General features: G+C 65.5%; 53 protein-coding genes (1 of these 53 running past the window's edge). 20 read left to right on the top strand and 33 right to left on the bottom strand.

Annotated features, from left to right (window positions below; genetic code table 11):
* The 11 genes from MTR65_RS14450 to MTR65_RS14400 form a co-directional block, all read right to left on the bottom strand.
* Positions 1–482, bottom strand: partial view of a class I SAM-dependent methyltransferase gene (locus MTR65_RS14450; RefSeq protein ID WP_243801398.1) — the beginning only. The gene continues 703 nt to the left of window position 1, outside the view; the window shows 482 of its 1185 coding nt (coding positions 1–482); the start codon lies at positions 480–482; the stop codon falls past the left edge of the window.
* Positions 483–522: 40 nt separating this feature from the next.
* Entirely contained in the window at positions 523–879 is a 357-nt protein-coding gene (locus tag MTR65_RS14445; protein ID WP_226638492.1) for a hypothetical protein, read from the bottom strand.
* 8 nt (positions 880–887) lie between these two features.
* Complete coding sequence (locus MTR65_RS14440; protein WP_243801396.1) at positions 888–1454, bottom strand: ureidoglycolate lyase; 567 nt, start codon at positions 1452–1454, stop codon at positions 888–890.
* Positions 1455–1619: 165 nt separating this feature from the next.
* On the bottom strand, positions 1620–2531 hold the full coding sequence (locus MTR65_RS14435) for an alpha/beta hydrolase family protein (protein ID WP_243801394.1): 912 nt from the start codon (positions 2529–2531) through the stop codon (positions 1620–1622).
* Positions 2532–2533: 2 nt separating this feature from the next.
* Positions 2534–2920, bottom strand: coding sequence for a c-type cytochrome (locus MTR65_RS14430; RefSeq protein WP_243801391.1), 387 nt, complete (start codon positions 2918–2920; stop codon positions 2534–2536).
* Positions 2921–3101: 181 nt separating this feature from the next.
* The gene (locus tag MTR65_RS14425) at positions 3102–4247 is read right to left on the bottom strand and encodes a DUF3089 domain-containing protein (protein ID WP_243801389.1); all 1146 of its coding nucleotides are present in this window, start codon (positions 4245–4247) and stop codon (positions 3102–3104) included.
* An 18-nt stretch (positions 4248–4265) separates the two neighbouring features.
* Positions 4266–5093, bottom strand: a complete 828-nt coding sequence (locus MTR65_RS14420; RefSeq protein WP_243801387.1) for an alpha/beta fold hydrolase — start codon at positions 5091–5093, stop codon at positions 4266–4268.
* An 8-nt stretch (positions 5094–5101) separates the two neighbouring features.
* A complete protein-coding gene (locus MTR65_RS14415; RefSeq protein WP_243801385.1) occupies positions 5102–6517 on the bottom strand; it encodes an MFS transporter in 1416 nt (471 codons plus the stop codon).
* 148 nt (positions 6518–6665) lie between these two features.
* A complete protein-coding gene (locus tag MTR65_RS14410; protein ID WP_243801383.1) occupies positions 6666–7382 on the bottom strand; it encodes an SDR family oxidoreductase in 717 nt (238 codons plus the stop codon).
* A 23-nt stretch (positions 7383–7405) separates the two neighbouring features.
* On the bottom strand, positions 7406–8425 hold the full coding sequence (locus tag MTR65_RS14405; protein ID WP_243801382.1) for an alpha/beta hydrolase: 1020 nt from the start codon (positions 8423–8425) through the stop codon (positions 7406–7408).
* Positions 8422–9672: an esterase gene (locus tag MTR65_RS14400; protein WP_243801380.1), complete on the bottom strand. Its 1251-nt coding sequence runs from the start codon at positions 9670–9672 to the stop codon at positions 8422–8424. Before MTR65_RS14400 ends, MTR65_RS14405 begins: the two co-directional genes overlap by 4 nt.
* A gap of 217 nt (positions 9673–9889) precedes the next feature.
* On the opposite strand from MTR65_RS14400, the gene MTR65_RS14395 reads away from it, so the two are divergent.
* Positions 9890–11134 carry a serine hydrolase domain-containing protein gene (locus MTR65_RS14395; protein WP_243801378.1) on the top strand — a complete coding sequence of 415 codons (1245 nt, stop codon included), beginning with the start codon at positions 9890–9892 and terminating at the stop codon, positions 11132–11134.
* A gap of 11 nt (positions 11135–11145) precedes the next feature.
* Here MTR65_RS14395 and MTR65_RS14390 read toward each other — a convergent pair whose 3' ends face one another.
* Positions 11146–12012 (bottom strand): DUF1838 family protein, encoded by an 867-nt coding sequence (locus tag MTR65_RS14390; protein WP_243801377.1) that lies wholly within the window; start codon positions 12010–12012, stop codon positions 11146–11148.
* Between the two features lie 219 nt (positions 12013–12231).
* On the opposite strand from MTR65_RS14390, the gene MTR65_RS14385 reads away from it, so the two are divergent.
* Both MTR65_RS14385 and mazG read left to right on the top strand, forming a co-directional pair.
* On the top strand, positions 12232–13980 hold the full coding sequence (locus tag MTR65_RS14385; protein WP_243801375.1) for an acyl-CoA dehydrogenase family protein: 1749 nt from the start codon (positions 12232–12234) through the stop codon (positions 13978–13980).
* A gap of 55 nt (positions 13981–14035) precedes the next feature.
* Positions 14036–14827, top strand: coding sequence for a nucleoside triphosphate pyrophosphohydrolase (gene mazG, locus MTR65_RS14380; RefSeq protein WP_243801373.1), 792 nt, complete (start codon positions 14036–14038; stop codon positions 14825–14827).
* Here mazG and hflX read toward each other — a convergent pair.
* The 7 genes from hflX to dusB form a co-directional block, all read right to left on the bottom strand.
* Positions 14804–16150: a GTPase HflX gene (gene hflX / locus MTR65_RS14375; RefSeq protein WP_243801371.1), complete on the bottom strand. Its 1347-nt coding sequence runs from the start codon at positions 16148–16150 to the stop codon at positions 14804–14806. The genes mazG and hflX overlap by 24 nt on opposite strands.
* 7 nt (positions 16151–16157) lie before the next feature.
* Positions 16158–16733 (bottom strand): RNA chaperone Hfq, encoded by a 576-nt coding sequence (gene hfq / locus MTR65_RS14370; protein WP_243801370.1) that lies wholly within the window; start codon positions 16731–16733, stop codon positions 16158–16160.
* 143 nt (positions 16734–16876) lie between these two features.
* Positions 16877–18274, bottom strand: a complete 1398-nt coding sequence (ntrX, locus tag MTR65_RS14365; RefSeq protein WP_243801368.1) for a nitrogen assimilation response regulator NtrX — start codon at positions 18272–18274, stop codon at positions 16877–16879.
* A 73-nt stretch (positions 18275–18347) separates the two neighbouring features.
* The gene (locus MTR65_RS14360) at positions 18348–20564 is read right to left on the bottom strand and encodes a sensor histidine kinase (RefSeq protein ID WP_243801366.1); all 2217 of its coding nucleotides are present in this window, start codon (positions 20562–20564) and stop codon (positions 18348–18350) included.
* Between the two features lie 124 nt (positions 20565–20688).
* Positions 20689–22110 carry a nitrogen regulation protein NR(I) gene (gene ntrC / locus MTR65_RS14355; RefSeq protein ID WP_419145051.1) on the bottom strand — a complete coding sequence of 474 codons (1422 nt, stop codon included), beginning with the start codon at positions 22108–22110 and terminating at the stop codon, positions 20689–20691.
* Positions 22110–23234 (bottom strand): two-component system sensor histidine kinase NtrB, encoded by a 1125-nt coding sequence (locus tag MTR65_RS14350; protein ID WP_243801364.1) that lies wholly within the window; start codon positions 23232–23234, stop codon positions 22110–22112. Before MTR65_RS14350 ends, ntrC begins: the two co-directional genes overlap by 1 nt.
* Entirely contained in the window at positions 23231–24259 is a 1029-nt protein-coding gene (dusB, locus tag MTR65_RS14345; protein WP_243801362.1) for a tRNA dihydrouridine synthase DusB, read from the bottom strand. Before dusB ends, MTR65_RS14350 begins: the two co-directional genes overlap by 4 nt.
* A gap of 81 nt (positions 24260–24340) precedes the next feature.
* On the opposite strand from dusB, the gene MTR65_RS14340 reads away from it, so the two are divergent.
* Genes MTR65_RS14340 through MTR65_RS14330 form a run of 3 tightly spaced genes read left to right on the top strand, consistent with a single transcriptional unit; the run spans position 24341 to position 26648 of the window.
* Complete coding sequence (locus MTR65_RS14340; RefSeq protein ID WP_243801360.1) at positions 24341–25525, top strand: bifunctional 2-C-methyl-D-erythritol 4-phosphate cytidylyltransferase/2-C-methyl-D-erythritol 2,4-cyclodiphosphate synthase; 1185 nt, start codon at positions 24341–24343, stop codon at positions 25523–25525.
* Positions 25526–25552: 27 nt separating this feature from the next.
* The gene (locus MTR65_RS14335; RefSeq protein WP_243801359.1) at positions 25553–26146 is read left to right on the top strand and encodes a hypothetical protein; all 594 of its coding nucleotides are present in this window, start codon (positions 25553–25555) and stop codon (positions 26144–26146) included.
* A gap of 1 nt (position 26147) precedes the next feature.
* Complete coding sequence (locus MTR65_RS14330) at positions 26148–26648, top strand: CinA family protein (RefSeq protein WP_226638471.1); 501 nt, start codon at positions 26148–26150, stop codon at positions 26646–26648.
* Positions 26649–26794: 146 nt separating this feature from the next.
* Here MTR65_RS14330 and MTR65_RS14325 read toward each other — a convergent pair whose 3' ends face one another.
* Both MTR65_RS14325 and lipA read right to left on the bottom strand, forming a co-directional pair.
* Entirely contained in the window at positions 26795–27241 is a 447-nt protein-coding gene (locus MTR65_RS14325) for a type II toxin-antitoxin system RatA family toxin (RefSeq protein ID WP_226638470.1), read from the bottom strand.
* A gap of 81 nt (positions 27242–27322) precedes the next feature.
* On the bottom strand, positions 27323–28258 hold the full coding sequence (lipA, locus tag MTR65_RS14320) for a lipoyl synthase (RefSeq protein WP_243801356.1): 936 nt from the start codon (positions 28256–28258) through the stop codon (positions 27323–27325).
* Positions 28259–28412: 154 nt separating this feature from the next.
* On the opposite strand from lipA, the gene MTR65_RS14315 reads away from it, so the two are divergent.
* Complete coding sequence (locus MTR65_RS14315; RefSeq protein WP_243801354.1) at positions 28413–29066, top strand: carbonic anhydrase; 654 nt, start codon at positions 28413–28415, stop codon at positions 29064–29066.
* Between the two features lie 178 nt (positions 29067–29244).
* On the opposite strand, the gene MTR65_RS14310 is transcribed toward MTR65_RS14315, so the two are convergent.
* The gene (locus MTR65_RS14310) at positions 29245–30561 is read right to left on the bottom strand and encodes a hypothetical protein (RefSeq protein WP_243801352.1); all 1317 of its coding nucleotides are present in this window, start codon (positions 30559–30561) and stop codon (positions 29245–29247) included.
* Between the two features lie 424 nt (positions 30562–30985).
* On the opposite strand from MTR65_RS14310, the gene gyrA reads away from it, so the two are divergent.
* Positions 30986–33700, top strand: coding sequence for a DNA gyrase subunit A (gene gyrA, locus MTR65_RS14305; protein ID WP_419145050.1), 2715 nt, complete (start codon positions 30986–30988; stop codon positions 33698–33700).
* Positions 33697–34053, top strand: coding sequence for a DUF952 domain-containing protein (locus MTR65_RS14300; RefSeq protein ID WP_243801347.1), 357 nt, complete (start codon positions 33697–33699; stop codon positions 34051–34053). The genes gyrA and MTR65_RS14300 overlap by 4 nt, the downstream gene beginning before the upstream one ends.
* A gap of 100 nt (positions 34054–34153) precedes the next feature.
* On the opposite strand, the gene MTR65_RS14295 is transcribed toward MTR65_RS14300, so the two are convergent.
* Positions 34154–34840: a hypothetical protein gene (locus tag MTR65_RS14295; RefSeq protein WP_243801345.1), complete on the bottom strand. Its 687-nt coding sequence runs from the start codon at positions 34838–34840 to the stop codon at positions 34154–34156.
* A gap of 172 nt (positions 34841–35012) precedes the next feature.
* Between MTR65_RS14295 and trmFO the strand changes: the two genes are divergently transcribed.
* Positions 35013–36377: a methylenetetrahydrofolate--tRNA-(uracil(54)-C(5))-methyltransferase (FADH(2)-oxidizing) TrmFO gene (gene trmFO, locus MTR65_RS14290; RefSeq protein ID WP_243801343.1), complete on the top strand. Its 1365-nt coding sequence runs from the start codon at positions 35013–35015 to the stop codon at positions 36375–36377.
* Between the two features lie 63 nt (positions 36378–36440).
* On the opposite strand, the gene MTR65_RS14285 is transcribed toward trmFO, so the two are convergent.
* The gene (locus tag MTR65_RS14285; RefSeq protein WP_226638462.1) at positions 36441–36926 is read right to left on the bottom strand and encodes an EF-hand domain-containing protein; all 486 of its coding nucleotides are present in this window, start codon (positions 36924–36926) and stop codon (positions 36441–36443) included.
* 74 nt (positions 36927–37000) lie between these two features.
* Positions 37001–37714 carry a squalene/phytoene synthase family protein gene (locus MTR65_RS14280; protein ID WP_243801341.1) on the bottom strand — a complete coding sequence of 238 codons (714 nt, stop codon included), beginning with the start codon at positions 37712–37714 and terminating at the stop codon, positions 37001–37003.
* Positions 37715–37990: 276 nt separating this feature from the next.
* Here MTR65_RS14280 and MTR65_RS14275 point away from each other — a divergent pair, with 276 nt between their 5' ends.
* From MTR65_RS14275 to MTR65_RS14265, 3 genes are read left to right on the top strand one after another with little or no spacing between them, the layout of a single operon-like run.
* The gene (locus tag MTR65_RS14275) at positions 37991–39883 is read left to right on the top strand and encodes a Tad domain-containing protein (RefSeq protein WP_243801338.1); all 1893 of its coding nucleotides are present in this window, start codon (positions 37991–37993) and stop codon (positions 39881–39883) included.
* Positions 39880–40476, top strand: coding sequence for a TadE/TadG family type IV pilus assembly protein (locus tag MTR65_RS14270; RefSeq protein WP_243801336.1), 597 nt, complete (start codon positions 39880–39882; stop codon positions 40474–40476). Before MTR65_RS14275 ends, MTR65_RS14270 begins: the two co-directional genes overlap by 4 nt.
* The gene (locus MTR65_RS14265) at positions 40473–41162 is read left to right on the top strand and encodes a TadE/TadG family type IV pilus assembly protein (protein WP_243801334.1); all 690 of its coding nucleotides are present in this window, start codon (positions 40473–40475) and stop codon (positions 41160–41162) included. The genes MTR65_RS14270 and MTR65_RS14265 overlap by 4 nt, the downstream gene beginning before the upstream one ends.
* An 84-nt stretch (positions 41163–41246) precedes the next feature.
* Here MTR65_RS14265 and MTR65_RS14260 read toward each other — a convergent pair whose 3' ends face one another.
* From MTR65_RS14260 to MTR65_RS14250, 3 genes are all read right to left on the bottom strand, one after another.
* Positions 41247–42632, bottom strand: coding sequence for a pyruvate dehydrogenase complex E1 component subunit beta (locus MTR65_RS14260; protein ID WP_243801331.1), 1386 nt, complete (start codon positions 42630–42632; stop codon positions 41247–41249).
* Positions 42632–43720 carry a pyruvate dehydrogenase (acetyl-transferring) E1 component subunit alpha gene (pdhA, locus tag MTR65_RS14255; RefSeq protein WP_226638457.1) on the bottom strand — a complete coding sequence of 363 codons (1089 nt, stop codon included), beginning with the start codon at positions 43718–43720 and terminating at the stop codon, positions 42632–42634. The genes MTR65_RS14260 and pdhA overlap by 1 nt, the downstream gene beginning before the upstream one ends.
* Positions 43721–43902: 182 nt before the next feature.
* Positions 43903–44154, bottom strand: a complete 252-nt coding sequence (locus tag MTR65_RS14250; RefSeq protein ID WP_327194342.1) for an FtsB family cell division protein — start codon at positions 44152–44154, stop codon at positions 43903–43905.
* Between the two features lie 466 nt (positions 44155–44620).
* Between MTR65_RS14250 and exbB the strand changes: the two genes are divergently transcribed.
* The 7 genes from exbB (at position 44621) to MTR65_RS14215 (ending at position 50647) form a co-directional block, all read left to right on the top strand.
* Complete coding sequence (exbB, locus tag MTR65_RS14245; RefSeq protein WP_226638524.1) at positions 44621–45355, top strand: tonB-system energizer ExbB; 735 nt, start codon at positions 44621–44623, stop codon at positions 45353–45355.
* A 6-nt stretch (positions 45356–45361) separates the two neighbouring features.
* Complete coding sequence (gene exbD / locus MTR65_RS14240; RefSeq protein WP_243801329.1) at positions 45362–45787, top strand: TonB system transport protein ExbD; 426 nt, start codon at positions 45362–45364, stop codon at positions 45785–45787.
* Between the two features lie 2 nt (positions 45788–45789).
* On the top strand, positions 45790–46575 hold the full coding sequence (locus MTR65_RS14235) for a TonB family protein (protein ID WP_243801327.1): 786 nt from the start codon (positions 45790–45792) through the stop codon (positions 46573–46575).
* 53 nt (positions 46576–46628) lie between these two features.
* Positions 46629–48980 carry a TonB-dependent receptor gene (locus MTR65_RS14230; RefSeq protein WP_243801324.1) on the top strand — a complete coding sequence of 784 codons (2352 nt, stop codon included), beginning with the start codon at positions 46629–46631 and terminating at the stop codon, positions 48978–48980.
* A 76-nt stretch (positions 48981–49056) separates the two neighbouring features.
* Positions 49057–49740, top strand: coding sequence for a Fe2+-dependent dioxygenase (locus MTR65_RS14225; protein WP_243801322.1), 684 nt, complete (start codon positions 49057–49059; stop codon positions 49738–49740).
* 5 nt (positions 49741–49745) lie between these two features.
* Entirely contained in the window at positions 49746–50330 is a 585-nt protein-coding gene (locus MTR65_RS14220; RefSeq protein WP_243801319.1) for a ferric reductase-like transmembrane domain-containing protein, read from the top strand.
* The gene (locus MTR65_RS14215) at positions 50327–50647 is read left to right on the top strand and encodes a PepSY domain-containing protein (RefSeq protein WP_243801317.1); all 321 of its coding nucleotides are present in this window, start codon (positions 50327–50329) and stop codon (positions 50645–50647) included. Before MTR65_RS14220 ends, MTR65_RS14215 begins: the two co-directional genes overlap by 4 nt.
* Here MTR65_RS14215 and MTR65_RS14210 read toward each other — a convergent pair.
* The 5 genes from MTR65_RS14210 to MTR65_RS14190 form a co-directional block, all read right to left on the bottom strand.
* A complete protein-coding gene (locus MTR65_RS14210) occupies positions 50644–52161 on the bottom strand; it encodes an efflux transporter outer membrane subunit (RefSeq protein ID WP_243801315.1) in 1518 nt (505 codons plus the stop codon). The genes MTR65_RS14215 and MTR65_RS14210 overlap by 4 nt on opposite strands.
* A gap of 23 nt (positions 52162–52184) precedes the next feature.
* A complete protein-coding gene (locus MTR65_RS14205; RefSeq protein ID WP_243801313.1) occupies positions 52185–53297 on the bottom strand; it encodes an ABC transporter permease in 1113 nt (370 codons plus the stop codon).
* Between the two features lie 10 nt (positions 53298–53307).
* Positions 53308–54444 (bottom strand): ABC transporter permease, encoded by a 1137-nt coding sequence (locus tag MTR65_RS14200; RefSeq protein ID WP_243801310.1) that lies wholly within the window; start codon positions 54442–54444, stop codon positions 53308–53310.
* Entirely contained in the window at positions 54441–56282 is a 1842-nt protein-coding gene (locus tag MTR65_RS14195; protein ID WP_243801308.1) for an ATP-binding cassette domain-containing protein, read from the bottom strand. The genes MTR65_RS14200 and MTR65_RS14195 overlap by 4 nt, the downstream gene beginning before the upstream one ends.
* On the bottom strand, positions 56279–56717 hold a 439-nt coding region (locus MTR65_RS14190; protein ID WP_243801306.1), incomplete at its 5' end, for an HlyD family secretion protein. The genes MTR65_RS14190 and MTR65_RS14195, both read right to left, overlap by 4 nt.

The raw sequence follows: 56717 nt of genomic DNA, 5'->3' as shown, positions 1-56717 counted from the left end.
AGCGCGCCCGCGCGGAAATCGAAGTCCGAGGTATCAACGACGTAGCTACCGGGCATGCGGTGGTGGTCGAAGGCCGCGATGTAGCGTGGAATTTCAAGCTCGGGGTTGAGGGTGAGCGATCCCTTCGGGCTTGCCACCTGCGCGCCGACCTTTTCCGACAGCTCGTCGTACTGACGGTTGATCGCGGCATCGAGCCCGTACCAGATGCGGTCCTGATAGTGCAGCGACAGCGTCAGCCAGTACTGGTGGAGCGGATGCGCTTCCAGCTTCTGGCGGACCTGGCGGCTGCTCGTCGGAGCTGCGCCGGTTTCCTTCTCGACTTCGGGCACGATGACCTCGTCGAGGAGGCGCCGGTCGAGCGGATCGATGTTGCGGTTGGTCCACGCGCGCATGGCGAGGAAGTGATCTTCCAGCGCCTGTTCGTCGTGGTTGGCCTGCGGCATCACCGCGTGGCCGAAATGTTCCTGCTTATACTGTTCCATGGCCGTCTCCCGCCCTGTGGATGTATGTTTGGAATTACGTTCAGTCGCGGGTAACCGCGTCGAGAACGCCCTCGTATTCCTGCTGTTCGGCCAGCGCCTGAGGCACCAGCTTGTCACGTCCTGCACCCAGCACGCGGTCGTAGATGCCTTCGCGGTAGCCCGCGCGGTAGGCCTTGGCCGCCGCGTCGGGCGCGAACCCGTCAACATCCGCCGGACCGTGCAGACCGGCTGCGGCGAGCAGGCGCTCGTTGGCATCGAGCCGGTCCTTGAGGACGACCACCTCGCCCATGAGCGAAAGGACCATGCTTGCCAGCGCGTCGACCGTCTCGTTCTCGAAGACGACCGGCTGGCTGCCCTTGGACCGGGCGATACGCTCGCGGTTCTTGCGTTCCACCATCTTCAGGGTCACTCCGTAAGTTCGAAACGGAACACGTTGCCGGTGCGGGCGACGATGTCCTTCTTGTCGAGATCGGGGCCGTGGGCCTCCTCGGTCTCAGCGTCCTTGGCCTTGAGATCGTATCCCGTCTGGCTCGAGAGCACGACCACGATATCGGTCTCGTCCTCGATGGCAAAGGGGAATTCGTGCCAGGTGCCAAGGTGCAGCGAGAACCCTGCCGTGCCGTCAAAGCGGAATGCGCGCACCTTGGAGAGGTCGGGCAGTTCGCCTTCGCTCGGCGGCGCCATGACCGCGATGAAGGGCTTGCCGCCCAGCGGCAGGAACGCCTGCGTGTGCTGGAAGTGGCGCTCCATGTAGCGCACTTCCGGTTCACGGCGCGTCATCTGCGCCAGCGTCATATCGACCGGGTGTTCGGAGGTGAAGCGCGTGGGATAGCTCATCCGCACGGCGCCCTTGTAGAAGTCCACCGAGACCGGTTCGACCGGCGCCTGGCGTCCCACGATGTCGCCAAATGCCGCCGTATTCTCTGCCGTGGCCTCCTCGACCGTCAGAGAAATGATGGTGTGTTCGTCCATTGGTATTGTCCCCTCGCCCGATGTTGTGCCCGGGCTTTGCAGGACAGCACCTTGACCCTTCGGGCACCTCGGTGCGGACTGGATCGCCATCCTGTCCGGCTGGCGGACAGGATGGCCTCCGAATTGGTCACCACAGGCCCACTGCGAGGGGCCATATGGCGTGGGTTACTTGGCCATCAGGCGCGCGGGCAGTGCATCGGTAATCCGGGCATCGAGTGCGGATTTCGCGGCCGCATCACCCTGGCCGTAGGCTTCGAGGAACAGCCCCACATATCGGTTCGCGAGGTCAATTTGCGCCAGCTGCGGCGGACCGGGCTGACTGTCATCACAGATGATGCCGCCGAAATAATGGTTCGCCCCCTGAAGCACGAGACCGTAGCGGCTCCCGCCTTCGGCCGCGGCATCGAACGGCGCAAGGTGGCCCTTCCACGCCTCGCTCTCGGGATCCTCGATGCCCGGAGGATTGTCGATCGTGCCGGTCTGGATAAGCGCGGGAACGGCAATCTTGCCGTAGCCTTCGGCCGTCATCAGCACCGGTACGGGTGCGGGCGGCGAGAAGGCGACCACGGCCTTGGCGAGGCGCGGATAGAACGGCCCGGAAATTCCCTCGGGCGCCACGCCTTGCGAACCACCCAGCGTCGTCGCGACAAGGCCGCCATAGGAGTGGCCTGCCGCGATGAAGGGCGTCTCGCCGATCTCGGCGATGAGCAGACGCATATCCTCGATCCGGGTCTTCCAGCTGGCAAGGCCCGGGAAGTCCTTGGTCCGCGGATGCTCGCGCGAGTCCACGTGAAGCGGCGCAAGCACGTGGTACCCGGCTGCAATCCAGGGCGCGAGAATGAGGTCGTAGTGCCAGGGCGCGGAACCCGCGCCATGCGAGAAGAGGATGGTTCCGCGCGCCGTGCCTTGGGGCACCCACTCGCTCACCGAGACCTCGCGGCCTCCCGGAGCCATGAGCGTGCGCGTGGTGGTCGCAGGGCTGCCCGAAGCCAGCACCGGCCTTGCCGCCAGTGCCGCGGCCAGAGCCAGCGAACCACCCAGAACCATGCGGCGCGAATGCGCGGAACCCATCGTCATGCTTACTTGCCCGCTGCCTTCATGTATTCGATCAGCGACTTGCGGTCTTCCGGCTTGGGAAGACCGGCAAAGACCATCGAGGTGCCCGGAACCACCGTCGCGGGGCGGGTCAGCCACTTGTCGAGGGTCTTCTCGTCCCAGGTCAGGTCCGCCTTCTGCATGGCGGCCGAGTACTTGAAGTTCTTCACCGCGCCCGCCTTGCGGCCGACAACACCGGCGAGGTTCGGGCCGACCTTGTTGGCGCCGCCCTTGTTCACCGTGTGGCAGGCCATGCAGCGCATGAACAGCTGCTTGCCGCGCGCTGCATCGGCCGAAGCGACCGACGGCGCGAGCATGGCCGTCGCCGCGGCGACCATGGAGAGAGTGGAGAGCGAGACGATCTTCCGCATGAAATCCTGTGTCCTTCCTTGCAGGCTGAGCCTTGATTAACCGCTTCTCTCTAGCAGGTTCTACCTGTCTGAAAGCTGCACCAAAGTGCTGTGCCTGCGCATTTTTCGTTTAATTGTTATAAAATGTAGCCATTTACGCCACAGCGCCGTGAAAGGTTTGCATCCTTTATCCGCGCAGCGGTCAGCGATGTGTTGCAAGCCAGCGCTGAGCACGCAAGCGCGCATTCGCCCGAATATCCGCCCAGAACAAACCGATGTCGTGATAATGCATCACTCCGGTACCGGGCAGCGGCTTCAGCTCGAGCCCCGGCGCCGGGTAAACCACCAGCATCCCGCGCTCGCAACGGGCTGCAACCGCACCTTCACGCAAGGGCGCCATCGCACCGAAGCCCGGTGAACCGGGCACCGCACCCTTGGCCTGCGCCGAAAGGTTGGACGGCTGACTGCGCTCGAAGGTAACGGGATTCACGCAGACCATCTGCTGCCCGGCCTGCGGTCCGTAGATATCGATAAAGCTCTTCTCGTAGGCCGATACAATCGGATCGAGGTCGGTTCCCGCAAGAATGGCGTTCCACTGGACAAGACATCCGGTCTGGTCACCATGGTCGCACACGGGCACGGACCCGAAGCGCAGCGGCACTTCGGCCTCGGCAATGTTGATGCCCACGATGTAGGCCGCGACGAGACGCTCCTGGAGGGGCGTTCCTGCAACCTTCTTCTCAAGAAGATCGCCCACGTGCTTCCCGCCCTGGCTGTGCCCGGCAAGAATGAATGGACGCCCCTCTCCGATGTGCTCCAGGAACCAGTCGAAGGCCCGCTCGATGTCGGTGTAGGCCAGCGCATAGGCCGCGTCGGTATGAGGCCGTGAGCGAAGGGCGTTGGTGCTCGCCGCGCGGTAGCGCGGGGACCAGATCTCACAGCACGCCGAGAATGCACTGGCCTGGCGCTGGACCACGCTCTCGTCGGTCCAGCGGTTCGCCTCGGCATCGGCCGGGTCCTGGGTCCAGTCATCCTCTTTGGACAGGAAAGTCGTGGGGTGGACGTAGAACACGGCAACGCCCGGATCGGCGGTGTTTGGAGTTGCGCCTTGCGGCAGGGCTCCGGCCGGCCCCGGCCCTCCAGGTCCCGCCGACCACATGGCCGGATCGGCATAATCGGGCGGCGCGACCGCGCCTTCGCGAACCTCGCGCGCGCCCTCTTCCAATTGCGTGGGGGTGGGGACTGGCCCCACGCCTTGCGCGAGTGCCACAGGGCTTGCGCACATCAGCGCGGCGGCAAGCGCCGCGCGTGTCATCCTGCCCGAGTGTCCGTTGACCATCCTGCGCATCGTCGCCCCCCTTTTGTATCAGTGTCCGTCAAGAAAGCCGCGGACATCGTCCGCGAAGTCCTCGTCCGCAAAGGCCAGAAACCCGTGCCCGCACCCTTCCAGTTCGCGATAGATCCCGCGTTCCAGCAGCTGCGCCGCCTCGCCCGTCACCGCGTTCAGGTCATCCTCGCTGTTGAGGATCAGGGCGCGGTGCGGCAGCGCGGAAAGGACCGCGATCAGATCGTAGTCGAAGACCGCACGGTAGCCCCAATCCATCCGCTCGCCCGTGCGCAGGCATTCAGCCATCGCGACCTGCCGCTGCGCGCCATCGAGGCGGCGGTCGGCAAAGCTCGACTGGAAAGCATGGAGCTGTTCGGCGCGCGCAAGGCTGCCGTCGACCGGCGGGAACATGCCATCGATCCCGCCCAGCATGTCCTGGCGGGCCGCGTCGCCGAACGCGGGCAAGCTGCAGAACACCAGGTGCCGCACGCGGCCATCGTATCGGGCCAGTTCGGCGGCGAGGACAGAGCCCGTGTGATGGCCCATCGCATCGTAGCGGGTGAGTGCGAAGCCCACGTCTGCCGCCAGGACTTCGAGCCCTTCGGACAGCGCCGCGGCCAGTTCCTCGACCGAAGCCGGTTCGGGCGGCGCATCGCTTTGCCCGTAGCCCGGCGTATCAGGGGCGATCACCCAGCGATCCCGGCTCATCAGTGCCAGCACCGCATCCCAGTCACCTCCGTGGCTCGGCGTCTGGTGAAAGCAGACCAGCGGCGGCGCGACCGGCACGGCTTCCGGCTCCGCGATCCGCACATGCAGCTGCCCGAAACGGCAGGGTACGTAAGCGCGGCGGAGCCGGGGATGCTGCATGATCGGGATCAGTCCTTTGCGATGCGATAGCGCGAGAAGACGATGAGGCTGACAACCTGCAGCGCCGCCGGGATCAGGCTGTAGAGCAGCAGGATGCCGGTAATCGCATGCGGGGTCTGCTCGACCGCGCCGCCCTTGGAGGAGACGAAGCCGAAAGCACTCATCACGAGGCCTGCAATGACCGGGCCCAGCGCGAAGGACAGCTTCTCGATGGCGGAGAAAAGCCCGGCGAAGACGCCCTCGTTCGCGGTACCGGCCCGGCGGCGCTGGAAGTCGATGGTGTCGGTCAGCATCGAGAGCGCAAGCATGATGAAGGCCGCGTTGCTGATCCCGATCAGCGCGCCGCGCACCAGCACGAGGAGGTGCTGCGTGCCCAGTACACCGACACCGGGCAGCGTCATGATCTCGTCGGTGGCAGGCGCCATCCAGTACCAGGACACGGTCACCGCGGTCCACATGGCCGAGGCGAAGACATAGGTCTTCTCCTTGCCCCAGCGGCGCGAGAGCGTGAACCACAACGGCTGCGCGGCAATGCCCGCAATCGACATCACGAGGATGAAGGCCGGAATGATCCAGACCGCCTGGAGCGCGTAGAGGAAGACAAAGCCGATCACGGTATAGCCCGAGGCCTGCCCGATATTCTGGATCAGGCAAGTGAGGACCAGGATCAGGTAGGGCTTGTTGGTGCCGATCACCTTGAGCTGGCTGAGGAGACTGCCCTGTACGGAATCGTCCTCGATCATCGGCACGCGGGCAAGCCCGATGGCGGTCACCAGCATGGTGACAAGACACACCGCGCCCAGCGTCAGCGCCATGACCGTCCAGCCATGCTCGCCCCCGCCCAGCCAGTAGATCATCGGCTGCGCGACCCCGACGCCGACAAGGACGCCAAACGTCGAGAAGATCATGCGGAAGATCATGATCCTCGTGCGCTCATGCGGGTCGGGCGAAAGCGTCGCCGCGATCGCGAGATAGGGCACCGAGAACATCGAGAACGCGGTGGAGGCCAGGAAGAACAGCAGGCAGGTGAGCGCCGCGGAGACCATCGGGCTCGCGCTTTCGGTCAAGGTGAAGAGCGCGACGAAGCCAAGGCTGGTCAGGATGGCGCCGCCGACCAGGAATGGCGTGCGCCCATAGAGCTTGCGCACCCGGTCCGACCAGGCGCCGACAAGCGGGTCACAGGCGATCAGCCAGAGCTTGGGAATGAGCACGACAAGCCCGGCCAGCCAGGCTTCGACGCCCAGCATCGTGGTCATGAACAGCGGCAGCAGGACCGCGGGGGTGTCGCGGAAAACCTGCGCGCCCAACTGGCCCGTACCATACCGCAGCAGGACGGATGCGCCGACCTTGCCGCCATCGGGGCCGGTCTGCGCAGAGACGGTCGAGGGCTGGGACAAGGTACCGCTCGGGGAGAGATCGGTCATCGAGGGGGGGAGCTCCGAATAAGTCCATGTGCCGATTGCGTTAAATCAAGGATCTTCATCGCACGGCGTCTATGGCAGCGTGGTGTTCTCCTTTCGCCGCGTGCACGCACCGCTTTAGGGATGCGATATCCGACAGGCGGAATGAATTTCACCAGGCGACGTCTTCTCCAAGCAGGTTGAGGAAGCGTCCGCTGTCCACAGGCCCGAGGCCCGCGATCACGTCCAACTGCCTGGCGACGCTCTCGTCCACACTCCAGGTCGCGGCCGCGCCGCCCAGATCGGTGCGTGTCCAGCCTGGCGCCATGGAGACAAGCGTGATGCCCTCCCCGGCCAGATCGATCGACAATCCCTTCATCACCATATTGAGCGCGGCCTTGCTCGAACGGTAGGCGTGGCTCTGGCCCATGGTGTTGGCGCTGATCGAGCCCAGGTCCGATCCCATCATGACGACCAGTGGCTGCGCGCTGCGGCGCAGGTTCGCCCGCAAGGCCACGGTCAGGCGGAAGGGCGCGATGGTGTTGACCCGCAGGATCTCTTCCCAGAGCGCATAGTCCATACCTTCCAGAGACTGGCGCTGCGCATCGCTGTTCCAGCTACCGCCGTAGAGACCCGCGTTGTTGACGAGGACATCGACGGCCTCATCCCCCAGGCGCTGGACGAATGCCGTAAGCGAATCCGCGTCCGCCACGTCGAGAGTTTCGAGGCGCACACCCTCGGGATAGCGAGACGCGAGGGTCGAGAGCTGCCCGGCCGCCTCCAGATCACGCGCGGTCGCGATGACCCGCTGACCGGCAGCCGCCAATTGGCGGACATACTCCAGGCCGATGCCGCGATTGGCACCCGTGACGAGCCAGGTTCGGGTCATGCGGATATCCCCCCTTCGTGCGTTCAATCGGCCTTGGTGAAACCTTCAGCCTCGATCCACCAGGCGAATTCCTCGATCCAGTGGTCCTGCGTGCCCCCTGTCTTCTTCATGCCGAAACCATGCCCGCCGCGTTCGTAGCGGTGCGTCTCGGGCGTGTAGCCTGCGTCCTTGAGCGCGGCCTGCCAGGCATCGAAGCCCTGCCCGACCGCGACATCGTCCTGCGCGACCGCCATGAAAATCGGCGCGAGCCGTCCCGGCGCAGGTGTAGGTGCCGGGCGCAGCCAGGGCTCCTTGGGCGTACCTTCGGGCCAGGGCAGGTTTGCTGGCGGAAGCTCGGGCTGCCTCTCCCCGAAAGGAAAGCCGTAGATGAGCCCGGTGAAGTCAGGCCGCGCGCCCTCTTCGGCCAGCGCCATCTTGCCCGCAACGTGCCCACCTGCGGAGAAGCCAACCGCGCCGATGCGGTCAGGTGCGATCCCGTATTCTTCGGCGCGCGCACGGATGAGGCGCAGAGCCTCCAGGCCATCCGCCACACCCGGCTCGCCGCCGACACCCGGGCGCATGGTCGTGTTGACGCGCGTGCGCATCGCCTCGTTGGTCTCCCCCGGAGGGGTCTGGATCAGCCGATACTTGAGGACGAAGGCTGCAATGCCATGGTCAGCGAGCCACTGCGCCACCCGCGAGCCTTCGTGGTGGATCGCCAGCAGCCGAAAACCACCACCCGGCGCCACAATCACCGCCGCGCCCGTGGCCTTGGCCGGGTCGGGCAGGAAAGCCTGGTAACTGGGCACCGTGACGTTCCAGAGGCTCTCCCCGTCGTCGCGCGCTTCTTCGGTGACGGGCTGGTCGATGAGCCCGGGCCAATCCGGGTTCACCGGCGCGCCCTGCGGCCAGATCGCTTCGGGAGCCAGCACGCGCACGCCGTCCGCCTGCAGGCCCGGTGTGGACGCCTCCAGGCCCGTGGGGGTTACCGTGTCCGCTGCGTGCAGCGGCGCGGCGAAGGTCAGAGCCGCCAGGGCTGCGCCCATGAAAAGGTTCGATTTCATCTCGCGTTCCTCACTTGTTCGCCCTGGAACAGACGCGGCGCGAAGTCGGCCAGATAGCGCCGCCAGTTCACCCATTCATGCCCGCCGCCTGTTTCGTTGTAGACATGCGCGATACCGTAGCGATCGAGAAGTGCGCGCGTCGGCGCGACCGTTTCGTGCAGGAAATCCCCACGGCCCATCGCGTAGTAGACAAGGTCCAGTTCGGCCGCATCGCGGCGCAGCGCCGCATCGTACAGGGCCGCGTAGGTGTCTACGCCATTGAAGGCCGAGCCTTCGGTCAGCCCCATCGAGAAGACCCCGATCCAGTGGAAGGTTTCCGGGTGGGTGAGGCCATCGCGCAAGGTGTGCGACCCGCCCATCGAAAGCCCCGCCATCGCGCGCGCCTGCGCCCGCGCATCGGTGCGGTAGTGGGCATCGATGTAGGGGATGAGATCGCCGAGCAGATCGTTCCCGAAATCCGGGTTGTCGAGCGTCATCACCCCTTCGCGCAGCGGCGTATGGCCATCGGGCATGACCACGATCATCGGCTTGGCCTTGCCCGCCGCGATCAGGTTGTCGAGGATCGTGTGGGCGTGGCCGACACTGGTCCAGCTGTCGTCGCTGTCGCCAGCGCCATGCACCAGATAGAGCACCGGGTAGGACACAGCGTCCTTCATGTAGCCGGGCGGTGTGTAGACATGCGCGCGGCGCTTGATGCCCAGAGCCTGCGACCAGTATTCCAGCGTTGCGACCGTGCCGTGCGGGACGTCCTTGCGCCAGGTCTGGAAGGCGCCCTCCTCGCCCGTCACCTCGAAGGTCGAGTTCGTGCCCTTGAGTTCCTCGGAGAAAGTCTTGCCCAGTGGATCGACCATCTTCACCCCGTCGACCTCGAAGGCAAAGCGGTAGACATCGGCTGCCACCGGCCTGGGCGTCGTGACCGACCACAGCCCCGTCGTGTCCTTCGTCATGGCCAGCCCCTTGGGCGTGCCGGGTGGAAAACCCATGGGAATGACATTGGCGATATCGCTGCTGGTGAGCCGCACCTCTTTTGCCTGCGGCGCGCAGAGGCGAAATGTCACACGCTGGTCAGGGAGCTGCTCGACCGACGAATAGGGCATCGGCCCGGAATAGAACGGCGGCGTGGCGCAGGTCGTGGGGTCGAGCTCGGGTCGCTGCATCTGGGCCATCGCAAAAGTGCCCGACAGCAGCCCCATGACCCCGGCGGCACCTGCAAGTACGCGCTTTGCGTGATATTCCCAAGGCCGCATCCCGGCATTCCCCCTTGATATGTCCCTGGACCCGCACGACCGCATGTCCAGCGGCCGACAGTCGGCCCCCTCACGCCGCAGGATCGGCACCAAGCAAGCCTCTACGCGAGCTTTTTCTGATCCGTTGTCCGACTGGTGGACAGCGCCTCCAAGGTCGGACGGAGCTTGCGGACGATCATGCCACCTTCGCGGCACACATTGAGGGAGGGGAAGAAGGATGGGCTTCAGACACAAGCGCAGGCATGCACGAACGGCGGTCACAACACTGCTGTGCGCGGCCCTCGCCGGACCGGCCCTGAGCGCCGATACGCCTCCCACGAAGCCTTCGGACGATCCCGTCTATCGCGAACGGCTCGACGTCTACGTCACCGACTACAGCAAGTTCGTCTATACCCCGATGGCCCAGGTCCCCGGTGCGCCGGACTGGACGCCCCTGCCCTCTGCGCCGGATAGCGCCATCAGCCAGGCCGCGCTCGAAAAGGCCACGGACTATGCCCGGCGCATGAACAGCACCGCGCTGATTGTATGGCACAAGGGCCAGGTTGCGCTCGAATGGTATGGCGAAGGTGTGACGCACACCACGCCGCTCGTGTCCAAATCCCTCTCCAAGCCGCTTGCCGCGATTGCCGTGGGCCGCGCGATCGCGCTCGGCAAGATCACCTCGCTCGATCAGCCGATCGCCGACTTCATCCCCGAGCTGGCAGGGACGCAGAAGGGGCGGATCAAGGTGCGCCATCTGCTCGACATGCGCTCGGGTATGCAGCACCAGAGTTTCTCGCCCGATCCCGAAAGCCCGCTCAACCTCGGTTTCCTCTCGCCCGAGCACACCCGGCACATCATCGCGAGCTATCCGATGATCGCCGAACCGGGCACTCTGTACTCCTACGCCAATGCCCCCGCAGACCTCGTGGGCGAGGTTATCACTCGGGCCACGGGCCGGGACTACGCGGAGTTCGTCGATACCGAAGTCCTGCGCCCCCTTGGTGCAATGGGCGGTACGTTCTGGCTCAATCGGCCGGGCGGCGAGGCCCATTCGGGTTGCTGCATGATGCTTCCCGCCGAGACGTTCGCGCGGCTTGGCGTGCTCCTCCTCCATGACGGAACGTGGGAGGAGACGAGGCTCCTGCCCGAAGGCTACGTGGCGCAGATGCGCACGGGCACGCCGCAGAACCCGCACTTTGGCCTCGGCGTTTGGATCGGCGCGCCCTATGTCGAGCGACGCCCCTTCGGCGCGCCCGATCAGCCCGGCCCGCGCGTGCTGCATTCCGAGCCCTATCTCGACCCCGACCTGTTCCTGTTCGACGGCAACGCCGACCAGATCGTCGACATCGCGCCCGGCCACGATCTCGTCGTTCTGCGCATGGGGGGCAATCCGCCGCGTCCCACCGAGGAAAATCCCGAGGAGTGGGACAACAGCTATCTCGTGAACACGCTCATCCGGGGCATGAAATCCCCCGAATGAGCGCGCGGTAATCAGGCATCCCAGAGCGGCGCAAGCAGCGCAGCCGGGTCCTCCAGCACTTCGGGACGGCGCGCGCGCGTTGCCGCGATCCAGGCCGGCGGCATCTGCGCCCAATCCGCGTTGTGCGCGCCCACGCCCGTCGCGGTGAGATGCCCGGGCCTGCCCCCCATGTTCATCCAGGGCCGCCACGAGCAGACATTGGTGAAAGCCACCGAGACCGGCACGCGGGTCGCCCCCGGGGCCTCCATCGCCGCGCGGCTTGCGTGGTAGGTGTTGCTTTCGGAATAGCGGAACGGCTTGGCGACGCCCGGCACCTGCATCGCGGTCCGCGTGCGCTCGGTCACCCATAGGTCATTGCCGCGAAGGTCAAAGGGCAGCACTTCGTGCTCCATCGTCAGCCCCGGAATCTCCTTTTCAAGCTGCAGTTCCAGCTCCGGCCCGAACCGCACCTTGGATGGCGCATAGCCCCCCTGCGGCACCTCGACATCCTCCCCGGTATAGGGATTGCGATAGCTATCGAGCGCGGCCCCGGTGACCGGATCGGTGAACCAGGCGATCTCGGCGTTGACCGCCTCGAAGCGACCGTCGGCCAACTGGCGCGAGCGCGAGAAAACTGCGGAGACAACCGCGAAGAGCGGGTCCATGCGATCCTCGACAACGCCATAGTAGCGCGCCGAGACCCAGCTCATGGTGAGCCTCTCGTCCAGCGCACCGCGCAGCATCATGAAGGTCCGCAAACGCCCCTCGGCGGTCTCGATGTCCAGTGGCACACCGCCTTCGCCCTGTTCCGCCAGCGCCGTTTGTACCCCCAGGCTTGCGAACGCCCCCAGCGCCGTGAGCCCAGCGCCCATCGCACCGCGTCGATCCCATCCCGACATACCGTATCTCCCCTTCCCGTTTTCCTGCAGGAAACATCCGGCGCGCCTTTCTTGGGCGCCATGTGCGACACCATGGATATTCGCGTGTCGGACAGTCCTGCATACCTCCGCACGCGTTCGAACTACGCGCCAACTTGATTGTAACAACTGTTTGGTACATAGGATCGCGCAACAGGAGGGCGAGACCCTCGAACCCGGTTTGGAAAGGATGTTTGCGCGATGACCAGCTTCACGCCGCCCGTGGACGATATGCGCTTCCTGCTCACGCAGGTGCTCGACTTCGATGGCCAGATCGCCACCCTGCCCGGCTGCGAGGATGTCTCGGCCGAATTCGCGGGCGAAGTCCTGAGCGAAGCGGCTCGTTTTGCCGCGGAGAAACTCGCCCCGCTCAACCTGCCCGGCGACGAACAGGGCGCAGCGCTTGAAGATGGCAAGGTCACCACGCCCGAAGGCTTCCCCCAAGCCTACCGCGATTTCGTCGAGGCGGGCTGGGTCGGCCTCTCCGGAAATCCCGAGTTCGGCGGCCAGGGCCTCCCGCGCACGCTCCAGATCCTCCTCGACGAAATGGTGAGCGGCGCGAACGTCTCCTTCGGCCTGTTCCCCGGCCTGACCAGTGGAGCGGCCGAAGCGCTCGAACACCATGGCAGCGAGGAACTCAAGGCCCAATGGCTGACAGGGCTCGTCACCGGTGAGACCTGCGGCGCGATGGCGCTGACCGAAGCCAATGCCGGCACCGACCTTGGCCTCCTGCGCGCCCGCGCCGAGCCGGTCGGCGATGGGACCTACAAGGTCACCGGCACCAAGATCTTCATTTCCTCAGGCGATCAGGACTTTGGCAACAACATTGTCCACCTGGTGCTGGCCCGCCTTCCCGATTCGCCGGCTGGCGTGAAGGGCATCTCGATGTTCCTCGTGCCCAAGTTCCTGCCCGCCGAGGACGGCGGCCTTGGCGCCCGCAACACGATGTCGGTCGGCGCGCTCGAGCACAAGATGGGCATCCACGCGCAGCCGACCTGCGTGATGAACTACGATGAGGCGATCGGCTGGCTGGTGGGCGAGCCGGGACGCGGGCTCAAAGCCATGTTCACGATGATGAACAACGAACGGCTTTTCGTCGGGATCCAGGGGCTGGGCATTGCCGAGGCGGCGCACCAGAAGGCCGCAAACTATGCACGCGAGCGCCTGCAGGGCCGCTCCTCGGACAACACCCGCGCACCGGTGCCGATCATCGAACACGCCGACGTGCGCAAGATGCTGCTGGAGGGCCGCGCCTTCCTTGACGCAGGCCGCGCGCTGGCGGTGTGGACCGCGATGCAGATGGACATCGCCGCACGCCACCCCGATCCCGAAGTGCGCAGCCAGGCCAATGGCATGGTCCTCCTGATGACCCCCGTCATCAAGGCCGCCTTCACCGACATGGGCTTCGAGACGGCGGTCAAGGCCCAGCAGGTCTTTGGCGGGCACGGCTACATTCACGAATGGGGCATGGAGCAGTTCGTGCGCGATGCGCGCATCACGCAGATCTACGAGGGCACCAACGGGGTCCAGGCCATGGACCTGGTTGGCCGCAAGCTCCCGATGGAGAACGGCGATCTGATGGCGCGTTTTCTCACCCTGGTGGAAAGCGATCTGGCCGCCGCGGACGGATCGCCATTCGCGGCGCAGCTCACAGAGGCGCTTGTCCCGCTGCGCCGGATTACGCAGGCCCTCGTCGCGCAGAAGGGCGATGTCGAGGCGCTGGGCGCTGCGGCCACCGACACCTTGCGACTTGTCGCGCTCGTATCGCTGGGCTGGATGTGGGTCCGCATGGTCCGTGCGTGCGAGGGCGAGGACAGCGCCATTGCGCGCAAGACGCGCGCCGTCGCGGGCTACTTCTTCGCGCGCATGTTGCCGCAGGTCCACGCGCTTGCCACGCAGATCGAGGCGGGCCCGGAAACCATCATGACCATGGACGCCGAGCTGTTCTGAGCGCTAGAGGGAGGCGCACCGCCGCCTCCCCTTTTCCGTCTGCGCAAGGACAGCCATGACCGCCGCTTCCCGTCACGACCAGATCGACCGCCTGCTCTCCATCATGGCCACCTTGCGCGATCCGGTGAACGGGTGCGAATGGGACCGGGCGCAGGACTTCGCCTCGATCGCGCCCTACACCATCGAGGAAGCCTACGAGGTCGCGGACGCCATCGAGCGCGCGGATCTCCCGGCTCTGCGCGAGGAACTGGGTGACTTGCTTCTCCAGGTCGTCTTCCACGCCCGCATGGCTGAGGAACAGGATGCCTTCGCCTTTGCCGACGTCGCCGCCGCGATCTCGAACAAGCTGGAAGCGCGCCACCCGCACATCTTCGGTGAGGGCGATACGGAAACCGGCCAGACCGAGCGCTGGGAAAAGCTGAAGGCACAAGAACGCGCGGCCAAGGGCGAGACGAGCGCGGTCGATGGCGTTGCGGGCGCCCTTCCCGCGCTCATGCGCGCAGAAAAACTGCAGAAGCGCGCGGCGCGTGTCGGCTTCGACTGGCCCGATCCGAGCGGCGCGGAAGACAAGGTCCGCGAAGAACTCGTCGAACTCGCCGAGGCTTCGGATGCGGAAAAGCTGGAGGAAGCGGGCGACCTGCTATTTGCCGCGGTTAACCTGGTGCGCCTCAACGGGATCGCGCCCGAGGACGCGCTTCGCGCCGCGAACGCCAAGTTCGAACGGCGCTTTCGGGGCATGGAAGCCCTCGCCAGCCAGCGAGACGAGGTCTTTGCCGACCTCGATCTCGACGCGCAGGAAGCGCTCTGGCAGGCGGTGAAGGCGTCAGAGCGCGCGAAAACGGCCTAGTTCACGCTCGGCAAGGCGCACTTCGATGCGGATGCGGGGACCGTTTTCGTCCTCGCCATCCGCAACTTCGGAGAGCACTTCGCCCCGCGCGTGCAGGAACGCGAGCCGCTGTCCATCGGCTGCCGGAAGCACGAAAGTGTACACCTTGGCATCGGCGTTGAGGCCATGGCCGACGACATCGAGCAGATGTTCGCAGCCCTCGCCCGTGACCGCCGAGAGTGGAATGATCGTCTCGTCCGAACGGTAGTCGATAACCTCGTGCAGTTCCTCGGCCCGCTCAGGCGTGAGCAGATCCCACTTGTTCCAGACCTCGATGATCGGGATCGTGGGTTCCTCGCCCGGCTCTTCCTCATCGTCCTCGCGCGGGATGACGCCCAGATCCGAGAGGACCGAAAGCACCTGGCGCTTCTGCGATTCGGTGTCGGGGTTGGCAATGTCGCGCACGTGCAGGATCACGTCGGCCGCCGTCACTTCCTCCAGCGTGGCGCGGAAAGCCGCGACGAGCTGGGTGGGAAGATCGGAGATGAAGCCCACGGTATCCGACAGGATCGCCTTTTCCACGCCCGGCAGACGTACCGCGCGCATGGTAGGATCGAGCGTGGCGAACAGGAGGTCCTGCGCCATCACGTCCGCGCCCGTCAGGCGGTTGAACAGGGTCGACTTGCCCGCGTTGGTGTAGCCCACCAGCGCGACGATCGGCCAGGGAGCTTTCTCGCGCCGGTCCCGATGAAGCCCGCGCGTACGGCGCACCTGCTCCAGCTCGCGGCGCAGGCGCCCCATCCGGTCGCGGATCATCCGGCGATCGGCCTCGATCTGGGTCTCGCCCGGACCGCCAAGAAAGCCGAAGCCACCGCGCTGACGTTCCAGGTGGGTCCAGCTGCGCACCAGGCGCCCGGCCTGGTAATCGAGGTGGGCCAGCTCGACCTGCAGGCGGCCTTCGGCGGTCGCCGCGCGCTCCCCGAAGATCTCGAGGATGAGGCCGGTGCGGTCGATGACCTTGCGCTTGAGCTTTTCTTCGAGGTTGCGCTGCTGGATGGCGGTGAGCGATCCGTCCACCACCACCAGCTCGGCCTCGTGGAGGTTACAGGCGACCGAGATATTCTCGATCTGACCTTCCCCGAACAGCGTGCCCGCGCGCGGCTCGCGAATCGGGATGATCTGGCCATCGGCGATCACGAGGCCGATCGCGAGTGCGAGCCCCTTGGCTTCTTCGAGGCGGGCTTCCGGGTCCAGATCGGCGCTGCCCCGGTTGCCGCGCATGTGCGGATATACGACGAGGGCACGCGCGCCGCGCGTGACCTCTCCTTTCAGTTCGTCGTCCAAGCTGGAATCAGTCTTCCGCTTCTTCGTGGCTCTGCAGGTCCACCGGGGTCACCGGCTGGATCGTCGAAACCGCGTGCTTGTAGGCAAGCTGCACATAGCCTTCGCGTTCGAGCAGCATGCAGAACAGGTCATAGGCCGCAACCCGGCCCTGAAGCATGACGCCGTTGATGAGGAACATCGTCACCTGCACGCCGGCGCTGCGGATGCTGGAGAGGAAGACGTCCTGAAGCGCGCGGGTCTTCTTGGAACCCTCGCCGCTGTTGAACTGGGCCGCATCGACGGGCGTCGAGGGCATGATCGTCGAAATGGCGTGCTTGTAGACCAGCTGCGACTGCCCATCGCGGCGCAGCAGGATCGAGAAGTTGTCGAACCAGGTAACGATACCCTGCAGCTTGACGCCCTTGACCAGGAACATGGTCACGGGGGTCTTGTTCTTGCGCAGGAGGTTGAGGAACTGATCCTGAAGGTTCTGGCCCTTACCGGATGCAGGTGCAGTTTGCGCCGGAGTTGCTGCGGGCTTGGTGTCCGCAGCCTCCGTGGTGGCGCTCGCTCTCGGCCTCGCGGAAAGCGTTCGACCAGCCATTGTATTCTCCTTCTTTTTGGCGGCCGCTGATGCGGTCCGCGATCTGGCATGCCCATCCCGGATCATGCCGTAAGCGAATCGAAATTACCCGCTTGCTGCAATGCAGTAAATCCGAAAGTTATGTCGTTTGCCTTACGCGTGTCTCACCCCTCGCCTTCGCCGGGGGTTTCCTCCTCCTTGCGCTCGGACATGCCGAGCAGCTTGAGCTTGCGGTGCAGCGCCGATCGCTCCATGCCGATGAACGAGGCGGTCTTCGAGATATTCCCGGAAAACCGCCGAATCTGAACGCGCAGGTACTCACGCTCGAAGCTCTCACGCGCCTCGCGAAGCGGCGCGCTCATCATCACCGCCACGCCGCCATCGCCGCCGCCCCGGGCGTTGAAGATTTCCGGGGGCAACATGTCGGGCTCGATCCGGTCCAGCTTCTCGCGCGGGGCCATGATGACCGTGCGCTCGACCACGTTGCGCAGCTGGCGCACGTTGCCGGGCCACTCGTAGGCCTGGAGCGCGGTCATGGCCTCGGGCGACACCTGCGGCGGCGCGACGCCCTGCTCGTTGGCGTACCGCGCGAAGAAATGATCGACGAGCGCGGGAATGTCGTCACGCCGTTCGCGCAGCGCCGGGATGGCCACGGGGACGACATTGAGGCGGTAGAACAGGTCCTCTCGGAAGCGCCGCTCGGAAATTTCCTTCTCAAGGTCGCGTGAGGTCGAGGACACCACGCGCACGTCGACGCGGATCTGGCGCGTCCCGCCCACGCGCACGAAGGCCTGATCGGTCAGCACGCGCAGGATCCGGGCCTGGGTCGACAGCGGCATGTCCGCCACTTCATCGAGGTAGAGCGTGCCGCCATCGGCGGTTTCCAGAAGGCCCGGACGCACCAGTGCGCCTTCGGCTTCCTCCCCGAACAGCTCCTGTTCGAAGCGCTCGGGCGTGATGCGCGCCGAGTTGACACTGACGAAGGCCTTGTCCGCGCGCGGGCTCCAGGCGTGGAGGAGCCGCGCGGCCACTTCCTTGCCCGAACCGGCGGCCCCCGTGATCAACAGGCGGCTGCCGGTGTTGGCCACACGCTTCAGGGTCGCGCGCACCTGGTTGATCGAGGCACTCGAACCGGTGAACTCCTCTCCGGTCGAGAAGTCCTGGCGCAGCTGCGCGTTCTCGCGGCGCAGGCGTTCGGTTTCGGTTGCCTTGCCGACGAGGTGGATCAGCCGTTCGGCCTCAAAGGGCTTTTCGATGAAATCGACCGCACCGCGCCCGATGGCCGCCACAGCGGTGTCGATATTGCCGTGCCCTGAGAAGATGATGACCGGCAGTTCGGGCTCGCGCGCCTTGATCGCATCGAGCACCTCGAGCCCGTCAAGGCGGCTTCCGTGCAGCCACACGTCAAGGAGCACCAGCGAGGGACGGCGCTTGTCGATTTCCTCGAGCGCCTGGGTGCTGTCCCCTGCCGTGCGGCAATCGTACCCCTCGTCGCTCAGAACCCCGGCAACGAGCTCACGAATATCACGCTCGTCGTCAACAATCAGGATTTCCAATGCCATGGCCCAGTCTTCTTCTTGTTTCTCGTGTCATTCCAAGCAAGCGCGAGGCGCCTGTGTTCCCGCATGGCCACCCTCATTCAGCAGCCTCCTGCTTGCGCTGGCGCAGCAGCGGGTCCGCTGCGAAGCGCATTGTCACCACGGTTCCGCCGCCCTCCGCGGGGGTAAAGGTCATGTCGCCGCCATGTTCCTCGACGATCTTGTTGACGATCGCGAGGCCAAGGCCGGTGCCCTTTTCGCGGGTGGTAACGTAAGGTTCAATGATCCGTTCGCGTGCCTGTGAGAGACCAATACCGTTGTCGGCGATACGCACCTGGATGCAGTCCTCGCTGGCGGCAATGTCCACCGCAATCCGCCCCTTGTAGTCCTCACCGGCTTCGCGCGCCTTGGTCTCGGTGGCCTCGACCGCGTTCTTGAGGACGTTGGTCATGGCCTGGCCGAACTGGTGGCGGTCGCAATCGATGGTGCCGATCTCGTCCTCGGCGGCGAAGGTGAAGTCGACGTCGGGGCGAGCGACTTCTTGAAGGAACAGGGCCTGGCGGGTGAGCGCCACGGGGTCTTCTGCGCGAAACACGGGCTTGGGCAGCCGGGCGAACGAGGAGAACTCGTCGACCATCCGGCGCAGGTCGCCGACCTGCCGGATGATCGTGGCGGTGAGGTCCTCGAAAAGCTCCGGGTTGTCGGTGATCTGCTTGCGGTAACGGCGGCTGAGACGCTCGGTCGCCAGCTGGATCGGGGTGAGCGGGTTCTTGATCTCGTGCGCAATACGGCGCGCGACGTCCGACCAGGCCGCCGTGCGCTGGTCGACCAGCTGGCGCGTGATGTCCTCGAAGGTGATGACGTGGCCGGTCGCATCGCGGCTCGTCTTCACGGCAAGGGTCAGGAGTTCGCCGCCGCGGCTGTATTGGACAATGCCGCTGCGATCATCGCTCTCGATCATGGTCGCAATGGCCGGGGCCAGCTCGGCAATCGGCATGCCCTCGGGCACGTCGTCCTGATTGGTGAGCTTGAGCGCGGAGCTGTTCATCAGGAGAATGCAGCCCTTCTCGTCGAGCGAAATGATGCCCGAAGTCACCGATTCCAGAACGGCTTCGATGAACAAGCGGCGTTCGTGAAGCTGGCGGTTGGCGCCCAGAAGCGCCTGCGTCTGCTTGTCGATCTGCGCGGTCATGCGGTTGAAGGCGCGGTTGAGAAGGCCGATCTCGTCGGTTCCGGTACGCCCTTCGAGCTGAAGCGAGTAGTTGCCCGCCCCCACACGGCGTGCCGCCTCGACCAGTTCGTAGAGAGGTTGCACCTGCCGGTCTGCAAAGCGCAGCGCGAACCAGACCGAGAGCCCGACCAGCGCCAGAGAACCGACGAACAGCGCGACGTTGAACTGCAGCTGCATGATCCGCGCACGGCTGGTCAGGACCTCGTAAGCCTGCACGATGTTCTCGGCGCGCTGCCCCTGACTGAGGGAAACAAGGTCATTGGTGCGCGCGACCAGCAGGTAGACACCCGACTGGCGCTCGATCGGTGCGCCCGCAACGATGCGGTTGTTCTTCGATTCCGCGACATAGGGTTCGCCCTTGTCGAGGCGTTCGAGCATTTCCTTGCTCAGACGGTTGTTCTCGGACTTGTTGTCCGGATCAACGATGATCGGGGTGCGCTGCTCCCCATTGGAGTCGATCTGGATGACTGCCGCAACCGACAGATTGCGGAGCAGGACCTGCTCGGCGAGGAAACGCTGGAAAGTCGGACTGACGACAGGATGGCTTTCGAGGGTGACACGCGAATCCTGCGCCATCGCCGCAGACTCGTAACCCACGTCACGCACCGTCTGTTCGTAGTACCCCCGTGCCAGCTTGTTCGCGTTTTCGAGGAGACCGCGCGAGTTGTCGGAAAACCAGAACTCGACACCCGACTGGAACAGCCACGACGCGAAGACCACCACCAGCAGCGTCGGTATCGCCGAGATGAGCGAAAAAATGAACACCAGGCGCACGTGCATCTGCCCGGTGCCGCCGATACTCTCCGCCGCGCGTTGCAGGGCTATGTAGCGCCCCAGAAGCACGATCAGCGCCATCGCAGGCACCAGCATGCCGACCAGAAGTGTCGCCGTGAGATTGGAGGGAATGGGCCGCGCCGCATCCCACCCCGAATTGAGGCTGATCCAGGTGATCGAACTCATGACCACGAAGGCGACCACGCACAGCGCGGCGATCACCGCGAAGATGTTGGCTCGGCGCGCAGCGATCTGGAATCGCCTCCACCACCGTGGCCAGTTTCGTCGTGTCGCGGGTACTGCACTCATCGTTGCACCTATACAACACCCCTGTTGCGCCAGCGCAAGTTCCAAATCTGCGTCGTGCGTTCGGTTGCAGGCACATATCGGCGAGACGACGCCGTGCCCGCATCGCCGTCTGCCCCCATGAAGATTAACGCCGGGCGAATTCCTCCGGGTCAAGCGCCAGTTCGCTCAAGCGCTTGCGCAAGGTATTGCGGTTGATCCCCAGGGCCTGCGCCGCGCGCAGCTGGTTTCCCGCAGTCTGGCGCAGGATCGAGGCGAAGAGCGGACGCTCCAGCGCCGCAAGCGCCGAGGCGTAGATCGTCCCCGAGGCGGGCTGCGCGCTTTCCAGCCACTGGACAATGGCCGTCTCGATATCGGACCTTTCCGGACCGCTTTCAGGGGCAGGCTCGGCGCTGGCCGCCTGGCGCAGCAGCGGGACAACGACCTCCACGTCGATCATGTCCTCACGCGCCAGCAGGGTGAGCCGGTAGATGAAGTTCTTGAGCTCGCGCACGTTGCCCGGCCAGGCCTGCTCGCCCAGCAGACGCGAGGCCGCCGGGGTCAGCTGGCGCCGCGGCAGACCCTCGCCTGCGGCCTGCTGGAGGAAATGGCGGGCCAGCACCTCGATATCATCGCGCCGCTCGCGCAGGGGCGGCATGTGAATGGGCACCACGTTGAGGCGGTAGAACAGATCCTCGCGAAAGCGTCCGGCCGCGATCTCGGGTTCGAGCGACTTGTTGGTGGCCGCCACGATGCGCACGTCGAGACGGATGTCTTCCTGCCCGCCCACGCGGCGGATCGTGCCCGACTGGAGCGCGCGCAGAAGACGCGTCTGCGCCTGCATCGGCATATCGCCGATCTCGTCGAGGAACAGCGTGCCGCCCGCCGCCTGCTCGAACTTCCCGACATGGCGCGCGACCGCACCGGTAAAGGCGCCCTTCTCGTGCCCGAACAGCTCGCTTTCGATCAACTCGGCCGGGATCGCGGCCGTGTTGACCGCGATGAACGGCCCGGCCCGGCGGTTGCCGAGCTGGTGGATCGCCTCGGCCACCAGTTCCTTGCCCGTTCCCGATTCGCCCAGGATCAGCACGGTGAGATCGTTGCGCAGGACGCGCGTGATCATGCGGAAGACCGACTGCATCGCCGGGCTGCGGCCCACCAGCGGCAGGCCATCCTCGACGATGTCCTCATCCTCGAGGGCATCTCCACCGCCCGCGTTGCCCGCCGCCTGGCACACCGTGCGCGCCAGTTCGTCGATGTCAAAGGGCTTGGGAAAGTACTCGAAGGCTCCGGTGTCGGTCGCGCGCACAGCGGTATCAAGCGTGTTCTGCGCCGAAAGGATCACGATCGGCATCTCGGGGCACAGCGTTCGCACCACCCCCAGGGTCTCGATCCCGTCCCCATCGGGCAGCATGACGTCGGTCACCAGCGCATTGAAACGCTGCTGCTGCAAAAGCCGGTCGCGCTCGGCGAGTGTCTCGACATGCGTCACGTTCGCGCCTTCGGCGACCAGTGCCGCATCGATGACAAGCGCGATCGAGGGGTCGTCCTCGACCAACAGGACTTCGATCACGATGGCCTCCCTCCCAAGAGTATCTTTCGTGTTTCCTTCGCAAGCGGCAAGTGAACGCGAAAGTGCGTAAGCCCCTTCACGTCGTCGCGCTCGTGCGTGATGCGCCCGTTCATCTCGCGCACCAGCTTGCGCACGAGCGGCAGCCCCAGCCCCTGTCCCGATTTCTTGCTGGTGACGAAGGGCTCGAAGATATGCTCGCGAAGGTTCGGCGCCACGCCTTCACCATTGTCGGTCACGCGCAGCTCGACCGGCAGGCGCAGCGGCTTGCCGTCCTCGGTAGTGTGCAGCTGCAGCCCGCTGGCAAAGCGGGTGCGCACCATGACGCGCGGCACGGCTTGCGAAAGGCTGGCTTCCATCGCGTTCGACAACAGGTTGATGATGACCTGCACCAGAGCGTCGGCGCTTCCCTGGACCGGGGGCAGCGAAGGATCGAACTCCTCGCGGATGGTACAGTATTCCGGGTGCTCGGCGCGGCCGGCGTGGATCACATCAATGGCGCGGCGTGCGGCCTCGTGCAGATTGCACGGCGCCATGGCGGGGGCCGTCTGACGGCTGAGGTCCTGCATGCGCCCGATAAGATCGGCGATACGGTCCACCTCGCTGGTGATGAGATGGGTGAGCGCGTAGCCCTTTTCATCGACCTGACGCGCCAGAAGCTGCGCCGCTCCGCGGATCCCGGCGAGCGGGTTCTTGATCTCGTGCGCCATGATCTCGGGCCCGCGCAGAGCGGCGGCATCGAAACCACCCGAATCGTCGCCCAAGGCGTCCGCCGTCGTGTGATCGTGGATCGTCAGGATCTGCCAGCGCGGATGATCGGCGACCGGCGCGACGTTGAGGTCGATCCGGCGCATGCCCATGCCCTTGACCTGCACCGCCAGTTCGCGCGCCGAGACCGGTGTCTCATAGTCGTCCAGACGGTCCAGCACGCGCGGGCTCGCCACATCAAGCAGCTCGCGCAGGCCTACCCCCACCAGACGCCGCAGCGACTGGCCGAAGAACTGTTCAGCCGCCGGATTGACCGAGGCGATGCGCAAGCCCGGCTCAAGCAGTACGACCGCCTGCGGGAGGCTGGCCAGCACGCGGTCGGCTTCGGGCAAGGTGATGCCCGCCGCCTCGCTCATGCGGCCTGCGCCTCGCGATAGGGGGCGTAGAACTCGGCCAGCGCGCGCAGCACTTCGTCGGGATCGTCGATGAAGTTCGCTCGGTTGCGGAACTCGGCCGAGCCCTTGATGCCCTTGACGTACCAGCCCAGATGCTTGCGGGCCATCTTGACGCCGGTATCGCGCCCGTAGTGCTCCAGCATCGCTTCGTAGTGTTCGCGGATGATCGCGTACTGCGCGCCGAAATCGGGCTCGGCAGCGACTTCCTGCCCGCACCACCACTGCATGATCTGCGAGAGGATCCAGGGCTTGCCGTAAGCGCCGCGCCCGACCATCAGGCCGTCCGCACCCGACTGCTCCAGAGCGTTTGCCGCGTCCTCGATACCGCAGATGTCGCCGTTGACGATGACAGGGATCGAGACCGCATCCTTGACCTTGCGCACGAAGCTCCAGTCCGCGCTGCCCTTGTACATCTGGTTGCGGGTGCGCCCGTGGACGGTGATCATGCGGGCACCCAGATCCTCGGCAATACGCGCAAGTTCAGGGGCGTTGAGGCTGTCATGGCACCAACCCATGCGCATCTTGACCGTGACCGGGACCTTGACCGCCTTGACCGTCGCCTCGATCAGGCGCGTCGCCAGCGGCACGTCGCGCATCAGCGCCGAACCCGCATCGCCGTTCACGACCTTGCGCACCGGGCAGCCCATGTTGATGTCGATGATCGCCGCGCCGCGATCCTCGACCAGCTTGGCCGCCTCGCCCATCTGCTCGGGCTCGCAGCCGACGAGCTGCATCGCGACCGGATCCTCGCACGGATCCCACATCGCCTTCTGCACCGAAACGCGCGTTTCGCGAATCGCCGCGGGGCTGGCGATCATCTCGGTCACGTTGAGACCGGAGCCGAAGCTGCGCACCATCTTGCGGAACGGAAGGTCGGAAACCCCCGTCATGGGCGCGAGCACGACGGGACAGTCGATACGCACGGGACCGATGTCGATGGGCTTGAGCGCGGGCGCGGCCGGCAGGTGAGTGTCGTGTCGAGTCATATCTTGTGCAGTACTGCCTAAAAAACAGGCAGGCGCATAGTGGATTGCCCTCGCCGCAGCAAGCGATTACCCGCAATCGCGATGACGCAGAGCACTTCGACTTCCCCCCGCGCCATATCCGACACACCCAGAGCCGCCGCCGTCGTGGTGGCTGCAGGCAAGGGTTTGCGCGCCGGACAGCCCCTTCCCAAGCAGTTCGCGAACTGGCGTGGCAAGCCGGTCCTGCGCCACTCGGTGGTGTCTCTGGCCGCCGCAGGGATCGCTCCGATCTGCGTCGTGATCCCCGAAAACGCGGGGCCTGTCGCACGTGAGGCGCTTTCCGGCATCGCCGGGGTGATATTTACAGCAGGCGGCGAGACCCGCCAGGAATCGGTGCGCCTTGGCCTTGAAGTGCTGGCCGGTTCGCAGCCCGAGCATGTCCTGATCCACGATGCCGCGCGGCCGATCCTGCCCCAAGCGGTGATTGCACGGCTGCTCACCGCACTGGAGCACCACAAGGGCGCAATCCCGGTCCTCCCGGTGGTCGACAGCCTTGCCCACGCCGAGCCGGGCGCGCATGGGCCGCGCATGGGCGCAAGCGCGCGGCGCGAGGACCTGAGGCGGGTCCAGACCCCGCAAGCCTTCCGATTCGCCGAAATCCTCGACGCCCACCGCGTCTGGGACGGCCCCGCCAGCGCCGGAGATGACGCCCAGGTTGCCCAGGCCTGGGGCTGCGACATTGCCCTCGTCGAAGGAGACGAAGCCCTGCACAAGTTGACCTACAGCCACGACTTCACTCCCGCCGCCCCGCCCATGCGCGTGGGCACCGGGTTCGACGTCCACCAGCTGGAAGAAGGCGAAGACCTGTGGCTGTGCGGCGTCAAGATCGAGCACACCCACGGCCTGGCGGGCCACAGCGATGCTGACGTGGCCATCCACGCGCTCGTCGATGCACTGCTCGGCGCGATTGCGGCGGGCGATATCGGGCAGCACTTTCCACCCAGCGACGCGCGCTGGAAGGGCGCGTCCTCGGACCGCTTTCTCGCCCACGCCGCCTCGCTCGTGGCGCAAGCGGGCTACACGCTCGGCAATGCGGACGTGACAATCATCTGCGAGGCGCCCAAGATCGGCCCTCACCGCGACGCGATGCGCGCGCGTCTGGCCGAGATTCTGGGCGTCGACCCGCAGCTTGTCAGCGTCAAGGCGACCACCAGCGAGAAGCTGGGCTTTACCGGCCGCCGCGAAGGCATTGCCGCGCAGGCCGCCGTCAGCCTCGTGCGGGTCTGAACCAAGGGCTTTTCAAGGAGACGTCTGGTGACCCGATTTGCTTCTCGCACTCGACAGTATGCGCGCCGCGGACTGGCCGCAGGAGTTGCTGCCAGTGTCGCCTTGTGTCCAACGCTCGCCAGTGCGGCCGCGCAGGCCTGCCTGACCCGCGGCGAAGCGCGTTCGGTCCTGACTTATTCGCTCCCCCAGGTGATCGACGGGACGGCGCGGCGCTGCCGCCAGGCGCTGCCTGCCGACGCCTTCCTGTCCACCCATGGACAGGAAATTGTCCAGCGCTACTCCGGTCCGCGTGAGCAGTACTGGCCCGAGGCCCGCTCGGCCTTCCTCAAGCTGAGCCGCGGGCGCGACGAAGGCATGGGGGCAATCGCTGCACAGCTTCCCGACGAAACGCTCAAGCCGCTCGTCGACGCGACCGTTTCAGGCCTCGTCGCGCAGGCCATTCATCTGGAATCGTGCGAGGAGATCGATTTTGCGATCGACCTGCTCTCGCCGCTTCCGCCCCAGAACACCGCTGGGCTCATCGCGCTCTTCATCGAAGTCGCGGCCCGCTCGGAGACGATCGCCCGGCAAGGCAACGCCAATTCGAAGGCGCTGGGCGGCCTGACCATCTGCAAGGACTGACATGGGTAAACAGCTTCTCTTCCCGACCGACCTGTTCGATCTCGCCGAACGCGTGATCACCGAGAACAAGGCACTGGGCCGGACCATTGCCGTGGCCGAAAGCTGCACCGGCGGTCTTGTCTGCGCGGCGCTGACCGAAGTGCCGGGCTCCTCGGCCGTGCTCGAGCGCGGGTTCGTGACCTATTCCAACGAATCGAAGCAGGAAATGCTCGGCGTCCAGCCCGACCTGATCGAGGCCTTCGGCGCCGTTTCGCCCGCCACCGCCTGGGCCATGGCGCAAGGTGCCCTGCGCCAGAGCCGCGCGGACGTGGCCGTGGCGATCAGCGGCATTGCAGGCCCTGGCGGCGGCACCGAGTTGAAGCCGGTCGGCACCGTCGTCTTCGCCCGCGCCTTTCGCGGCGACGAAGAGGTCAACGCCGAGCAGCAGCACATCGAAGGCGAGGACCGCGCGGCAGTACGCCACCAGGCGGCGCTGACGGCACTCAACCTCCTCCTCCCCTAAAAATTACTTTATTTCAGGACCTTGAAAGACAAGGGTAATAAAAGAAAACCCCGCAGGAGGCCTGCGGGGTTTTCTTTAGAAACCACTTTAAGTGCGGCGTGGGCGGTGTGGTTACAAATTGCAACCACTCCGCTCCGCCATCCAGGTCAGCCTCCAGCGGGCGCGCCGTAAAGCTCGCTCGCGCGCGTCTCGAACGCGGCCACCATCTTGCGGAAGGCCTTGTCGAAATACTGGCCCGCCAGCTTCTCGAACAGCGCGTTGCGGAACGAGAAGCGCACATCGAACTCGACATCGCAGCTGGTCTCGTCGACCGGATGGAACGTCCAGACGTTATCGAGGTCCTTCATCGGCCCATCGACATAGTGAACGCGGATCTCGCGCGGACGGGTCTTCTCGACGCGTGAAGTGAACTTCTCGCGCAGCGCCTTGAAGCCGACGAGCATGTCCGCGACCATCTCGGTGTCACTGTCCGAACGGACACGGGTCGCCACGACCCAGGGCAGGAACTCCTGGTAGCGACCGACATCGGCCACGAGATCGAACATCTGCTCCGCGCTATAGGGGAGCCGGTAGGTTTCATGAATTCCGGGCATTTGGGTGTAACGGGCTTTCCGTGGGCCTGTTCCGTGCCCGCGCCTGCCCAGCTCTGGACAGGGACCGCGGGCCTCGGAAGCTTAGCGCTTTTTCTTCTGTTCCTTAGCGAGACGCGCTTCACGCGCGGCGCGCATCTCGGCAAAGTCATCGCCCGCATGGTAGCTCGAACGGGTCAACGGCGTCGAGGCGACCTGCAGGAAGCCCTTGGCACGCGCGATGGCCCCATAGGACTTGAACGCCTGCGGGGTCACGAACTCGGCGACTTCGGCGTGCTTGGGCGTGGGCTGGAGGTACTGGCCCATGGTCAGGAAGTCGATGTCCGCGCAGCGCATGTCGTCCATGACCTGATGCACTTCGAGACGCCCTTCGCCCAGGCCCAGCATGATGCCCGACTTGGTGAAGATCGAGGGGTCGTGCGCCTTGACCTCTTCGAGCAGGCGCAGCGAGGCATAGTACCGCGCGCCGGGGCGGATCGTCGGATAGAGACGGGGCACCGTTTCCAGATTGTGGTTGAACACGTCGGGACGGGCCGTGGCGATCGCCTCGATGGCCGCGCGCATCTTGCCGCGGAAATCGGGGGTCAGGATCTCGATGGTGGTCTTGGGGGTTGCAGCGCGCAGCGCCTCGATCACCTTGATGAACTGGTTCGCGCCGCCGTCGGGAAGATCGTCACGGTCAACCGAGGTGATGACGATGTGTTCAAGGCCCGTCTTCAGCGCCAGCTCGGCAACATGCTCGGGTTCGGCGGGATCGACGCGGCCCGGCATACCGGTCTTCACGTTGCAGAACGCGCAGGCGCGCGTGCACGTGTCGCCCAGGATCATCACCGTCGCGTGCTTCTTTTCCCAGCATTCCCCGATGTTGGGGCACGCCGCCTCTTCGCACACCGTGTTGAGACTGAGATCCCGCATCAACTGGCGGGTTTCCCCATAGCCGCGACTGGTCGGCGCCTTCACGCGGATCCAGTCGGGTTTGCGCTTGCGTTCGGGCTTGGGAGCGGAGGAAAGATCGTTCATGGGGCCCAGATAGTCCCTCCCGGCGTCGCTTGCCACCCCCAATATGCACGCTAATGATCGCGCAATCGTGCTTTGTCGTGCAGGCGAAACGCAACGGAAGAAACTGCGTTATACCTAGCGCAATGGTTTGCCAGATAATCCCAAGGAGTTTTCAATGAGCGAAGCCAAGTCCCCCGTGCTCGAAGATCTCGTGGAGGGATACCGCCGCTTCCGGTCCTCCGGATGGAGTCAGAACCGTGAACGCTGGGCGAAGCTCAAGGACGGCCAGGAGCCGCAGGTCATGGTCATCTCCTGCTCCGACAGCCGCGTCGATCCCAGCCAGATCTTCGACGTCGATCCCGGCGAGATCTTCGTGGTCCGCAACGTCGCCGCCCTCGTGCCGCCCTATGAGACCACGCCTGGCCACCACGGCGTTTCCGCCGCGCTGGAATTCGCGGTGCAGGTGCTCAAGGTCAAGGAAGTGCTGGTCATGGGCCATGGCATGTGCGGCGGCTGCAAGGCCGCGCTCAGCCAGAGCCTGCGCGGCAATGCCCCGGGCGCGGGCGGCTTCGTCGATGACTGGATCTCGCTCCTCGACGAGGCGCGCGAGAAGGTTGTTGCCGACCATGGCGACAGTGGCCGCGCTGCCGAGATCGAGATGGAGCACGCCGGTGTGCGCGTCAGTCTCGAGAACCTGATGACCTTCCCCTGGGTCAAGGACAAGGTCGAGAGCGGCGAACTCACCCTGCGCGGTTCGTTCTTCGCCATCTCGGACGGCATCCTGCACCTGATGAACCCGGAAACGAAGGAATTCGAGCCCGCCGATTGATCGGCACCGGCAATTCTGTCGAGCGCAGGACAGCACCCTGTCCCGCGCTCGACAACCCGCCATTCACCTAGCCACAAAAAAGGAGGCGATGGACACCGAGCCCACCGCCTCCTTTTTTCGTTTCCTGCAGGACTGGGCGGCGACCGGAAGGTCCGGCAGCCCTGCCCTTACCCCTCGATCAGGACTTGCTGGCGGCGTAAGCCGACCACAGCTCTGCAACCGGCTTCGAGGCGCCGCCAACCTTTGCAAGGGTCGCCTCGGCTTCGGCGTACTTGCCCTGACGGGCCTGCGCGATGCCCAGACGCAGCGCGACGGTGTTTGCATCGACGCCCGGCTTTTCCAGAGCGCGTGCGTAGAAGGTCTCGGCCTTGGCGTTCTCGTCGTAGCTCAGGAACACATCGCCCGCGTTGGTCAGCGTAGCGAGGGTCGCGCCGGGCTTGGCCGCTTCGGCTTCCTGCGAGGGCAGCGAGGCCTTGTCCGACTTCACGCGCGCTTCGGTGTCGGCCTTTTCGGTGCCCAGATCAGCGCTCGCGAGCGCGCCCTTGGCAAGACCCTGGTTCATGATCTTGAGCGCTTCACCCGGATAGCCGCGCGGGTCGGCGTTCTCGAGGTACTCGAGGTAGTCGCGCTTGTCCTTCATGGCCTGCGTTTCGTACATCAGGCGCATGAGATCGAGGTTCTGCTGCTTGGGCAGGCTGGCGAGCTGGCGCACGATCGAGGACGAGATGTACCAGGTGTCGGGCGAGGGATAGTTCTCGGCCAGCATCGCGGCATATTCGGTCGAGGCCGCCAGGTCCTTGGCGTCATAGGCCGACTGCAGCGCGGCGCGCAGCGAGCTCTCTGCCGGCGCACGGCCCGCAGCCTGGGCTGCTGCAATGTCTTCCTTGACCATCGCGAGCGCCGCTTCGGGGTTGCCCGAGCGCTTGTAGGTGTCGGCCAGCAGCAGGTCGAGCTGGTTGTTGGGGTCCTGGTAACCGGCATCCTTCGCCGCCTTCAGGTACGGCGCGGCGGACGCGAAGTCCTTCTGCTGGTAATAGGTGACGCCAAGGTCGTAGTTGACCGGGCCGATCTGCTCGGGCGCGACCTTGCCGCTGTCGAGACGCATCTTGAGCGCCTTGATCTTGAGGTCATTGTCCTTCGAGATGATCGCGAAGAAGCGCATGAAGTCACCCAGGACGTTCTTGTCGTCCGGGGTCGTGGCCACGGAGGCCGCCTTCTCGTAGGCCGCCTTGGCGTTGCCGCCCAGTTCCGCGTTCATCACCGCAACGGCCGCAGCCATCGTCTGGTCATTGGGGGTTCCGCCCAGTTCGGCGCGGGCCTTCTTGTCGGCTTCCTGGATGGGAATGAATTCGGCGACGAACTCCTTCGAGTAGTCGGCCGAGCCCCCCTTGTCCTTCTTGGCAGCGAGAGCGGTCGTCGGGGCCACCGAAACCGCAAGACCGCTCGAGAGCGCGACCGCAAGGGCCACACGGGAAATCAGGAATTTGCGAGCCATGATCCAGGCTTACTCCTCTTGCACTGCGGGGATGCGCTTCGTGCGCCTCTCCCGGGTAAATTCGACAGTCCGCCGCGTGATGGCGATGAATTCCACCGTTGGCAACCTTGCAGCCGACCTAAAGGCTTACGGCTTAACGCGGATTGAATGCACTTGGCCGCAGCATGTTCCCCAGGCGTCTCATGCAAGGGTGCGCGCAAAGCCGCGCGGCCAGCACGGCACACCTTGAATTTGTGGAAAAGAACCTTCGAATTGGCGCCATGTGCACGCTTGTGGTGGCAATCGCCCGATCCTTGCCCTAGAGCCGACTATCCGTTCCTGAATGCTTGGCAGAAGACGACATTAGCGCGTGAGCGAACAGACCGAAAACCTCGACCCGACCGGCCCCGACGGCGAATACGCTCGTATCGACATCGTCGATGAGATGAAGTCGAGCTATCTCGATTACGCGATGAGCGTGATCGTGAGCCGCGCGCTTCCCGACGTACGCGATGGCCTCAAGCCGGTGCACCGGCGCATCCTCTATGCGTGTCAGGAGGCCGGCTACGTCGCAGGCAAGCCCTACCGCAAGTCGAGCCGCATCGTCGGTGACGTCATGGGTAAATACCACCCCCATGGCGACAGCGCGATCTACGATGCCCTTGCGCGCCTGACGCAGCCCTGGTCGATGCGCCTGCCTCTGGTCGATGGTCAGGGCAACTTCGGCTCGATGGACCCCGATCCGCCGGCCGCGATGCGTTACACCGAGGCCCGCCTCGACAAGAGCGCCAACGAACTCCTCTCGGACATCGACAAGAACACCGTCGATTTTGCCGACAACTACGATGGCTCGGAAAGCGAGCCGACCGTCCTTCCCGCCCGCTTCCCCAACCTGCTCGTCAACGGCGCAGGCGGCATCGCGGTCGGCATGGCCACCAACATTCCCCCGCACAACCTGGGCGAGGTGATCGACGGCTGCTTCGCGCTGATGGACGATCCGACCACCAGCAACGAACAGCTGTGCGAGATCATTCCGGGCCCTGACTTCCCGACCGCCCCGCTGATCCTGGGCAAGAGCGGCGCGCGCAACGCCTATACCACGGGCCGCGGCTCGATCATGATGCGCTGCCGCCACGAGATCGAGGAAGGGCGCGGCGACCGCCGCTCGATCGTCCTCACCTCGATCCCCTATCAGGTGGGCAAGAACAACCTGGTCGAGAAGATCGCCGAGGCCGCCAAGGACAAGCGCATCGAGGGCGTCTCGGACATCCGGGACGAATCGAACCGCGAAGGCGTGCGCGTGGTCATCGACCTCAAGCGCGACGCCTCGCCCGAGGTCGTCCTCAACCAGGTCTGGCGCAACACGCCCGCGCAGTCGAACTTCGCGGCGAACATGCTCGCAATCCGGGGCGGCCGCCCCGAGATCATGAGCCTGCGCGACATCCTGCAGGCCTTCATCCACTTCCGCGAAGAGGTCATCACCCGCCGCACCAAGTACGAGCTGAACAAGGCGCGCGACCGTGCGCACATCTTGCTCGGCCTCGTCGTTGCGGTCTCGAACCTCGATGAAGTGGTCAAGATCATCCGCGGCTCGTCCAACCCGGCCGATGCCCGCACCAAGCTGCTCGCGCGTGAGTGGCCGATCGGCGACATCGCGCCCTACATCCGCCTCGTTGAGGCAATCGAGCCCAACGCGGAGGAATCGGACGGTGTCTACCGCCTGTCCGAAGTCCAGGTCCGCGCGATCCTCGACCTGCGCCTGCACCGCCTCACCGCGCTCGGCCGCGACGAGATCGGCGACGAACTCAAGGAACTGGCCACTGCGATCGAGGAATACCTCTCGATCCTCGCCGACCGCGTAAAGCTCTACGGCGTCATGCGCGACGAGCTGAAGGCCGTGCGCGACGCTTACGCGACGCCGCGCATGTCCGAGATCACCGCCGCCTTCGACGGGATCGATGACGAGGACCTGATCGAGCGCGAGGACATGGTCGTGACCGTCACCATGGACGGTTACATCAAGCGCACTCCGCTCTCGACGTTCCGGGCCCAGGCCCGCGGCGGCAAGGGCCGCGCCGGGATGGCGACCAAGGACGCGGATGCGGTGACAACGATGTTCGTCACCTCCACCCACAACCCGGTGCTGTTCTTCTCGACCGCGGGCAAGGTCTACCGCCTCAAGGTTTACAAGCTGCCCGAAGGTGGCCCGACGACCCGTGGCCGTCCGATCATCAACATGCTACCCGCCCTCGACAAGGACGAGACGATCCAGACCGTCCTCGCCCTCCCCGAGGACGAGGCGGAATGGGGCAAGCTCTCGGTCGTGTTCGCCACGTCGAAGGGCAACGTGCGCCGCAACGCAATGGATTCCTTCGCGAACATTCCGTCCAACGGCAAGTTCGCGATGAAGTTCGATACGAACGCCGATGGCACGCCGGGCGATGACTACCTGATCGGCGTTGCCCTGCTCGATCCGAGCGACGACGTGCTGCTGGCCACCCGCAAGGGCAAGGCGATCCGCTTCGCCGGCGACCAGGTCCGCGAGTTCACGAGCCGCACCTCGACGGGTGTGCGCGGCATGAACCTCAAGGACGACGACCGTGTCATCTCGCTCTCGATCCTGCACCGCGTAGGTACCGAATCGGAAGAACGCGACGAGTACCTCAAGTTCGCCCCCTGGAAGGGTGAGCGCGAAGGCACATGCTCGCTGTCCGAGGAACGCCAGGCCGAGCTGGCCGAACGCGAGGAATTCATCCTCACGGTCTGCGCCAACGGCTACGGCAAGATGTCCTCGGCGTATGAATACCGCCGCACCGGCCGTGGCGGCCAGGGCATCACCAACATCGACAACATCGCCCGCAATGGCGATGTCGTGGCCAGCTTCCCGGCGACGCGCGAGCAGCAGCTCATGCTTATCACCGACCAGGCCAAGATGATCCGCCTTCCGCTCGAGACCATGCGCGTCATCGGGCGCGGCTCAGCTGGCGTGCGCCTCTTCAACGTCTCCAAGGGCGAGCAGGTCGTGGGCGCGGTGCGCCTCGACGAAGCCGCCGAAGAGGAGATCGAGGACATCGCCGTCGAGGCCGGTGCAGAAGCTCCGGCAACCGATGCCCCAGCTCCTGAAGGCGAGGCTCCGGACGAAGGTGACAGCGAGGCATGAACAGCGGCCCTGCGACCACGGGCGTCGCCTACAAGATCCTGACCGCGCCGCAGATGGAAACGCTGCTGCGCGACCAGGCCTTCACGGGCGCGCCGATCGACCTGGCCGATGGCTACATTCACCTGTCCGACGCCGGACAGGTGAATGAAACGCTGGTCAAGCACTTCGCCGGACAGGACGATCTGCACCTTGTTGCGGTCAATCTCGATACGCTCGAAGGCGCCGTTCGCTGGGAAGTGTCGCGCGGTGGTGCGCTTTTTCCCCACCTCTACGGCGAACTGCCGATGTCGGCCGTGATGGCGCACGCCCCAGTGGCGCGTGATCCGGATGGCGAGCTGATTCTTCCGGCCTGACCGACGACCTCACCTTGCGCACGCCAACCGGGCCGCGAGAGGTGCGCTCGACATTCTGAGGAGCCCGAGGGCGATGGCCCTCGGAACTTCCTTGTCTTCCTTAAAAATCGTCCCAATCGACCCGCGCGATTTCCTCACGCTGGCGCAGCTCACCGGTGACACCGGTCGCCAGGACCAGATTGCCGAAGTAGAGCGCGAGCCAGGCAATCACCGCCTGCGGCGACTCTCCAGCCAGGTATTCGGGCACCGTGATCTGGAGGACACCGCCCACCACGATGAGTACGCCGCCCACCCCGACGCGACTCTGCGCAAAGGTGCTCATCCAGGCCGAGGCCGCCAGCCCGCCCAGTGCAAGGCCATAGAACAGCGGCACCGGCACGCCGACACGACTTGCCGCAAAGTAGCACAGGAGCGGCGTCAGCAGGAAAAGCCCGGCGGTTCCGATCCGCCTGTTGATGTCAGGATCGTCGCTTCGGTGGCTGAGGAAGAGCGAAAGTCCGGCAAACCAGCCCAGCATCAGCACGATCCGCGCAAAGCCTGGATAGAAGCCTGTCAGCGCACCTGCCAGCGCCTCGAACCCGAGCATGGCGGCGAGAAGCTGGGTATCTCGCCCCTTGTGGCGCAGCAACGCATAGACCGCGAGCAAGCCCAATGGCAGCGCCTCCAGAGCCATCCAATAGACCCCCGGAACCGGGGTGCGCGAGACAAGGAACCAGGCATGGCCCAGTGCCAGCGCAAGGCTGGTGAGGAGCCAGGGACGTCGTTCCACGAGTGCGCGCCGGGGCATATCTGTCTTGCAACCTCCATCATTGGCGCCACGCCGCATCGGTGTCTGGATGCAAGCGCCTGAATATCCCTGTTTGTCCGTTCCCGTCCGGCAAGTCATCCCCCCAAATCGGGTTCGTGCCCCGCAATCCCCCTCTTCCCGCCAGCGAGCAGAACGGCTAGGCGCCTCAGCTATGACACAGAAGGTTCACATCATCGGCGGCGGCCTGGCTGGCAGCGAGGCCGCCTGGCAGCTGGCTCGTCGCGGTTTCCAGGTCCGCATCTCGGAAATGCGTGGCACGGGCGAAGGCACGCCCGCGCATCAGACCGATGGCCTCGCCGAGCTGGTGTGCTCCAACTCGTTCCGCTCGGACGATGACGAGAAGAATGCGGTCGGTCTTCTCCACCATGAAATGCGCGCCTGCGATTCGCTGATCATGGGCGCGGCCAAGGTCGCTGCGGTCCCGGCGGGCTCCGCGCTAGCGGTTGACCGCGACGTGTTCTCCGCCGAAGTCGAGAAGCGCCTGTCCGCGCTGGACAACGTCGAGATCGTGCGCGAGCGCGTCGACCAGCTTCCCACCGAAGGCACGACCATTGTCGCGACTGGCCCGCTCACCGCCGAGGCGCTGGCTGGCAGCATCGGCGCGGCGACCGGCGCGGACAGCCTGGCCTTCTTCGATGCCATCGCGCCCATCGTTTACCGCGACAGCATCGACATGGACATCTGCTGGATGGCCTCGCGCTGGGACAAGCCCTCCAAGGTCGGCGGCGGGACCAAGGACTACATCAACTGCCCCATGACCAAGGAGCAGTACATCGCCTTCCACCAGGGCCTGGTCGATGGCGAGAAGACCGTGTTCAAGGACTGGGAAGCCAACACCCCCTACTTCGACGGCTGCATGCCGATCGAGGTCATGGCCGAACGCGGGGTGGAGACACTGCGCTTCGGGCCGATGAAGCCGGTTGGCCTCGACAACCCGCACTGGGCGACCCCAGAGCACCCCAACGGCCGCTGGCCCTACGCCGTTGTCCAGCTGCGCCAGGACAACAAGTTGGGCACGCTGTGGAACATGGTCGGCTTCCAGACCAAGCTCAAGCATGCCGAGCAGGTGCGCCTGTTCCGCACCATCCCGGGCCTGGAGAACGCCGAGTTCGCGCGCCTGGGCGGGTTACATCGCAACACCTTCCTAAACTCGCCTGTCCTGCTTGACCGCCAGCTGCGCCTCAAGACCGCGCCGCACGTGCGCTTTGCCGGGCAGATCACCGGCTGCGAGGGCTATGTGGAGAGTTCTGCGGTAGGCCTCATGGCCGGGCTGATGACGGCGGCCGAACTGACCGGGCGCACCTGGCATGCGCCGCCCGCGACCACCGCCATGGGCGCCCTGCTCTCGCACATCACCGGCGACGCGGAGGCCGAGAGCTTCCAGCCCATGAACGTGAACTTCGGCCTCTTCCCGCCGCTCCACGAGGTCTCCAAGAAGCAGCGCAAGGAGGCCTACACCGCGCGCGCCAAGGAAGAGATCGGCCCCTGGATCGCCGGGCTCACCCCGGCGGCCTGACGCCTTCTTAAATCTTGTCCAGCGCCCGACAGTTCCCGTCCAGCGCTGGACAGAAGCACGACCTCAATCGCAGGCGCACTTGGGTTTCGGCTTGGGCTTGCGACGTGGCGGAGCCGTGCGCGCGAACTCTTCGGGCGTCAGCCAGTCGTTGCCATCGACATCGGCGTACTCGAACTTGTCGACCGTGGTGACGGCCCACTCCTCGAAGGTGAGCAGGTTGTTGCCATCGGTGTCGAGCTTGCGGAACGCCGAGGTCCGGGTCGAGAGCATCTCGTTGCGCGAGATGCGGCCATCGCTATCGCGGTCATAGCGCCCGAAGCGGCGCTGCTCGCGTGAAAGCTCATCCGCCTCGGGCGGCGCAGGCCCCACCAGCAGCTCCAGATCGTCCGCCGCATAGGACGGTAGCGCATCGTCATCCCCGCTCCCCAGCGTGGGAATGACATCGGGCGGCGGCGCGGCACTCTCCACAAGAGCCCGCCCCTGCATCCAGAACAGGCCAAGGGCAACGAGACACAAGGCCCCGAAAGCTCCCAGCACGACGCGGCTCATCTCCACCCCCCTTCGCGGACACGAAGAATGGCGGATCGCCACCGCTACGTAAAATTACAGATTGTTCACCGCGACTAGCGCCCGAGCAGCCCAACCCCGATGGCGCGCATCAAGGCGCTGGGCGAACGGGCCGCCTCTTCGCTGCCCTTGGCATGACGCCGCGCCGAAAGCACCTCAAGAACCTTGAGCGGGCGCAGCGCGCGGGGCACGCGTCCACGCGTCGTGGCTCCGTTGTTGGCGAGGAGGCGCTCGACAGCGGCGCGCTCCTCCTCCTTGCTCAGCCGGACGGCAAGATCGGTCAGTCCCCAGGCACGGCCGATGGCTTCGGCCTGCCCTGCGGCGCCTGCGCAGCCGACTTCCTGAGCGAAGGCGCCAAAGGCCCGTGCGCGGCCATCGGCCATGGATTGCAGCGCGCCATGGGTCAGCGGCGAAGGTGCCGTGAGCGCCTCCCAGCCATCGACCAGGGCCATTGCGCCCTCGTGTCCCCCCGACCAGCTGCGAAAGGCCGCGAGCAGAGGCTCCCCCTGCGGCCAGGCCGACGCGTCCTGCCCCAGGGTCTCACGCCACCACGAGAGCCGCAACTGCGCGAGCATGGGTTCGGACGAGTGGCGCAGCAGATTGGCCAGACGCGCGTCGAGCGCAAAGAGTGCAAGCGTCTGCAGACGGGCGCGCTGCGGCGCATAGGACAGCGCAAGACGGGCCAGCGGGGAAAGCGAGGCGAGCAGGCTGTCCTCGATTTGCGCGGGGCTCAGCGGAGCGGGTCCGGCGGCGGATTCTTGTTCAGACACAGCAGCGCCTCTTAACTTCCGCGGCCACACTTGCAAGCGTTGCGCACGCACCGGCCATGCAGGAGGCCCGCGCAACGGCGCGTAATTCCGCCATTCCTCACCCGCACACACTGCAAACGATAACATTCACAGGTCCGGGAATTCGCCGGGCTTCGCATTAACTACGATTACTCCACATTTTATAAGGTTTTTAGGGGTATTTCGGCAAGAGCTACCCCAGCAGGCATTTACCAACCGATGAACCATAGGACACGTCCCCCGGGACAAGGTGATAGCATGCGGCAGACCCTGTCCTGCCTTCGAGAGCTTGCGCGTGAGCGCAGCGGCAACACCTTCCTGATCTTTGCAGCCGCGGTGACGCCGCTGCTCGCGCTCGTCGGCGGTGGGATCGACATGGGCCGCAGCTACCTTTCCGAGACCCGCCTCCAGCAGGCCTGCGATTCGGGCGTACTTGCCGCGCGCAAGGCGCTGGGCTCGCAGGTCGTCACCACAGGGGTGGTTCCTACCGAAGTCTCGGTGATCGGCAACCGCTTCTTCAATGGCAACTTCGGCGAAGGGGCCTACGGCTCGCGCGAGCGCACATTCCAGATGGCGCTGGAAAACGACTTCTCGATCTCCGGCCTGGCCAGTGCCTCGGTGCCCACCACGATCATGCGCATCTTCGGGAGAACGCATATTCCCGTGCGCGTACGTTGCGAGGCGAAGCTCAATTACTCCAACACCGACGTGATGATGGTGCTCGACACGACCGGCTCGATGGACCTCACCAATGCCGGGGACAGCGAACCCAAGATCACGGTCCTGCGCCGCGTGGTGAAGGACTTCCACGCCCAGCTGGAAGGCAGCAAGACGCCGGGCGTACGTATCCGCTATGGCTTCGTGCCCTATTCCACCAACGTCAACGTGGGGTACCTGCTGCGCTCGGACTGGATGGTGGATACGGCCAGCTACGAGGGCCGCATCGCCAAGAGCACTGGCAAGACCGAAACCGTTCCTAAGTACAAGTACACCTACCAGACGATCAGCGGCACACGCACCTCGGACGCAAGCTGGTTCGAAACCGAGTGTCCCGGCGACACCGCAACCTGGCAGATGATCGCCTATGGCTCGGGCACCGGCTACGAGGTGTGGGACACGCGCGTCAAAGGCGACACGTTCGCCTGCGCGCCCGCCGATGGCGGCTTCACCGTGACCCCGACCCGCTACACCGATTACGTCTACCGCACGTTGAAGCAGGAAGATGGCGTCGAGACCAAGGAAGTCTACAAGTGGCAGTACAACAGCGTCGCGCTTGACGTGCGTTCGCTGAAAGGTTCGTCTGGCAGCGCACTCTACAAGGGCGGCGCGCTTCGCGTGCGCATGTACGGAAGTCCCTCGCCCACGCCCCAGAACATGTCGGCTGGCTTTCGCGGCTGTATTGAAGAACGCGATACCTACCAGATCACCGATTATGACAACGTCGATCTGACCAAGGCGCTCGATCTCGACATCGACCGCGTCCCCGAGGCCACCCAGCCTGGCACGCAGTGGCGCCCGATCCTTCATGAGATTTCCTTCGAGCGGGCCTGGTCGGCAACCGGAGGAAGCTTCTCCAGGCAGCCGGTCATGACCGACGAGAACTACATGCAGGCCAGCAATTACGGCGTCACCGCCTGCCCATCCCGCGCGCACAAGCTGGCCGAAATGACGGCGAGCGAAGTCGCGAGCTATGTCGACTCGCTCAGGCCCGAGGGCAGCACCTACCACGACGTCGGCATGATCTGGGGCGGACGCCTGCTGTCCCCCACCGGGATCTTCGCCAGCGAGAATGCGGACGTGAACCAGCGCCCGACGACGCGCCACCTGATCTTCCTGACCGATGGCGAGACGGCACCCAATGACTTCAGCTATGGCAGCTACGGGATCGAGCCGCTGAGCGAACGCCGCTGGTCGCCCTCCTCGCCCTACTCGCTGACGCAGACCGTGGAGAAACGCTTCTCCTATGCCTGCAGCGAAGTGAAGAAGAAGAACATCACCGTCTGGGTGATCGGCTTTGGAACCGAGATGACCGACATGCTCAAGACCTGTGCGGGGCCAGGCCACTGGTTCCAGGCGGACAACGCGGACCAGCTCAACGATGCCTTTGATGCCATTGCCAAGGCCATGGGCGACCTCCGGATCGTGCAATGAGGCGGCGCGATCTCTTCCAGGCCTGGGCGCAGGACCGGCGCGGTGTTGCAGCGGTGGAGTTCGCGCTCGTCGCACCTGTCATGCTGCTCACGATCTTCGGCCTCTTTGACCTGGGCTACAACGTCTACACCGCCGAACAGCTCGAGGGCTCGATCCAGAAGGCCGCGCGCGATTCGACCATCGAGGGCGCAGCAGGCCGCACAAGCCAACTCGACGAGCGGGTGCGCGAGGCGGTGCATGCCATTGCTCCGGCTGCCGAGCTGACCTTCGAGCGCACGGCCTACGCCTCGTTCTCGGACATCGGCGCGCCGGAAGACTTTACCGACGTCAACGGCGATGGGACCTGCAACGCGGGCGAACCGTTCGAGGACGCCAACGGCAACGGCGCCTGGGACGCAAGCCAAGGCACGCGCGGCCAGGGCAGCGCCCGCGATGCGGTGCTCTACGAGGTGGAGGTCACCTATCCGCGCCCGTTCCCCGTCACCGCGCTCCTGGGCATGGGCGACACCTTCACGATGCGTGCCCGCACGGTGCTGCGCAACCAGCCCTACGAGACCAACGACGCCCCGCCCAGCATCGGAAATTGCCCATGATCCGCCAGATCAGCCCGATGATCGCCTCTGTCGCACGCCGTCTCAAGGCCCTGCCCGGCGCCCGTGCAGGCGTCGCAGTAACCGAGACCGCCCTGGTGCTCCCCTTCTTTCTGGGCGCCGGCCTCGCCGGGATCGAACTGGCCAACTACTCGCTGACGACGCTGCGCGTGGGGCAGCTGGCTGTGCAGGTCGCGGACAATGCCTCGCGCATCGGCGACATTTCGACACTGGAGAACCGCAAGATCTACGAAGCCGACATCAACGACCTGCTGCTGGGCGCCAAGGTCCAGGCCGGATCGGGGATGGATCTCTATGAGAACGGGCGGGTGATCGTCAGCAGCCTGGAAGTCAATGCGGACGAGGAACAGTACATCCACTGGCAGCGTTGCATGGGCACGCTCCAGATAGTGTCCAGCTACGGAGAAGAAGGCGACGAACTCCCGAATGGCATCGGGCCGGAAGACCGCAAGGTGCTCGCCCAAAGCGGCGATGCGGTCGTATTCGTGGAAATCGCCTACACCTATCAACCGCTCATTTCCAAAGCCCTGATGGGTGCGCGCCGGATCGAGAGCATCGCCTCCTACACGGTGCGTTCGAGCCGAGACCTCTCGCAGATCTATCAGGTCGAAGGCCAGGCCCACGCGCCGGTCTCCTCCTGCGACAAGTTCAGCGACACCGCGGCCTGAGCACCACGAAAAAGGGCCCGCGACCAGATGGTCGCAGGCCCTTCTCTCATTCTGTTCACCGCGGTCGAACCGCGGCAGTCAAGATCAGCGGTAGCAGACCTTCTTGACCGCTTCGATCACGCGATCCGTGTCGATCAACGCGGCGTGCTCGAGGTTCGCGGCGTAAGGCAGCGGAACGTCTTCGTTGCACACGCGGGTGACCGGTGCGTCGAGATCGTCGAAGCCTTCTTCCATGCAGATCGAGGCGATTTCCGAAGCGATCGAGCAGACCGGGAAGCCTTCTTCGGCCACCACGATGCGGTTGGTCTTGGCGAGGCTCTCCAGCACCGCTTCCTTGTCGAGCGGACGCAGCGTGCGCAGGTCGAGGACTTCGGCGTCGATGCCTTCCTCAGCCAGCTTCTCGGCGGCTTCCAGAGCCACACCCACGCCGATCGAGTACGAGACGATGGTTACGTCCGAACCTTCGCGCATGATGCGGGCCTTGCCGATCGGCAGGACATGGTCGTCGAGCTCGGGCAGCTCGAAGTTGCGACCGTAGACGAGCTCGTTCTCGAGGAAGACCACCGGGTCCTCGCTGCGGATCGCGGCCTTCAGAAGGCCCTTGGCGTCCGAAGCATCGTAGGGTGCGATGACCACGAGGCCGGGAACGCTGGCGTACCAGGGACCATAGTTCTGCGAGTGCTGCGCACCCACGCGCGAGGCCGCGCCGTTCGGGCCACGGAACACGATCGGGCAGCGCATCTGGCCACCGGACATGTAGTTGGTCTTGGCGGCCGAGTTGATGATGTGGTCAATCGCCTGCATGGCGAAGTTGAAGGTCATGAACTCGACGACAGGACGCAGGCCGCCCATGGCAGCGCCCGTACCGATACCGGCAAAGCCGTACTCGGTGATCGGGGTGTCGATCACGCGCTTGGGGCCGAATTCGTCGAGCAGGCCCTGGGTCACCTTGTAGGCGCCCTGGTACTCGGCGACTTCCTCGCCCATCACGAAGACGCGTTCGTCGCGGCGCATTTCCTCGGCCATCGCATCGCGCAGCGCGTCACGCACGGTCGAGGTCTTCATGTTGGTGCCATGGGGCACTTCGGGATCGCGCTTCTTGGGCTTTTCCTCGGTCGCGAGCTTGCCGGTGCCGCTTTCGGCCGAGACATCCTGGATGACGTCCGACTTGACCTGCTGCGCTTCGACCTTGGGCTCGGCGGGCGCTTCAATAGAGGAAGCGTCTTCGCCTTCGCCGGCCAGCATGGCGATGACCGTGCCGACCTTCACGCCTTCGGTGCCTTCCTCGACGAGGATCTTGCCGACGGTACCTTCATCGATGGATTCGAATTCCATCGTCGCCTTGTCGGTTTCGATTTCGGCGAGGATCGTGCCCGAGGACACTTCGTCGCCTTCCTTGACCAGCCACTTGGCAAGCTTGCCCTCTTCCATCGTCGGCGAGAGCGCGGGCATCTTCAGTTCAATCGCCATCAGTAGCGCTCCACCAGCACGTCAGTATAGAGTTCGGACATTTCGGGTTCGGGCGAGCTTTCGGCGAAATCGGCCGCTTCGGAGATCTGCTTGCGCACGGTCTTGTCGAGGTCCTTGAGCGTATCTTCGGACATGCCCAGTTCGACCAGTTCGGCCTTGGCATGTTCGATCGGGTCACGCTTGTCGCGGACGCCCTGCACTTCCTCGCGGCTGCGATACTTGGCGGGGTCGGACATCGAGTGACCACGGTAGCGGTAGGTGTTCAGCTCCATGAGCACGGGGCCATTGCCGGCGCGCACGTATTCGAGCGCGATCTCGGCGGCCTTGCGCACTTCAAGGACATCCATGCCATCGACCTGCATGCCCGGAATGCGGAACGCGCTGCCGCGGCGGTAGAAGTGGGTCTCGGCCGAGGAACGGTTGACCGCGGTGCCCATGGCGTACTGGTTGTTCTCGATCACGAAGATGATCGGGAGCTTCCACAGCGCGGCCATGTTGAAGGCCTCGTAGACCTGGCCCTGGTTGGCAGCACCATCGCCGAAGTAGGACATGGCAACGCCACCGTCCTCGTTGTACTTGTGCGCGAAGGCCAAGCCCGCACCCAGCGGCACCTGCGCGCCAACGATGCCGTGACCGCCGTAGAACTTGTGCTCGACACTGAACATGTGCATCGAGCCGCCCTTGCCCTTGGAGATGCCCGCGGCACGTCCGGTGAGCTCGGCCATGATGACCTTGGGGTCGATGCCGTAGGCCAGCATGTGACCGTGGTCGCGGTAGCCGGTGATGACCGAGTCCTTGTCGCCGTCGAGCGCGGACTGCAGGCCCACGGCAACGGCTTCCTGACCGATGTAGAGGTGGCAGAAGCCACCGATCAGGCCGAGGCCGTAGAGCTGGCCCGCCTTCTCTTCGAAACGCCGGATGAGCAGCATCTGCTCATAGAGCTTGAGCAGCTCTTCCTTGTCCGCCTTATAGCGCTTGTCGCCTTCGAGGGCCTGCTGGAGGCTGCCGAGATCGAAGTCGTCTTGGGTGGCTGGCGTTACCGGCGTATCGGTCGTGCCGGACGCGGCGTCAGTCTTTGTTTTGGGCAATGCTGCTCCCCCTGGGGTAAGGATGGCTTCGTCCACGCGATATAGGGAGATCGCTTGGATACGGGAAGCGTTCCAACCCTGAATCGAGGGCGATTCAAAGCACTTTTTGTACCATTCGGCGCAACTAGCCTTGCAAAAAAGTGCATAGCCGCCGTTTTCCGGGACGCGCGGGAGGGCGCGATTCAGGGAAGCAGGAGAACCTTTTCATCGGGACGGGCGACATTGAGATTGCTGCGCAGCAATTCGCCGGCAAGATCAGGATCGACGTGGTCCGGCGCAAGCAGGTTCACCCGGTTGCGCAAGCGATCACGCTTGTCCTGCAAGTCCGCGAGGCTCGTCCGGCGCTGTTCGAGCACGCGCTGGTTCTCCCCCCACGCGAGCAGACCGCTCGGCCCGGCCACGGCAAAGGCGCCCATGAGCAGAAGCGCTGCCACGGGCAGCCCCTGCACAAGTCGCTTTCGCACGATGGTGGTATCGCCCCGCATGGTCCTCATGAACTCGATAGAATCACAACTGATTCGCCCTGACAAGCGCTAATTCTAGGCGATTCGCCCATTTCGATACAGAGGCGCGCACATCGGTCCGTCCGATACCCGGAACGAATTGTGTCGATAAGTTGCGAGCCCCTGCGACGTGCCTTCCACAACGCAGGCAAGCGCGATTGGTTCCACGTCGCGGCGCGCCCCTTCCTGCGAGCATTTCCCAAGACTTTCCGGCACTTCCCTGCGAAGGCGCAGCACACGCCAATGCCCGCTAATGCGAATCTCTTGCAAAACTCTTGCAAACCTTCACAACCCATGCGAATGGTTCGCAACAACATACAGCAGACATCTCCGGGCAACGCTCGGAACATCAGGGGGACATACGATGATCACTGGCAAGAGGCTTGGGGTGCCTGCCATGATTGCTGCACTGCTCGCGACCAGCCCGGCCCACGCCGCGGCCGTCGCCCTTCCCGAGAATCTCTCGGTCGGCGCCATGTTCTGGCAGGCCGACTGGCTCGTCAAAGTCGTCATGATCGGCCTGGGTCTCGCCTCGCTCGCGACCTGGACGATCTTCGTCGCCAAGCTCATGGAACTGCGCAAGGCCAACGCCGCCGAGAAGCAGGTGCACGACCAGCTCGTGTCGCTGCGCTCGCTGCGCGACGCCGCGCTCGACGGCAACCTTGCCTTTACGCCGCTGGTGCGCGAGGCGCTCGCCGAACTGCGCCTCTCCAGCGACGCGCTTTCCGATCCCGAAGGCATCAAGGAGCGTGTCGTCTCCCGCTTCCAGCGTCATGAGGCGCTGGTGACCCGGCGCATGACCCGCGGCGTGAACGTGCTTGCCACGATCGGCGCGACCGCGCCCTTCGTCGGCCTGTTCGGGACGGTCTGGGGCATCATGAACAGCTTCATCGGCATTGCCGAGAAGCAGACGACGAACCTCGCCGTTGTCGCGCCCGGTATCGCCGAGGCCCTGCTGGCGACCGCCATCGGCCTTGTCGCCGCGATCCCGGCCGTCGTCATCTACAACCACTTCGCGCGCCAGATCGCCGCGCACAAGGCGCTCGTCTCCGACAGCGCGGCGGCCATCCTGCGCCTCGTCTCGCGCGACCTCAGCCGCGGGCAGGCCATTCCGCTCGCCAAGGAAGGCTGAGGCGCGATGGCGATCCAGATCTCCGACGGCGGCGAGGACCTGCCGGTCAACCACGACATCAACGTGACGCCCTTCATCGACGTCATGCTGGTCCTGCTCATCATCTTCATGGTGGCCGCGCCGCTTGCGACCGTTGACGTCAAGGTCGACCTGCCATCTTCGACCGCAGCCCCCGCGCCCAAACCCGAAGCTCCCGTCTACCTGACACTGCGCCAGAGCGGCGAGATGCGCGTGGGCGAGACGGTGGTCTCGGCCTCCGCGCTGGGCGAGGCGATCACGCGCGCCACCTCAGGCGATCGGGAGCAGCGCGTGTTCCTTCGCGCGGACAAGAGGGTCACCTACGAAGCGATCATGGACGCGATGAATGTCCTGCGCGCAGCTGGCTATCGCCATGTCGCCCTTGTGGGTGCTGAAACGGGCGCCGGAGCCTGACCATGCGCAGCCCCGACCTCCTTGATCCGGGCGCGCGCCAGCGCTGGGCCGGGGCCGCCGGTATTGCGCTTGGCGGACATGCCCTGGCGCTTGGCGCGGTGCTCCTGTGGAGCCGCGATGCCGCGCCACCCCCGCCCGAGCCGGTCGTCCTCGTCGAGCTGCCCGAAGGCGCCTCGGCCCCGGCGGCCTCGCAGGCTGAAGCTGAAGCAGCCGCCACGCCCGAAACCACGCCGCAACCGCCTCAGCCGACGCAGGCCCAGCCCGTTCGCCCCGAGCCGCTCCCGCCTCTGCAGACAGCCGATCCACTGCCGAGCGAACCGCGCCCGATGCCACGTCCCGTGCCGGTCGCCCTTGCACAAAGTGCGCCGCTCGCGGCGCCTCAGCGCGCGGTCTCGGTGCCCGCCCCTGCCCCGCCAGCTCCCGCTCCGGCAAGCCGTAGCTCGGGCAGCGGCACGAAGGGCGATGGCCCGGGCACCAGCGCCAAGGCGCGCAAGGCCCAGGCGGACTACTTCGCGATGATCGCCGCGCACCTGCAACGCAAGAAGAGCTATCCCAAGGAAGCCAAGAAGGCTCGCCAGCAAGGCACCGTGACGGTGCGCTTCACTGTCGCGCGCGACGGATCGGTCAGCGCCGTCTCGATCAAGACCTCGAGCGGGCACGATCTGCTGGATGGGGCCACGCTCGACCTCTTGCGCCGCGTGGCCCCGCTGCCGCGCATGCCGTCTTCCATGGAGCGCGACAGCGTCACGCTGGCGCTCCCGATTGATTACTCGCTGCGCACCGACTGAACGGCGCGCCGCCACAAGCCAGAACCAATCACATTCGTAATGAGGGAAGTTTCGTGAAAAAGAACTCCGGGGGAATCCTGCGTCCAACCAGCCTGCGTGGCTCGGGCCTGCGCCGTTCGGGCACGGCCGCCCTGCTGGGCGTGACCGCCGCCACGTTCGCCGTGCCGGCCATCGCGCAGGAGGTCGAGGACGAGGAAGAGATCCAGCTCGAAACGCTGCAGATCGAGGATCGTGCGGCCGACGTCAATCCGTACACCTCGCAGGGCGCGCCCTACAAGGCGCGCGTCTCGGCCGACCCGCGGCGTGTGAAGCCGCTTGCCGAAACGCCCGCCACCATCACCGTCGTCACCGAGACACAGATGGAGGAAGCGGGCACGACCGACCTGAAGGAAGTGCTGCGCCTGCAGCCGGGCGTCACCATCGGCACCGGCGAGAACGGCAACGCTTTCGGTGACCGCTACATCATCCGCGGCGAGGAAGCGCGCAGCGACGTCTTCGTCGATGGCCTGCGCGATCCCGGCATGACCACGCGCGAGAGCTTCGCGGTCGACCAGGTCGAGATCACCAAGGGGCCCAGCTCGACCTTCGCCGGGCGCGGCGCCTCGGGCGGCGCGGTCAATGCGATCACCAAGTCCGCGAGCACGGACTACTCGTTCCACAAGGTGGACCTGGGCGTGGGTACCGACAGCTTCTGGCGCGGCACGCTCGACACCAACTGGGCGTTGGGTGAGAACGTCGCCATCCGCGCCAACCTGCTCTACGCCAACCAGGACGTGCCCGACCGCGATCCCGCCTACCGCGAGCGCTGGGGCGCCGCCGTCTCGGGCCTCGTGCGGGTAAGCGAGGACGTGCGCGTCCAGCTCGACTACTACCATCTCACCGCCAAGGACCGCCCGGACCTCGGCGTCTACGTCGCGGCCAGCGACGAGAACGGCTACGGCGAAACCTTCGATGACCTGCCCAGCTATGCGCAGGACGAGGACTTCCTCAAGTCCGACGTCGACACCGTTACAGGGCGCATCTTCATCACGCCGATGGACGGCTTCGAGATCGTCAACTCGACCCGCTATGGCGAGAGCCACAATGGCTATGTCGCAACCGGCGCGCGCGGGGACAGCACCGGCGGCTCGATCTCGCTCAGCACCCATCAGGGCTGGCAGGACGTGAGCTACTTCGTGAACCAGCTCAACGTGATCGGCCGCTTCGAGACAGCGGGTCTTGCGCACAACCTGATCGTGGGCAGCGAATATTCCGACCACAAGGTCCGCAACGGCACCTACGCCACCACCACGCAAGGGGCGACCAACTGCGAAGTCGCAGGTTGGGGCGGCGTGCGTCCGGCCTACTGCATCACCGATGCCAACGGCGAGCAGATCATCGAGGACGGCGCGATCCGCAGCCTCCTGCAGCGCGACATCACGAAGGGCAGCTGGGACTCCTTGTGGCACATGCGCACCTTGTCCTTCTACGCGATGGACACCGTGGATGTGACGCCCTGGCTTTCGCTCAACGGCGGCGTGCGCGCCGATGCCATCGACTTTGCACTCTCCACCTACAGCGCGAGCAGCGACGCGCGCACGGACTACTACATCAACGACACCTTGTGGAACGGCCATGCCGGGGTGAGCCTGAAGCCGATGGAAGAGCTCATGCTCTACTTCACCTGGTCGACCGGCTCGAACGTCAACGGCGGCGAATCGGACCTTGGTTCCAATTGCGGTTACGGCGGCCTGTGCGTCGATCAGAACGTCCCGCTTTCGGCCGGCAAGCCCGAGAGCTCGGAGTCCTTCGAAGTCGGCGCCAAGTGGGACCTGTTCGATGACCGCCTGCTGCTCACCGTGGCGGCCTTCCAGACCACCAAGGACGATGTCTACGAAACCGCCGGCCGGGGTAGCGACTACACCCCGAGCGGTTCGCTCAACACCGGCAAGACCCGCGTGAAGGGCATCGAGATCGGCCTTGTCGGCAACATCACCGACCGCCTCTCGGCACAGATCGGCGGCTCGATCATGGATGCCAAGGTGCTCGACAGCTACAGCGATGCCAACATCGGCCTGACGCTGGCGAACTTCGCCGACAACCAGGTGACGGGTCAGGTCCGCTATCAGGCGACCGACGCCTTCGCCTTCGGTGTCACCGGCACCTACAAGAGCGCGATGTACGCAGGCCAGCCCGACGCGGCGGCAAGCTACAACGCGCAGATCGGCCGCTACACCTTCCGCGTGCCCTCCTCGACCGTGTTCGACGCCTTCGCCGAGTACAAGTTCAACACGAACTTCTCCGCGCGCATCAACGTCCAGAACATCGGCGACGAGGACTTCTACACCGCTGCGTACCGCTCGGGTGCCTTCCTCTACAAGGGGGACGAACGCCGCGGAACGATTACCCTGACCGGCCGCTTCTGATAGGCCATGGCGCGGCGGGCGTGCTCGGGCACATCCGCCGCGCTTGATATCCTTTCTTGCCCGGACACCGTAACGCATGCTGATTGTCATCGAGAACCTGCTCGGTCCCGACGAGGTCGCGGATCTGCGCGCGCGCCTCAACGACGCGCGCTGGATCGACGGAAACCAGACCGCGGGCACCCGCTCGATCGCGGTCAAGCAGAACCTCCAGGTCGACCGCGAGTGCCCGGTGGGGCGCGAGCTTTCCAACATCCTCCTGCGGCGCCTCGGCGAAACCCCGCGCTTCGTCTCGGCCTCGCTTGCCGAGAAGATCTGGCCCCCGGTATTCAATGCCTACCAGGACGGCGGGCACTACGGCACGCATGTCGATTCCGCGCTGATGCGCGACAATGCGCGCGGCCTGACGCTGCGCAGTGACCTCTCCGCCACAATCTTCCTCTCCGATCCCGACAGCTATGAAGGCGGCGAGCTGGTCATCGAGCAGGAGTATGGCGCGCAGGGCGTGAAGCTCGCGGCGGGTGACATGGTTCTGTACCCTTCCAGCAGCCTGCACCAGGTCACGCCCGTCACTTCGGGCCAGCGCCTCTGCGCGATCCTGTGGCTGCAGAGCGCGGTAGCCGACGCGGCCGAGCGTGCGCTGCTCTACGATCTCGACCAGTCGATCCAGGCACTTTCGAGCGACCGGGCCGTCGATGATCCCGACGTCGACCGGCTGATCCACGTCTACCACAACCTCGTGCGCCGCTGGGCGCAGGTCTGAGAGCAATGAAGCGCGCGCGCCTCTCGCTCCTCGTCAGCCTGGCGCTGGCCATTCCCGGCCTGCTCATGGTCTGGGACCTGCTCGCGAACGCGGCCTGGCCGATGGGACTGCTGTCGCCCAGCGGGGAGCTTGCCATGCGCCTGATGGTCCTGGCGATGCTGCCCGGCCCGCTTGTCGAACTGGTGGGGACCAACCGCTTCCTCAAGGGATGGCTGCTGATCCGCCGTAACCTGGGGGTTGCAGCCTTCGGCTACGGCCTGCTGCACCTTGCCTTCTACGTCATCGACATGACGCCCGAGGGCATCGTCTCCGAACTTGGCCTCCCCGGCATCTGGACGGGATGGCTGGCGCTCGCCTGCCTGCTGATACCCGCCTCGATCAGTTTCAACACGGCCGTTCGCAGGCTCGGCCGCCGCTGGAAGACGCTGCAACGCCTCGTCTACCCTGCCCTTCTCCTTGCCCTTGCACACTGGTTGCTGCTGGGCTGGAGTTCCACCCCCGCCCTCGTCCACGTCGCACCGCTCGTCCTCGTCTGGGCCGCCCGCGCGTGGAAACGCCATCGTATCCGCAAGGGAGCCTTCACCGCATGACCCGCCTGTTCAATTCGCTCGCCTGCGCGGGCCTTGCCCTCTCGGCCCTTGGCCTTTCCGCGCCTGCCCTCGCCGATGGCGACGTCACCTGCAAGGCTGGCCCCGAGGTCAACTGGAAGCCGATCGAGAAGCTCAAGAAGAAGGTCTGGCAGGAAGGCTGGACGCTCCTCAAGATGCAGGTCGAGGGCGATTGCTACGAAGTCTACGCCCGCAACAACGCGGGCCAGGTCCTCGAGGCGTTCTACCACCCGGTGACGCTCGACAAGCTCGTCGTCTATCGCCGCGGCACCGAGATCTACCGCAAGAAGGGTTTCTAAGGGGCGGCCTCTCCTCCGGCTGGATCGCCTGGTGGCACGTTGCCCACCGCCTTGTTCACCGCGATGAAGCGGGTGCGCAGATCGCCCTCGCTTTGGACAAGCTCGCGCTGCGCGCCCAGAACCGCGCGGCGTGCATCGAGCAGCGGCAGGTAGCTGACGTTGCCCGCCGCATAGTTCGCCTGCACTAGATCACGCCGCCGCTCGGCCCCGGCAAGCCGCGCCGCCAGTTCATCGCGGCGGCTCCGCTCGGCGCCATAGCCATTGAGCGCGTCATCGATTTCCTGCCAGGCGCTCAGCACCGTCTGCTGGAAGCGCACCGCCGCCTCGCGCTGCTCGATCCGGCGCAGCGCGACAACACTGCGGCGGCGCCCGCCATCGAAGAGCGGCAGGTTGAGGCTGGGCCCCACCGACCAGGTGCGACTGCCCCAGTCGAAGAGGCTTTCGCTGCGATAGGACTCCAGATTGAAGCCTCCCCCGAGGCGAATGCTGGGATAGAGGTCGGCCACGGCAACCCCGATCTCGGCCGTGGCTGCATGGAGCTGCGCGGCTGCCGCGCGAACATCAGGCCGCCCCAGCGCCACCTCGGACGGAAGCCCTAGCCCCAGATCCGGATCAATCGGCGCCCCCGTAGCAGCAGGCGGGTCGAGAAGATCCTGCAATCCCCCCGGGCGTTCTTCCGTCAGGACCGCCAGCGCGTTGATGAGTGCAGCCTCCTGCGCGCGCAGCGGGGCAAGAGTGGCCTGCGCACCTGCGCGCGCCATCGTCTCGCCTTCGAGCACCGTGTGCCCGTCGAGCCCGGCTTGGACCCGCGCGCCCACGATCTCCTCGCGCTCTGTCAGGATGTCCCGGTCCTCTTGCGCCAGAGCCAGTTGGCGCTGCACGCTGCGCAGTTCGACATAACTGCGCGCAACCTCGCTCGCCACCGCAAGGCGCGTCTGCTCCAGCGTTGCCGCCTGGCCTTCCACGCGGGCATCCGCCACCTCCAGCGAACGACGTACCTTGCCCCAGAGGTCCGGCTCCCACCCCGCGTCAAAACCGCCCTGAAAGAGGGTAAAGGGATTGGCGAGAAAGCGCGCCATCTGGTCGCGCTCGGCCTCACTGCCAATCACGTCGAACAGGCGGGTCGAGGCGCCGTTCTCACTCAGCCGCTGGCGTGTGACCGAACCTGAAAGGTTGACCTGGGGCAGGCCCGCCGCCTCCGCACCGCCGCGCTGTACCCGCGCCGCAGCAAAGTGAAGCGCAGCGCTCGCAATGTCCGGGTTCGCCGCCAGGGCGCGCGCCTCCAGATCGTTCAGCACCGGGTCGCCCCAGAGCGTCCACCAGTCGGCGGGCAGCGCCTCACCGTCCGTCGCCACATCGTGCAGCGCGGCATTGCCCGAGCGCCAACTGTGCCAATCTGTCGGGGCTTCCAGCGATGGGGCCGCATAGTCCGGGCCCACGGTGCAGGCCCCCAGCGCAAGTGCGAAGAGCAGGGGCGAAGCCGTCGTTCGTGCAAGCGAAGAAAGGTCGGTCATGCAGCGTCTCGCAGGTTCGAGGTTCAGGCCAGACGGTGGCGAAAGAGCCATGCCGCAAGCGGCAGTGTCAGCGCCGCGATCACGAACATGGGGATGAAGTCATGGTAGATGTCGGTGATCCCTGCGCCCTCCAGGTAGACCCGGCGCACAAGGTCGACACCGAAGCGCAAGGGGTTGGCGTAGGTCGCGACCTGAAGCACCTCGGGCATGTTGCGCACAGGCGTGATGAGACCCGAAAGCAGCGTCAGCGGCATGATGATGAGGAAGGTATAGAGCATCGCCTGCTGCATGTTGAGCGCGACCGAAGACAGCGACATGCCGATCCCGACCGAGGCCCCGGTAAAGCCCAGCAGGCCAAGGTAGAGCAGCCAGACCGATCCGCTCATCGGGATGTCGAACCAGAACAGCGAGATCAGCAGCACAATCGTGGATTGCAGCATACCGACCACGATCGAGGGCACCGACTTGCCGACAAGTATCTGCAAAGGGGTGAGCGGGGTGACGAGAAGCTGGTCGAAGGTCCCCTGCTCGCGCTCACGCGCGACCGAGAGCGCGGCGAGGAGCAGTGTCTGGAGCATGCTGAGCGTCGCCACCATGGCGGGCACGATCTGCCAGCGCGATTCCAGGTTGGGGTTGAACCAGGCCCGCCGCACCAGTTCCAGCCCCGGCCCGCCCCCGCGCGCCGCGTTAAATGCGGCCACCACCGAAGCCACATAGCCCGAGGCCGAACCCGCCGTTGTCGAATTGCGCCCATCCAGGATCAGTTGCACCGGTGCGCGGCGTCCGGCGGCGAGGCTCTCGGCAAAGTCCGCCGGTATAGCAATGACCATCAGCGCGCGCTGCTCGTCGATCACCTGCGCGATCTGGTTGGCGTTGGCGAGCGTGGCCTCGCGCCGGAACACACCCGTCCCGTCGAGGCGGGCGAGAAGTTCGCTGGAGGCTGCGCTGTGGCTCTGGTCGAGCACGGCGTAAGGCACATTGGTAAGATCGAACGAGGCCGCGTAGCCGAACAGCAAGGTCTGCACGAAAGCGGGCGCGAACAGGACAATGCGGTTGGCCGGGTCCTTGAAGATCGCCAGCAGTTCCTTGCGGATCAGCGTGAGGATCGGGAAGATCAGGGCGCTCAGGGCTTCCATCGGCGCGCCTTCAGTCGAGCCGCTTGCGCACGGTGCGCCGCGTCAGGAAAGTGAGAAGAAGCGCATAGCCCCCGAGGATTGCGCAGCTGCGCGCGACCATCGCCCAGTCAGTCCCAGCCAGGAACAGCGTCTTGATAAGCGTCATGAAGTGGGTGGCGGGCACGATCTGGGCGGCGATCTCGACACCAAGCGGCACGTTGCGCAAGTCGAACACGAAGCCTGACAGCATCATCGCGGGCATGAAGCTGGTGAGGAGCGCCACCTGGCTCGCCGCAAACTGGTTGCGGGTCGCCCCCGAAATCCAGAGCCCCAGGAGCAGCGAGACGATGAGGTACATCGTCGAGGAGACGAGGACCGCCAGCAGCGAGCCGCGGATCGGCACGTCGAAAAGGACGCGCGCGGCCACCAGGCACATGGCAAGGTCGACAAGTCCGACAAGAATGTAGGGCGCGAGCTTGGCGAGCACGATTTCGAGGGGCCGCACCGGGGTCACGAACAGCGATTCCAGCGTGCCGCGCTCCCACTCGCGCGCCACCAGCAGCGAGGTCAGGAACGCGCCTACCAGCGTCATGATGAGAACAACGAGCCCGGGCACCAGGTACCAGGTGCTGTTCGAAGTCTCGTTGAACCAGACGCGCTGCACGATCTCCACCTGTCCGGCGCCAGACAGCCCCCCCTCCCCGCGATCGACACGGTGCTCCAGTGTCTTGGAGATGGATCCTGAAAGATACGCTTCCAGCGTGCTGGCCGTCACGGAATCGATACCATTGAGCACGATCTGCACGCGAGCGCGGCCCGCCGCATACCGGCGCGCGAAGTCGACCGGCAGATGAACGATGGCATCCACGCGGCCATCGCCGAGGAGGTGCTCAGCCTCGGCCATGGTCGTGACCCGGCGCGGGGCGAGGTAGCGTGAGCCCTCCAGTCCCGAGACCACTTCGCGTGCGGCGACAGACGGGGTGTCGATGACGACCGCAACAGGCGCGTTGCGCACATCGAAGGAGAGGCCGTAGCCGAACAGCAGGATCAGCGCGAGCGGGAGCAGGAACCCCACGAGGAGGTTCGAGCGGTCGCGCACCATCTGGCGCATTTCCTTGCGCACCAGCGCGGTCAGGCGCTGGACAAAGCCCGATCCTGTCGCGCTCATGCCACGCTCTCCGGCGCGGCTGCCCTCGTCCGTTCGTGTGCCCGCGCGTTCTCGACGATGGCGATGAAAGCGCTGTTCATGTCCTGGCCGCGCGGGCCTGCCTCTTCGCGCACCGCGCGCGGAGTCCCCAGCGCAAGCAGACGGCCCGCGTCCTGGATGGCGATGCGGTCGCAGTACTCGGCCTCTTCCATGAAGTGCGTCGTCACGATGATCGTCACGCCCTCCTGCGAAAGCTGGGTGATCGTGCGCCAGAACGCGCGCCGGGCCAGTGGGTCGATGCCGCTGGTAGGTTCATCAAGGAACAGGATCCGTGGCTCGTGCAAGAGCCCTGCCGCCATCGCAAGGCGCTGTTTGTAGCCGTGCGGAAGATTGCCGCTCTGCGCCTGCGGGTCGAGATCGAAGCGGGCCTCGATGGCGCGCAGCCGCGCGCGCAGGGTCCGGCCACGCAGGCCGTAGGCACCGCCGAAAAACTCCAGGTTCTCGCGCACCGAGAGGTTCGCATAGAGCGAGAACTTCTGCGCCACGTACCCGATGCGCCGCCGCGCCGTCGCGCGCGCCTGGCGCAGGTTCACCCCCGCCACCTCGAGGTGGCCGCTACTCGCCGGAAGCAGCCCGCAAAGCATGCGGAAAGTGGTTGTCTTGCCCGCGCCATTGGGCCCCAGGAGACCGAATATCTCGCCCGGCCGAACATCGAAACTGGTGCTGGCGACCGCGGTAAAGTCGCCGAAGCGGCGCACCAGGTCGCGCACGACGATGATCGGCGCGCTGTCCTGCTCCCGCTCCAGTCCGGCGCTGGACAGGGCCGCTTCCCCGCCCTGATCCGGCCCGCCCTGTTCGGGCGCTGTCGGCTTCACTTCCTCCTCGTGCGCGCGCAGCAGAAGCATGAAGGCGTCTTCCAGTTCCTCCTCGCGCGCGCGCGCTTCGCAGCCAGCCAGGAGATCGCCCAGACTGTCGGCTGCGCATTCGGGTCGGCGGATGAAATGGACCTCGCCCCCGCTCGGCACGGCATCGACGATCCGGTCCGGCGCGTCGATCAGGCGCGCCTGCAAATCGCGGGCGGGTTCGCCTTCGCGCGGCGCGGCAACGTAGGTGAGCCCGGCAACCTGCGCGCGCAGTTCACCGGGCGTTCCTTCGGCCAGCTGTTCGCCCTTGTTGAAGACATGGACCCGTTCGCAGCGCGCCGCCTCGTCCATGTAGGCCGTGCTGACGAGGACGCTGAGGCCCTCTTCGGCAATCATCTGCTCGATGATCTCCCAGAGATCGCGGCGCGAGAGAGGATCGACCCCCACGCTCGGCTCATCAAGCAGCAAGAGGTCAGGCACGCGCACCAGCGTACAGGCGAGACCCAGCTTCTGTTTCATGCCGCCTGAGAGATTTCCTGCCGGGCGCGCGGTAAAGCGCGCCAGGTCGGTCATCTCCAGCAGCCGGGCGAAGCGCTCGCGCCGCAGGTTCGCGGGCACGCCGTGAAGATCGGCGTAGAGATCAAGGTTCTCCTGGATACTGAGATCTTCATAGAGCCCGAAACGCTGGGGCATGTAGCTGATGCGGCTCTGAATCTCCTGTGCGTCCTGCGCCGCGTCGTGCCCCAGCACATGCAGTGCGCCTCCATCGGCGCGCAGCAGCCCTGTGATCATGCGCATCAGCGTAGTCTTGCCCGCACCATCGGGACCGACGAGCGCAGTCAACCGCCCCGCTGCGACCTCGAAGGACACCCCCTTAAGGGCCTCGAAGGGCGCGCCGTCCGGGCCCTCGAAACGCTTGACCAGATCGCGCGCGACGATGATCGGCGGCGCACGCTTGACCTCTCCGGCCCCATGGCTGTCTAGCGTTGGACTCATTCGTGTCCACCGGTGTCCAGAAGCACCGTCACCGGCTGGCCCAGGCGCAGAGCCTCACGGGTGTCGGAGACGATCACACGCACCTCGTAGACCAGCGCCGTGCGAAGGTCTTCGGTCTCGACCGACTTGGGCGTGAACTCGGCGACCGAGGAAATGTAGCCGACCTGCCCCTTCACCGGCGCGTCGGGCGCGCTGTCGCTGGTCACCTGCGCCGCCATGCCGGGATGGACTCGCCCCAGGTCCGCCTCACCGACGTAGACGCGTATCCACTTGGGCGAGAGAAGCGCCAGATCCAGCACTGGCCGCTGGGGCGAAGCCATGTCTCCCTCCTCAAGCAGCCGCGCGCGCACAACGCCGCGATGGGGCGCGCGCAGCACGCCCATCTCGACGCGGTGGCGCAGCAACGCGGCCTGCGCTTCGGCGGCCTGAACCTGC

This window comes from Novosphingobium mangrovi (genome assembly GCF_022818885.1).
In the GTDB taxonomy this organism is placed as follows: domain Bacteria; phylum Pseudomonadota; class Alphaproteobacteria; order Sphingomonadales; family Sphingomonadaceae; genus Novosphingobium; species Novosphingobium mangrovi.
This window is presented reverse-complemented; position numbering and strand designations above follow the sequence as displayed.

Coding starts and splice junctions, on each gene's coding strand:
- MTR65_RS14400 (WP_243801380.1), bottom strand. CDS start 9,672: ATGCGGCCTTGGGAATATCACGCAAAGCGCGTACTTGCAGGTGCCGCC.
- MTR65_RS14275 (WP_243801338.1), top strand. CDS start 37,991: ATGCGGCAGACCCTGTCCTGCCTTCGAGAGCTTGCGCGTGAGCGCAGC.
- trmFO (WP_243801343.1), top strand. CDS start 35,013: ATGACACAGAAGGTTCACATCATCGGCGGCGGCCTGGCTGGCAGCGAG.
- MTR65_RS14430 (WP_243801391.1), bottom strand. CDS start 2,920: ATGCGGAAGATCGTCTCGCTCTCCACTCTCTCCATGGTCGCCGCGGCG.
- MTR65_RS14315 (WP_243801354.1), top strand. CDS start 28,413: ATGAGCGAAGCCAAGTCCCCCGTGCTCGAAGATCTCGTGGAGGGATAC.
- MTR65_RS14435 (WP_243801394.1), bottom strand. CDS start 2,531: ATGACGATGGGTTCCGCGCATTCGCGCCGCATGGTTCTGGGTGGTTCG.
- MTR65_RS14440 (WP_243801396.1), bottom strand. CDS start 1,454: ATGGACGAACACACCATCATTTCTCTGACGGTCGAGGAGGCCACGGCA.
- MTR65_RS14210 (WP_243801315.1), bottom strand. CDS start 52,161: ATGACCGACCTTTCTTCGCTTGCACGAACGACGGCTTCGCCCCTGCTC.
- hfq (WP_243801370.1), bottom strand. CDS start 16,733: ATGGCTGGTCGAACGCTTTCCGCGAGGCCGAGAGCGAGCGCCACCACG.
- MTR65_RS14395 (WP_243801378.1), top strand. CDS start 9,890: ATGGGCTTCAGACACAAGCGCAGGCATGCACGAACGGCGGTCACAACA.
- MTR65_RS14195 (WP_243801308.1), bottom strand. CDS start 56,282: ATGAGTCCAACGCTAGACAGCCATGGGGCCGGAGAGGTCAAGCGTGCG.
- MTR65_RS14310 (WP_243801352.1), bottom strand. CDS start 30,561: ATGGCTCGCAAATTCCTGATTTCCCGTGTGGCCCTTGCGGTCGCGCTC.
- MTR65_RS14340 (WP_243801360.1), top strand. CDS start 24,341: ATGACGCAGAGCACTTCGACTTCCCCCCGCGCCATATCCGACACACCC.
- exbB (WP_226638524.1), top strand. CDS start 44,621: ATGATTGCTGCACTGCTCGCGACCAGCCCGGCCCACGCCGCGGCCGTC.
- MTR65_RS14205 (WP_243801313.1), bottom strand. CDS start 53,297: ATGGAAGCCCTGAGCGCCCTGATCTTCCCGATCCTCACGCTGATCCGC.
- MTR65_RS14350 (WP_243801364.1), bottom strand. CDS start 23,234: ATGAGCGAGGCGGCGGGCATCACCTTGCCCGAAGCCGACCGCGTGCTG.
- MTR65_RS14420 (WP_243801387.1), bottom strand. CDS start 5,093: ATGCAGCATCCCCGGCTCCGCCGCGCTTACGTACCCTGCCGTTTCGGG.
- MTR65_RS14415 (WP_243801385.1), bottom strand. CDS start 6,517: ATGACCGATCTCTCCCCGAGCGGTACCTTGTCCCAGCCCTCGACCGTC.
- MTR65_RS14265 (WP_243801334.1), top strand. CDS start 40,473: ATGATCCGCCAGATCAGCCCGATGATCGCCTCTGTCGCACGCCGTCTC.
- MTR65_RS14235 (WP_243801327.1), top strand. CDS start 45,790: ATGCGCAGCCCCGACCTCCTTGATCCGGGCGCGCGCCAGCGCTGGGCC.
- MTR65_RS14390 (WP_243801377.1), bottom strand. CDS start 12,012: ATGTCGGGATGGGATCGACGCGGTGCGATGGGCGCTGGGCTCACGGCG.
- MTR65_RS14225 (WP_243801322.1), top strand. CDS start 49,057: ATGCTGATTGTCATCGAGAACCTGCTCGGTCCCGACGAGGTCGCGGAT.
- lipA (WP_243801356.1), bottom strand. CDS start 28,258: ATGAACGATCTTTCCTCCGCTCCCAAGCCCGAACGCAAGCGCAAACCC.
- MTR65_RS14260 (WP_243801331.1), bottom strand. CDS start 42,632: ATGGCGATTGAACTGAAGATGCCCGCGCTCTCGCCGACGATGGAAGAG.
- dusB (WP_243801362.1), bottom strand. CDS start 24,259: ATGACTCGACACGACACTCACCTGCCGGCCGCGCCCGCGCTCAAGCCC.
- MTR65_RS14445 (WP_226638492.1), bottom strand. CDS start 879: ATGGTGGAACGCAAGAACCGCGAGCGTATCGCCCGGTCCAAGGGCAGC.
- MTR65_RS14200 (WP_243801310.1), bottom strand. CDS start 54,444: ATGAGCGCGACAGGATCGGGCTTTGTCCAGCGCCTGACCGCGCTGGTG.
- MTR65_RS14325 (WP_226638470.1), bottom strand. CDS start 27,241: ATGCCCGGAATTCATGAAACCTACCGGCTCCCCTATAGCGCGGAGCAG.
- MTR65_RS14425 (WP_243801389.1), bottom strand. CDS start 4,247: ATGCGCAGGATGGTCAACGGACACTCGGGCAGGATGACACGCGCGGCG.
- MTR65_RS14270 (WP_243801336.1), top strand. CDS start 39,880: ATGAGGCGGCGCGATCTCTTCCAGGCCTGGGCGCAGGACCGGCGCGGT.
- MTR65_RS14300 (WP_243801347.1), top strand. CDS start 33,697: ATGAACAGCGGCCCTGCGACCACGGGCGTCGCCTACAAGATCCTGACC.
- exbD (WP_243801329.1), top strand. CDS start 45,362: ATGGCGATCCAGATCTCCGACGGCGGCGAGGACCTGCCGGTCAACCAC.
- gyrA (WP_419145050.1), top strand. CDS start 30,986: ATGAAGTCGAGCTATCTCGATTACGCGATGAGCGTGATCGTGAGCCGC.
- MTR65_RS14410 (WP_243801383.1), bottom strand. CDS start 7,382: ATGACCCGAACCTGGCTCGTCACGGGTGCCAATCGCGGCATCGGCCTG.
- MTR65_RS14405 (WP_243801382.1), bottom strand. CDS start 8,425: ATGAAATCGAACCTTTTCATGGGCGCAGCCCTGGCGGCTCTGACCTTC.
- MTR65_RS14285 (WP_226638462.1), bottom strand. CDS start 36,926: ATGAGCCGCGTCGTGCTGGGAGCTTTCGGGGCCTTGTGTCTCGTTGCC.
- MTR65_RS14295 (WP_243801345.1), bottom strand. CDS start 34,840: ATGCCCCGGCGCGCACTCGTGGAACGACGTCCCTGGCTCCTCACCAGC.
- MTR65_RS14215 (WP_243801317.1), top strand. CDS start 50,327: ATGACCCGCCTGTTCAATTCGCTCGCCTGCGCGGGCCTTGCCCTCTCG.
- MTR65_RS14220 (WP_243801319.1), top strand. CDS start 49,746: ATGAAGCGCGCGCGCCTCTCGCTCCTCGTCAGCCTGGCGCTGGCCATT.
- MTR65_RS14385 (WP_243801375.1), top strand. CDS start 12,232: ATGACCAGCTTCACGCCGCCCGTGGACGATATGCGCTTCCTGCTCACG.
- MTR65_RS14360 (WP_243801366.1), bottom strand. CDS start 20,564: ATGAGTGCAGTACCCGCGACACGACGAAACTGGCCACGGTGGTGGAGG.
- MTR65_RS14330 (WP_226638471.1), top strand. CDS start 26,148: ATGGGTAAACAGCTTCTCTTCCCGACCGACCTGTTCGATCTCGCCGAA.
- mazG (WP_243801373.1), top strand. CDS start 14,036: ATGACCGCCGCTTCCCGTCACGACCAGATCGACCGCCTGCTCTCCATC.
- ntrX (WP_243801368.1), bottom strand. CDS start 18,274: ATGGCATTGGAAATCCTGATTGTTGACGACGAGCGTGATATTCGTGAG.